At 71.4% G+C, this 56877-nt stretch carries 51 protein-coding genes (1 of these 51 only partly in view); 27 read left to right on the top strand and 24 right to left on the bottom strand.

Going from position 1 to position 56877, the window contains the following annotated elements:
* The 3 genes from ACZ5CW_RS35990 to glgB form a co-directional block, all read left to right on the top strand.
* Positions 1-515 (top strand): alpha-glucosidase C-terminal domain-containing protein (locus tag ACZ5CW_RS35990; protein ID WP_468609064.1); only part of this gene is annotated, 515 nt, incomplete at its 5' end.
* Between the two features lie 93 nt (positions 516-608).
* A complete protein-coding gene (locus tag ACZ5CW_RS35995) occupies positions 609-2024 on the top strand; it encodes a maltokinase N-terminal cap-like domain-containing protein (RefSeq protein ID WP_468609066.1) in 1416 nt (471 codons plus the stop codon).
* Between the two features lie 22 nt (positions 2025-2046).
* Positions 2047-4404, top strand: coding sequence for a 1,4-alpha-glucan branching enzyme (gene glgB, locus ACZ5CW_RS36000; RefSeq protein WP_468609068.1), 2358 nt, complete (start codon positions 2047-2049; stop codon positions 4402-4404).
* Here glgB and ACZ5CW_RS36005 read toward each other — a convergent pair.
* The 4 genes from ACZ5CW_RS36005 to ACZ5CW_RS36020 form a co-directional block, all read right to left on the bottom strand.
* Positions 4379-6619, bottom strand: a complete 2241-nt coding sequence (locus ACZ5CW_RS36005; protein ID WP_468609070.1) for a HelD family protein — start codon at positions 6617-6619, stop codon at positions 4379-4381. The two genes, glgB and ACZ5CW_RS36005, sit on opposite strands and share 26 nt — an antisense overlap.
* 170 nt (positions 6620-6789) lie before the next feature.
* Complete coding sequence (gene trxA / locus ACZ5CW_RS36010) at positions 6790-7122, bottom strand: thioredoxin (protein ID WP_468609072.1); 333 nt, start codon at positions 7120-7122, stop codon at positions 6790-6792.
* Complete coding sequence (locus ACZ5CW_RS36015) at positions 7119-7547, bottom strand: MerR family transcriptional regulator (protein ID WP_468609074.1); 429 nt, start codon at positions 7545-7547, stop codon at positions 7119-7121. The genes trxA and ACZ5CW_RS36015 overlap by 4 nt, the downstream gene beginning before the upstream one ends.
* 118 nt (positions 7548-7665) lie before the next feature.
* Entirely contained in the window at positions 7666-9408 is a 1743-nt protein-coding gene (locus ACZ5CW_RS36020) for an MFS transporter (protein WP_468609076.1), read from the bottom strand.
* A 142-nt stretch (positions 9409-9550) separates the two neighbouring features.
* Between ACZ5CW_RS36020 and ACZ5CW_RS36025 the strand changes: the two genes are divergently transcribed.
* Positions 9551-10171, top strand: coding sequence for a TetR/AcrR family transcriptional regulator (locus ACZ5CW_RS36025; RefSeq protein WP_468609078.1), 621 nt, complete (start codon positions 9551-9553; stop codon positions 10169-10171).
* 180 nt (positions 10172-10351) lie between these two features.
* Here the strand turns inward: ACZ5CW_RS36025 and ACZ5CW_RS36030 are convergent, their stop codons facing one another.
* Positions 10352-11731: a cation:dicarboxylate symporter family transporter gene (locus ACZ5CW_RS36030; RefSeq protein ID WP_468609080.1), complete on the bottom strand. Its 1380-nt coding sequence runs from the start codon at positions 11729-11731 to the stop codon at positions 10352-10354.
* Between the two features lie 153 nt (positions 11732-11884).
* On the opposite strand from ACZ5CW_RS36030, the gene ACZ5CW_RS36035 reads away from it, so the two are divergent.
* The 6 genes from ACZ5CW_RS36035 (at position 11885) to ACZ5CW_RS36060 (ending at position 18254) form a co-directional block, all read left to right on the top strand.
* Positions 11885-13537 carry a sensor histidine kinase gene (locus ACZ5CW_RS36035; protein WP_468609082.1) on the top strand — a complete coding sequence of 551 codons (1653 nt, stop codon included), beginning with the start codon at positions 11885-11887 and terminating at the stop codon, positions 13535-13537.
* Entirely contained in the window at positions 13534-14223 is a 690-nt protein-coding gene (locus ACZ5CW_RS36040) for a response regulator (RefSeq protein WP_468609085.1), read from the top strand. The genes ACZ5CW_RS36035 and ACZ5CW_RS36040 overlap by 4 nt, the downstream gene beginning before the upstream one ends.
* Positions 14224-14345: 122 nt before the next feature.
* Positions 14346-15719 (top strand): extracellular solute-binding protein, encoded by a 1374-nt coding sequence (locus ACZ5CW_RS36045; protein ID WP_468609087.1) that lies wholly within the window; start codon positions 14346-14348, stop codon positions 15717-15719.
* Positions 15716-16579: a carbohydrate ABC transporter permease gene (locus tag ACZ5CW_RS36050; protein ID WP_468609089.1), complete on the top strand. Its 864-nt coding sequence runs from the start codon at positions 15716-15718 to the stop codon at positions 16577-16579. The genes ACZ5CW_RS36045 and ACZ5CW_RS36050 overlap by 4 nt, the downstream gene beginning before the upstream one ends.
* Positions 16579-17406, top strand: a complete 828-nt coding sequence (locus ACZ5CW_RS36055) for a carbohydrate ABC transporter permease (RefSeq protein WP_468609091.1) — start codon at positions 16579-16581, stop codon at positions 17404-17406. Before ACZ5CW_RS36050 ends, ACZ5CW_RS36055 begins: the two co-directional genes overlap by 1 nt.
* Before the next feature lie 140 nt (positions 17407-17546).
* Positions 17547-18254 (top strand): helix-turn-helix domain-containing protein, encoded by a 708-nt coding sequence (locus ACZ5CW_RS36060; RefSeq protein WP_468609093.1) that lies wholly within the window; start codon positions 17547-17549, stop codon positions 18252-18254.
* Here the strand turns inward: ACZ5CW_RS36060 and ACZ5CW_RS36065 are convergent.
* A complete protein-coding gene (locus ACZ5CW_RS36065) occupies positions 18251-19276 on the bottom strand; it encodes an ATP-dependent 6-phosphofructokinase (RefSeq protein WP_468609095.1) in 1026 nt (341 codons plus the stop codon). The genes ACZ5CW_RS36060 and ACZ5CW_RS36065 overlap by 4 nt on opposite strands.
* A gap of 193 nt (positions 19277-19469) precedes the next feature.
* On the opposite strand from ACZ5CW_RS36065, the gene pta reads away from it, so the two are divergent.
* The 3 genes from pta to pyk all read left to right on the top strand — a co-directional run bounded on the left by pta (position 19470) and on the right by pyk (position 24277).
* Positions 19470-21560, top strand: a complete 2091-nt coding sequence (gene pta, locus ACZ5CW_RS36070) for a phosphate acetyltransferase (RefSeq protein WP_468609097.1) — start codon at positions 19470-19472, stop codon at positions 21558-21560.
* Entirely contained in the window at positions 21557-22768 is a 1212-nt protein-coding gene (locus ACZ5CW_RS36075) for an acetate kinase (protein ID WP_468609099.1), read from the top strand. The genes pta and ACZ5CW_RS36075 overlap by 4 nt, the downstream gene beginning before the upstream one ends.
* Positions 22769-22852: 84 nt before the next feature.
* Complete coding sequence (gene pyk, locus ACZ5CW_RS36080; protein WP_468609101.1) at positions 22853-24277, top strand: pyruvate kinase; 1425 nt, start codon at positions 22853-22855, stop codon at positions 24275-24277.
* 97 nt (positions 24278-24374) lie between these two features.
* Here pyk and ACZ5CW_RS36085 read toward each other — a convergent pair whose 3' ends face one another.
* The 4 genes from ACZ5CW_RS36085 to ACZ5CW_RS36100 all read right to left on the bottom strand — a co-directional run bounded on the left by ACZ5CW_RS36085 (position 24375) and on the right by ACZ5CW_RS36100 (position 28666).
* Positions 24375-25769, bottom strand: a complete 1395-nt coding sequence (locus ACZ5CW_RS36085) for a hypothetical protein (RefSeq protein ID WP_468609103.1) — start codon at positions 25767-25769, stop codon at positions 24375-24377.
* Positions 25759-26316: a DUF6114 domain-containing protein gene (locus tag ACZ5CW_RS36090; RefSeq protein ID WP_468609105.1), complete on the bottom strand. Its 558-nt coding sequence runs from the start codon at positions 26314-26316 to the stop codon at positions 25759-25761. The genes ACZ5CW_RS36085 and ACZ5CW_RS36090 overlap by 11 nt, the downstream gene beginning before the upstream one ends.
* Positions 26317-26433: 117 nt before the next feature.
* Positions 26434-27072 carry a DUF6230 family protein gene (locus ACZ5CW_RS36095; protein ID WP_468609107.1) on the bottom strand — a complete coding sequence of 213 codons (639 nt, stop codon included), beginning with the start codon at positions 27070-27072 and terminating at the stop codon, positions 26434-26436.
* A 622-nt stretch (positions 27073-27694) separates the two neighbouring features.
* A complete protein-coding gene (locus ACZ5CW_RS36100) occupies positions 27695-28666 on the bottom strand; it encodes a tetratricopeptide repeat protein (RefSeq protein WP_468609109.1) in 972 nt (323 codons plus the stop codon).
* A 210-nt stretch (positions 28667-28876) separates the two neighbouring features.
* On the opposite strand from ACZ5CW_RS36100, the gene ACZ5CW_RS36105 reads away from it, so the two are divergent.
* Complete coding sequence (locus ACZ5CW_RS36105; RefSeq protein ID WP_468609111.1) at positions 28877-29566, top strand: TetR/AcrR family transcriptional regulator; 690 nt, start codon at positions 28877-28879, stop codon at positions 29564-29566.
* 327 nt (positions 29567-29893) lie between these two features.
* Here ACZ5CW_RS36105 and ACZ5CW_RS36110 read toward each other — a convergent pair whose 3' ends face one another.
* From ACZ5CW_RS36110 to ACZ5CW_RS36125, 4 genes are all read right to left on the bottom strand, one after another.
* Positions 29894-31594 carry an acyl-CoA mutase large subunit family protein gene (locus ACZ5CW_RS36110; protein WP_468609113.1) on the bottom strand — a complete coding sequence of 567 codons (1701 nt, stop codon included), beginning with the start codon at positions 31592-31594 and terminating at the stop codon, positions 29894-29896.
* A gap of 75 nt (positions 31595-31669) precedes the next feature.
* Positions 31670-32008 (bottom strand): DUF3817 domain-containing protein, encoded by a 339-nt coding sequence (locus ACZ5CW_RS36115; protein ID WP_468609115.1) that lies wholly within the window; start codon positions 32006-32008, stop codon positions 31670-31672.
* A 43-nt stretch (positions 32009-32051) separates the two neighbouring features.
* Positions 32052-32561, bottom strand: a complete 510-nt coding sequence (locus ACZ5CW_RS36120) for a MarR family winged helix-turn-helix transcriptional regulator (RefSeq protein WP_468609117.1) — start codon at positions 32559-32561, stop codon at positions 32052-32054.
* Positions 32562-32572: 11 nt separating this feature from the next.
* Positions 32573-33808, bottom strand: coding sequence for an MFS transporter (locus ACZ5CW_RS36125; RefSeq protein ID WP_468609119.1), 1236 nt, complete (start codon positions 33806-33808; stop codon positions 32573-32575).
* Between the two features lie 92 nt (positions 33809-33900).
* On the opposite strand from ACZ5CW_RS36125, the gene ACZ5CW_RS36130 reads away from it, so the two are divergent.
* A complete protein-coding gene (locus ACZ5CW_RS36130; RefSeq protein ID WP_468609121.1) occupies positions 33901-34881 on the top strand; it encodes an ArsR/SmtB family transcription factor in 981 nt (326 codons plus the stop codon).
* A gap of 140 nt (positions 34882-35021) precedes the next feature.
* Here ACZ5CW_RS36130 and ACZ5CW_RS36135 read toward each other — a convergent pair whose 3' ends face one another.
* From ACZ5CW_RS36135 to ACZ5CW_RS36155, 5 genes are all read right to left on the bottom strand, one after another.
* Positions 35022-35669, bottom strand: coding sequence for a TetR/AcrR family transcriptional regulator (locus ACZ5CW_RS36135; RefSeq protein ID WP_468609123.1), 648 nt, complete (start codon positions 35667-35669; stop codon positions 35022-35024).
* Positions 35666-36346: a DUF4166 domain-containing protein gene (locus ACZ5CW_RS36140; RefSeq protein WP_468609125.1), complete on the bottom strand. Its 681-nt coding sequence runs from the start codon at positions 36344-36346 to the stop codon at positions 35666-35668. The genes ACZ5CW_RS36135 and ACZ5CW_RS36140 overlap by 4 nt, the downstream gene beginning before the upstream one ends.
* Entirely contained in the window at positions 36343-37095 is a 753-nt protein-coding gene (locus tag ACZ5CW_RS36145) for a hypothetical protein (RefSeq protein WP_468609127.1), read from the bottom strand. The genes ACZ5CW_RS36140 and ACZ5CW_RS36145 overlap by 4 nt, the downstream gene beginning before the upstream one ends.
* A gap of 148 nt (positions 37096-37243) precedes the next feature.
* Positions 37244-37537: an MTH1187 family thiamine-binding protein gene (locus ACZ5CW_RS36150; RefSeq protein WP_468609129.1), complete on the bottom strand. Its 294-nt coding sequence runs from the start codon at positions 37535-37537 to the stop codon at positions 37244-37246.
* Positions 37534-37878 carry a DUF3817 domain-containing protein gene (locus tag ACZ5CW_RS36155; protein ID WP_468609131.1) on the bottom strand — a complete coding sequence of 115 codons (345 nt, stop codon included), beginning with the start codon at positions 37876-37878 and terminating at the stop codon, positions 37534-37536. The genes ACZ5CW_RS36150 and ACZ5CW_RS36155 overlap by 4 nt, the downstream gene beginning before the upstream one ends.
* A gap of 182 nt (positions 37879-38060) precedes the next feature.
* Between ACZ5CW_RS36155 and ACZ5CW_RS36160 the strand changes: the two genes are divergently transcribed.
* The 4 genes from ACZ5CW_RS36160 to ACZ5CW_RS36175 all read left to right on the top strand — a co-directional run bounded on the left by ACZ5CW_RS36160 (position 38061) and on the right by ACZ5CW_RS36175 (position 40717).
* Positions 38061-38693: an AIM24 family protein gene (locus ACZ5CW_RS36160; protein ID WP_468609228.1), complete on the top strand. Its 633-nt coding sequence runs from the start codon at positions 38061-38063 to the stop codon at positions 38691-38693.
* Position 38694: 1 nt separating this feature from the next.
* Positions 38695-39345, top strand: coding sequence for an AIM24 family protein (locus ACZ5CW_RS36165; protein ID WP_468609133.1), 651 nt, complete (start codon positions 38695-38697; stop codon positions 39343-39345).
* The gene (locus tag ACZ5CW_RS36170) at positions 39342-40148 is read left to right on the top strand and encodes an AIM24 family protein (RefSeq protein WP_468609134.1); all 807 of its coding nucleotides are present in this window, start codon (positions 39342-39344) and stop codon (positions 40146-40148) included. Before ACZ5CW_RS36165 ends, ACZ5CW_RS36170 begins: the two co-directional genes overlap by 4 nt.
* Before the next feature lie 92 nt (positions 40149-40240).
* Positions 40241-40717, top strand: coding sequence for a MarR family winged helix-turn-helix transcriptional regulator (locus tag ACZ5CW_RS36175; protein WP_468609136.1), 477 nt, complete (start codon positions 40241-40243; stop codon positions 40715-40717).
* Between the two features lie 172 nt (positions 40718-40889).
* On the opposite strand, the gene ACZ5CW_RS36180 is transcribed toward ACZ5CW_RS36175, so the two are convergent.
* The 3 genes from ACZ5CW_RS36180 to ACZ5CW_RS36190 form a co-directional block, all read right to left on the bottom strand.
* Complete coding sequence (locus ACZ5CW_RS36180) at positions 40890-42101, bottom strand: MFS transporter (protein ID WP_468609138.1); 1212 nt, start codon at positions 42099-42101, stop codon at positions 40890-40892.
* 146 nt (positions 42102-42247) lie between these two features.
* On the bottom strand, positions 42248-43204 hold the full coding sequence (meaB, locus tag ACZ5CW_RS36185) for a methylmalonyl Co-A mutase-associated GTPase MeaB (protein ID WP_468609140.1): 957 nt from the start codon (positions 43202-43204) through the stop codon (positions 42248-42250).
* A gap of 80 nt (positions 43205-43284) precedes the next feature.
* A complete protein-coding gene (locus tag ACZ5CW_RS36190) occupies positions 43285-44484 on the bottom strand; it encodes an acetyl-CoA C-acetyltransferase (RefSeq protein WP_468609142.1) in 1200 nt (399 codons plus the stop codon).
* Between the two features lie 148 nt (positions 44485-44632).
* Between ACZ5CW_RS36190 and mce the strand changes: the two genes are divergently transcribed.
* The 3 genes from mce (at position 44633) to ACZ5CW_RS36205 (ending at position 50344) form a co-directional block, all read left to right on the top strand.
* Complete coding sequence (gene mce, locus ACZ5CW_RS36195) at positions 44633-45073, top strand: methylmalonyl-CoA epimerase (protein ID WP_468609144.1); 441 nt, start codon at positions 44633-44635, stop codon at positions 45071-45073.
* Positions 45074-45279: 206 nt separating this feature from the next.
* Entirely contained in the window at positions 45280-49227 is a 3948-nt protein-coding gene (gene scy, locus ACZ5CW_RS36200) for a polarized growth protein Scy (protein ID WP_468609146.1), read from the top strand.
* A 181-nt stretch (positions 49228-49408) separates the two neighbouring features.
* Positions 49409-50344, top strand: a complete 936-nt coding sequence (locus tag ACZ5CW_RS36205) for a cellulose-binding protein (RefSeq protein ID WP_468609148.1) — start codon at positions 49409-49411, stop codon at positions 50342-50344.
* A 66-nt stretch (positions 50345-50410) separates the two neighbouring features.
* Here the strand turns inward: ACZ5CW_RS36205 and ACZ5CW_RS36210 are convergent, their stop codons facing one another.
* A complete protein-coding gene (locus ACZ5CW_RS36210) occupies positions 50411-51925 on the bottom strand; it encodes an outer membrane protein assembly factor BamB family protein (RefSeq protein WP_468609150.1) in 1515 nt (504 codons plus the stop codon).
* Between the two features lie 187 nt (positions 51926-52112).
* Here ACZ5CW_RS36210 and ACZ5CW_RS36215 point away from each other — a divergent pair, with 187 nt between their 5' ends.
* From ACZ5CW_RS36215 to ACZ5CW_RS36230, 4 genes are all read left to right on the top strand, one after another.
* Positions 52113-53066, top strand: a complete 954-nt coding sequence (locus tag ACZ5CW_RS36215) for an ABC transporter ATP-binding protein (RefSeq protein ID WP_468609152.1) — start codon at positions 52113-52115, stop codon at positions 53064-53066.
* Positions 53067-53069: 3 nt separating this feature from the next.
* Complete coding sequence (locus ACZ5CW_RS36220) at positions 53070-53843, top strand: ABC transporter permease (protein ID WP_468609154.1); 774 nt, start codon at positions 53070-53072, stop codon at positions 53841-53843.
* A gap of 131 nt (positions 53844-53974) precedes the next feature.
* Complete coding sequence (locus tag ACZ5CW_RS36225) at positions 53975-55366, top strand: ABC transporter ATP-binding protein (protein ID WP_468609156.1); 1392 nt, start codon at positions 53975-53977, stop codon at positions 55364-55366.
* Positions 55363-56247 carry an ABC transporter permease gene (locus tag ACZ5CW_RS36230; protein ID WP_468609158.1) on the top strand — a complete coding sequence of 295 codons (885 nt, stop codon included), beginning with the start codon at positions 55363-55365 and terminating at the stop codon, positions 56245-56247. Before ACZ5CW_RS36225 ends, ACZ5CW_RS36230 begins: the two co-directional genes overlap by 4 nt.
* A 6-nt stretch (positions 56248-56253) precedes the next feature.
* Here the strand turns inward: ACZ5CW_RS36230 and ACZ5CW_RS36235 are convergent, their stop codons facing one another.
* Positions 56254-56586, bottom strand: coding sequence for an ATP/GTP-binding protein (locus tag ACZ5CW_RS36235; protein ID WP_468609160.1), 333 nt, complete (start codon positions 56584-56586; stop codon positions 56254-56256).
* 222 nt (positions 56587-56808) lie between these two features.
* Here ACZ5CW_RS36235 and ACZ5CW_RS36240 point away from each other — a divergent pair, with 222 nt between their 5' ends.
* Positions 56809-56877, top strand: partial view of an LLM class flavin-dependent oxidoreductase gene (locus ACZ5CW_RS36240; RefSeq protein WP_468609162.1) — the 5' portion only. The gene runs 960 nt beyond the window's last position; only the first 69 of its 1029 coding nucleotides appear in the window; its start codon is at positions 56809-56811; its stop codon lies beyond the right edge, outside the window.

The raw sequence follows: 56877 nt of genomic DNA on the forward strand, positions 1-56877 counted from the left end.
ACGAGATCGGCATGGGCGACAACATCTGGCTCGGCGACCGCGACGCCGTACGCACCCCGATGCAGTGGACCCCCGACCGCAACGCGGGCTTCTCGTCCTGTGACCCGGGACGCCTCTTCCTGCCCACGATCATGGACCCGGTCTACGGCTACCAGGTCACCAACGTGGAGGCCTCCATGTCCTCCCCGTCCAGCCTGCTGCACTTCACGCGCCGCATGATCGAGATCCGCAAGCAGAATCCCGCCTTCGGACTGGGGTCCTACACCGAACTCCCGTCGTCGAACCCGGCGGTGATCGCCTTCCTGCGCGAGTACGAGGACGACCTCGTACTGTGCGTGAACAACTTCTCCCGCTTCGCGCAGCCCACGGAGCTGGACCTCAGCCGGTTCGGCGGGCGGCACCCGGTCGAGCTGTTCGGCGGGGTCCGCTTCCCGGCGATCGGCGAACTGCCGTACCTGCTCACCCTCGCGGGCCACGGCTTCTACTGGTTCCGGCTGCGCCGGGACACGGCGTAGTTGGGCCGGGTGGGGCGGTGGGGCGTTTCCACCGCCCCACCCGGGGCACGCATCAGTAACACCCCGACGACCCGGGGAAAGGACGTGACGCCCATGGCGGAAACGGTCACCCCTTTCGGTACCTCCCCTGGCACCACCGGTCCCACGAACCACCTTCTCGCCTCGCTCGAACCCCTGCTGCGCGCATGGCTGCCACGGCAGCGATGGTTCGCGGGCAAGGGGCGCCCGGTCACCGGGTTCACCCCCGTGGCCGCCACCCGGCTCCTGCCCCCGGACGGCCGGCTGGGCCTGTACCACCTGCTGCTGCGCGTCCACCAGCCGTCCACGCTGGGCGCACCGCCGCACCCCGGCGACTGCTACCAGCTCCTGATAGGCGTGCGCGAGGCGCTGCCGCCCCGGCTGGCGCCCGCGCTGATCGGACACGTGGAGGACGGACCGCTCGCCGGACGCACGGTGTACGACGCCCTGCACGACCCCCGGCCCGCCGAGGTGCTCCTGGAGGCACTGCGCACCCAGGCCCGCATCGGCGGGCTGCGTTTCGAGCGGGACACGCGCCAGGAGATCCGCGAGGGCCTCGTGGCCCGGCTGATGACCGCCGAGCAGTCCAACTCGTCGGTGGTCTACGGCGATACGTTTATCCTGAAGCTGCTGCGCCGGGTGGTCCCCGGCGTCAATCCGGACCTGGAGATACCTCTCGCCCTGGCCCGCGAGAGCTGCCCGCGGGTACCCGCACCGACGGCGTGGCTCCATGCCGAGCTGGACGGTGAACCCGACGGGTCGTACGTCCTGGCCGTGCTCCAGCCCTACGTCAGCGGTGCCACCGACGGCTGGGAGCTGGCGCTGCGCGAGCTGGCCAAGGGCGAGGACTTCGCCGCCGAGGCGCGGGCGCTGGGCCGGGCCACGGCCGAGGTGCACACCACGCTCGCCCGCGCCCTGCCGACGGTCACCCTCGGCCACGCCCAGCTTCAGCTGCTGGTCGACGGCATGACCGAGCGGCTGGAGGCGGCCGTGCAGGCGGTGCCCGCGCTGCGGCCGTACGGGCGCGGGCTGCGGTCCGCGTACGAGGCGCTGGCCGGCCTCGCCGCCGAGGGGCGCACCTGGACCGCCCAGCGCGTCCACGGCGATCTGCACCTCGGCCAGTGCCTGCGCTCGGCGTCCGGTGCGTGGTCGCTGATCGACTTCGAGGGAGAGCCGGCCCGTCCGCTGGCCGAGCGGCGCATGGCGCAGCCGCCGGTGCGGGACATCGCGGGGATGCTCCGTTCCTTCGACTACGCGGCCCACTCGGCGGCCCAGCCCGCCCCGGACTGGGCGCGCACCTGCCGGGCCGCCTACTGCTCCGGGTACGCGGAGGTGGCCGGCCGCGACCCGCGCACCGATCCGGTGATGCTGCGGGCCTACGAGACCGACAAGGCGGTCTACGAGGTCGTCTACGAGGCCCGGCACCGGCCCGACTGGCTCCCCGTGCCGCTGTCGGCGGTCCGTCGCCTCGCCACGTCCGAACCGATCTGATCCTCGCCCGGGAGACTCGCTCGTGACGTCCAAGAAGTCAGCCACCTCGAAGAACAAGTCCGGCAAGACCAGGACCGAGAAGAAGGGAACGGAGAAGCAGGGAACGGAGAAGCAGGGCGCGGAGAAGCAGGGCGTGGCGAAGAAGGCCACGCAGGTGCCCCCGCAGCCGGCGCCGCCCGCCCTGGAGGTCGCCGTCTCCCCCGCCGTCGACGCCGGCGACCGCGAGCGGCTGCTGCGCGGCACCCACCACGAGCCGCACGCCGTCCTCGGCGCCCACCCGGTCCCCGGCGGTGTCGCCTTCCGCGCCTTCCGCCCCTACGCGCAGGCGGTCACCGTGGTCTCCGGCGAGCTGCGCGCGCAACTGCACGACGACGGCGACGGTTTCTTCTCCGGACTCCTGCCGCTGACCGAGATCCCGGCCTACCGGCTGCTCGTGACGTACGACGGCACGGTCCACGAGACCGAGGACGCCTACCGTTTCCTGCCCACGCTCGGCGAACTGGACCTGCACCTGATCGGCGAGGGCCGGCACGAGCAGCTGTGGCGGGCGCTCGGCGCGCACGTCACGACCCACCAGGGCGTGTCCGGCACCCGGTTCGCGGTGTGGGCGCCGAACGCGCGGGGCGTCCGGGTCACCGGCGGTTTCAACTTCTGGGACGGCACCGGCTTCCCGATGCGCTCGCTCGGCTCCTCCGGGATCTGGGAGCTGTTCGTGCCGGGCATCGGCGAGGGCGAGCTGTACAAGTTCGAGATCACCCGCCCGGACGGCTCCCGCACCCTGCGCGCCGACCCGCTGGCCCGCCGCACCGAGATCCCGCCCGCCACGTCCTCGATCGTGCACGTCTCGCACCACGAGTGGGGCGACGCGCAATGGCTGGCCCGCCGGGGGGACACCCCGGTCCACGCCTCCCCGTTCTCCGTCTACGAGGTCCACCTCCCGTCCTGGCGCCCGGGGCTCACCTACCGGCAGCTGGCCGAGCAGCTGCCCGCCTACGTGACGGAGATGGGCTTCACGCATGTGGAGCTGATGCCGGTCGCCGAGCACCCCTTCGGCGGTTCCTGGGGCTACCAGGTCACCGGCTTCTACGCCCCGACGGCCCGCCTCGGCACCCCTGACGACTTCAAGTACCTGGTGGACCGGCTGCACCAGGCCGGCATCGGCGTGCTGATGGACTGGGTGCCGGCCCACTTCCCGCGCGACGAGTGGGCGCTGGCCGAGTTCGACGGGCGGCCGCTGTACGAGCACCACGATCCGCTGCGGGCCGCCCATCCCGACTGGGGCACGCTGGAGTTCGACTTCGGCCGCCGCGAGGTCCGCAACTTCCTGGTGGCGAACGCGGTGTACTGGTGCGAGGAGTTCCACATCGACGGCCTGCGGGTGGACGCGGTCGCCTCGATGCTCTACCTGGACTACTCGCGCGAGCCGGGCCGGTGGACGCCGAACGAGCACGGCGGACGGGAGAACCTGGACGCGGTGGCTTTCCTGCAGGAGATGAACGCCACCCTGTACCGGCGCTGCCCCGGGGTGGTGACCGTCGCCGAGGAGTCCACGGCCTGGGACGGCGTCACCCGGCCCACCCACCACAAGGGCCCGAGCGGCTTCGGCGGCCTCGGTTTCGGCCTGAAGTGGAACATGGGCTGGATGCACGACTCCCTGCAGTACATGAGCCACGAGCCCGTGCACCGCAGGTACCACCACCACGAGATGACGTTCTCGATGGTCTACGCGTACAGCGAGAACTACGTCCTGCCCATCTCCCACGACGAGGTGGTCCACGGCAAGCGGTCCCTGGTGTCCAAGATGCCGGGCGACTGGTGGCAGCAGCGGGCGGGCCACCGCGCCTACCTGGGCTTCATGTGGGCCCATCCCGGCAAGCAGCTCCTCTTCATGGGACAGGAGTTCGCCCAGGGCGCCGAGTGGTCCGAGGCGCACGGCCCCGACTGGTGGCTGCTCGACCCGTCCTACGGCGCCGAGGCCGATCACCGGGGGGTGCGGGACCTCGTACGGGACCTGAACGCGCTGTACCGCGCGACCCCGGCGCTGTGGCAGCGGGACACCGACCCGGCGGGCTTCCAGTGGATCACCGGGGACGCGGCGGACGACAACGTCTTCGCGTTCCTGCGCCTCGACGCCGAGGGCACCCCACTCCTCGCCGTCTCCCACCTGGCCCCGGTGGTCCGCCAGGACTACCGGCTCGGCGTCCCGGACGACATCCCGGCCTGGGTGGAGGTCCTGAACACCGACGCGGGCCGGTACGGCGGCGGCGACGTGACCAACCCGGACGCCGTCAAGCCGGAGCCGCAGGGCCTGCACGGCCGCCCCGCGAGCATCCGGCTGACGTTGCCACCGCTGGCTACGGTGTGGCTGCGGCCGGCCTGAGCGCGATCGGCGGTTCGCCGGTGTACAGCACGCCCAGCCGTTGCGTGGCCCGGGTCAGGGCCACGTACAGGTCGCTCGTGCCGTACCGGGACGGCTCGACCACCAGCACGGAGTCGAACTCCAGGCCCTTGGACTGCCGGGGGTCCAGGAGGACGACCGTCCGTGTCAGGTCGGGTTCGCCGCCGGCCGTGACCCCGTCGAGCCGGGCCGCGATGCGGCGGTGCAGGTCGCGCGGGGCGATGACCGCCAGCCGGCCCTCGGTGGGGGTGAGTTCGGCGACCGCCTTGGCGACCGTGCCGGGCAGGTCGTCGCCGGCGTCCCGCACCCAGGGCCGTACCCCCGTGGACCGGACCGAACTCGGCGGTTCGAAGTCCGGGTGCTCGGCGCGGACCACGGCCGCGGCCAGGTCCATGATCTCGGACGGGGTGCGGTAGTTGACGCCGAGGCGGGTGTGCTCCCAGCGGTCCTCGACGTACGGGGCGAGGATGTCCGCCCAGGAGCCGACGCCGGCCGCCTCGGCGGTCTGCGCGGGGTCTCCGACCAGCGTCATCGAGCGGGTGGGGGTGCGCCGCATGAGCAGCCGCCAGGCCATCGGCGACAGCTCCTGCGCCTCGTCCACGATGATGTGCCCGAACGCCCAGGTGCGGTCGGCGGCGGCCCGCTCGGCGGCGCTGCGGTGGTCCGCCTCCTCCTGCCGCTCGGCGAACCGCTCGGCGTCGATGATGTCGTGCGCCGACAGCACCTCGGAGGCGTCGGTGTCACCGTCCTCCTTGTCCTCGAACTCGTAGGTGCGGGAGGCGTACGAGACGTCCAGGACGCCCTGGGCGTAGGCGACCTGGGTCTCGCGCTCGCGCTCCGCCCGCGCCCTCGCCACCCGGTCGTCCTCGCCGAGGAGTTCCGCCGCCTCGTCCAGCAGGGGCACGTCGGCGACGGTCCAGGCGCGGGTCACCGGGCGGCGGATCGCGTCGGCGTCCGCCTCCGGCAGGTAGCCGTCCGGCTCCGCGAGGAAGTCGGCGAGCAGCCGCCGCGGGGTGATCCGGGGCCACAACCGGTCGATGGCGGACCAGACCTCGGGGTTCTCGGCGAGTTCGTCGCGGATCTGGGTGATGTCGGAGGCGTCCAGCAGGCTGCTGCCGTCGTACGGGTCGGTGCCCACGCGTTCGGCGTACAGCTCGGTCAGCGTGTTGAGGATGTGCCCCTCGAAGTGCTCACGGGCCACGTTGTGCGGCAGCTTGGCCGCACGGGTGCGGTCCCGGGCGACGCTCACCAGGCCGTCGTCCAGCATCAGCACCTCGCGGTCGTGCTCGATCGCGATGACCGGGTCGGGCAGGGCCTGCCGGTCGCGCACGACGGCGGCGAGCACGTCGGCCATGCCGGCGCGGCCCTTCACGGCGGCCGCCCCGGGGGTGTCGGTGGCGGTGGCCCGCACGCCGGGGAACAGCTCGCCGACCGTGGCCAGCAGTACCCCCGTCTCGCCGAGGGAGGGCAGCACCTCGCCGATGTAGCCGAGGAAGGCCGGGTTCGGGCCGACGATGAGCACGGCCCGGCGCGCGAGCAGTTCCCGGTGCTCGTAGAGCAGATAGGCCGCCCGGTGCAGGGCCACCGCGGTCTTGCCGGTGCCGGGGCCGCCCTCCACGACCAGTACGCCGCGGTGGGGCGCCCGGATGATCTCGTCCTGCTCGGCCTGGATGGTCTGCACGATGTCGCTCATGCGCCCGGTGCGCGCCGAGTTCAGCGCGGCCAGCAGCACGGCGTCCCCGCTGGGGTCCTCGTGCCCGGTGCGGGTGGCGTCGCCGAGGTCGAGGATCTCGTCGTGCAGGGAGGTCACCGTCCGGCCCTCGGTGGCGATGTGCCGGCGGCGGCGCAGGCCCATCGGGGTGTGGCCGGTGGCCAGGTAGAAGGGGCGGGCGACGTCGGCCCGCCAGTCGATGAGGACCGGAGTGCGCTCGGTGTCCTCCTTGCGCAGTCCGATCCGGCCGATGTGGTGGGTGGCGCCGTCGCAGAGGTCGATCCGGCCGAAGCAGAGCGAGCCGTCCACGGCGTTCAGCGCGGCGAGCAGTCCCGAGCGCTCGGCGACCAGGATGTCCCGCTCCAGCCGGGCCTGCAGGGGCTTGTCGCCCTGGGCGAGCGCGTCCGAGACCGAGACCTCGGCCTCGCCGCGCAACACGTCCACGCGCGCGTAGAGTCCGTCGATGAATTCCTGCTCATGCCGCAATTCATCATCTGGAAAGTCGGTGTTTGACAATTCCGCTCCCGCCCGGATATACTGTGCTCACTGAACTTCTCCGCGCCTTCTCTAATAGAAGACGTGAACCACTGAATATACGCACAGAAATCCCCCGGGCGCAATTGCCCGGGGGATTTCTTGTGGGCGGAACCCTCGTTCTACAGCACGTCCGCCAGCTCTTCCAGCAGCCGCCGCTTGGGCCGCGCCCCCACCATGGAACGCACCGGCTCGCCTCCCCGGAACACCATGAGGGTCGGCGTGGACAGCACGCCGTAGGCGACCGTCGTCCCCGGATTGCGGTCGACGTCCAGCTGGACGACCTTCAGCCGGTCGCCCTGCTCGGCCGCGATGTCCTTCAGCACCGGGGCCAGCTGCCGGCACGGCCCGCACCAGTCGGCCGTGAACTGCACCAGCACCGGCCGGTCGGCGCCGAGCACCTCCGTCTCGAAGTCGTCCTCCGTCACCTCGGCCAGTCCGCTCACCAAACTCACCCTGTCGGCCCTCCCAGCTCGCACACGGGTTCCGGACCTCCCGGAACCAGCGCCTCGGCGGCCAGCTCGTCCCTGGCCCGCTCGGCCCGCTCCAGCTGCCCCGCGACCGTCCCCCGCACCGCCGTCAGCTGCCCGATGAGCGCGTCCAGCTCGTCCAGCTTGCGGCGGTAGACCACGAGCGAGGCCGGGCAGGAGTCGCCCGCCGGGTGCCCGGCGCGCAGACACTCCACGAACGGCCGTGTCTCCTCCAGATCGAACCCGAAGTCCTGCAGCGTCCGGATCTGCCGCAGCAGCCGCAGGTCGCTCTCGTCGTACGCGCGGTGCCCCTTGTCGTCGCGCCGGGCGGGCAGCAGTCCCCGCGCCTCGTAGTAGCGCAGGGTGCGGGTGGTGGTCCCGGCCCGGGCGGCCAGCTCGCCGATTCGCATACCCACGACCGTAGGTGTTGACGTCGACGTCAAGTCAAGGCACCACCCGGCACCCGCGATGACGCGGCGCGGGCGGAGGCCCCGTGAAGGGTCTCCGCCCGCGTTCGCGAGGTGGTGCTCAGGCGGTCGCGTTGTCCGCGGGCGCCTTCTCCTTCCCCTTCTCCCTCTCCTGCTCCTTCTCCTGCTCCCCTTCCGGCTCCTGCTCCTGCGGCTTCTTCGTCTCTTCGGTCGCCTCGGGTGCGGCGGCCTCGTGTCGGGGCAGCAGGAAGGCCACCAGGATCGTGCCGACGCCGAGGATCACCGCGCCGACCAGGCTCGTGTGGGCCACGGCGTCGGAGAAGGCGGAGCCGACGGCGTCGGCCATCCGGTGGGCACCGGTGGCGAGTTCGCCGGCCTGCTGCTTGAGCTGCGCGGCCTGCTGCGGGTCCGTCGTCCGCGCCGCCCGGGCGCCCAGCTGGTGCGCCTGCTCACCGATGCCCTGTGCCACGGCGTACCCGGCGCCGACCGAGTCCCGTGCGGTGTCCAGGGCGCTCGCCGGGAGCTTGCTGCCGGCGGTGGCGTCGGTGAGGTGGTCCCCGTAGGAGGTCGCGAGCAACGAGCCGAGGATGGCGATGCCGAGCGAGCCGCCCAGCTCCAGCGAGGTGTCGTTGACGGCGCCGCCGACGCCCAGCTCCGACTCCGGGAACGCGCCCATGATGGCGTCGGTGCAGGGCGAGAGGGCGAGGCCGATGGCGAGGCCCAGGATGATCAGGGGCGCCACGAAGTCGCCGTACGCCGAGCCCGCGTCCACCCGGGTCAGCAGCGCGAGTGCGGTCGTACCGCCGACCATGCCCGCGCTGACGGTCCACTTCATGCCGACGCGCGGGGTGAGCCAGCCGGTCAGGGCCGAGCCGACGAACACCGCGCCGGCCAGGGGCAGCATGCGTACGCCGGTCTCCAGGGCGTCGTAGCCGAGGACGAACTGCAGGTGCTGGGTGAGGTAGTAGAAGGCGCCGAAGACGGCGAGGAAGAACAGGGCGACGGCGAGGTTGGAGCCCGCGAACCGGCGGTGGGCGAAGCGGCGCACGTCGAGGATCGGGCGCGGGTGGCGCAGCTCCCACAGGACGAAGGCGAGCAGGCCGGCACCGGCGACGACCGCGGCGGTCACGGCCTTGACGCCCCAGCCGAAGTGCGGGCCTTCGATGATCATGTAGATCAGGGAGCCGGTCCAGATCACCGACAGCAGGCCGCCGACGTAGTCGATGCGGTCGTGGTGTCCGGCCCTGGACGGCGGTACGAGGACGAGGGCGCCGATGATCGCGACCGCGGCGATGGGCACGTTGATCAGGAAGGTCGAGGACCAGCCGTGGTCCCGCAGCAGGGCGCCGGCGACCACCGGTCCGGCGGCGATGGCGAGCCCGGCGGTCGCGGTCCACAGCGTGATGGCCTTGGCCCGCTCCGCCCGCGGGAAGGTCGCCGCGAGCAGCGAGAGGGTGGCGGGCATGATCAGCGCCGCGCCGACGCCCATCACGGCACGGGCCGCGATGACGGTGGCGGAGCTGTCGGCGAGGTATCCGAAGACGGCACCGCCGCCGAAGACGACCAGTCCGAGGACGAGCGCCCCACGCCGGCTGTACTTGTCGCCGATCGCGCCGAGCAGCAGCATCAGCGCCGCGTAGGGGACGGTGTAGCCGTCGATCACCCACTGCAGGTCGGCGCTGGAGAGCCCGAGGTCCTTCGTCATGTCGGGCGCCGCGACGGTGAGGGCGGTGTTCGCCATCACGATGATCAGCAGGCTCAGGCAGAGCACCAGCAGTGCCCACCAGCGCCGGGCATAGGGCCGGTCCGTCCTCTCGACCGGTTCGGTCATGACGAGTCGCATGGCAGGGATCGCCTTCCTCGGATGTGCGACGGGAGCTTGCACGAGGTTGCGCACCACGATTTGCACACTGACGTGCAATTGCACAACCATGTGCAATGTACGCCGCTGCACAGTGCTGTGCAAGTCGGCTGAGGGAGGCAGAATGACCGCCATGACCACGGGTAACAGCCGCGCCGACGCCAACCGGCGCCGCATCCTCGACGTCGCTCTCGCCGAACTGCTGCGCGACCCCGACGCCTCGATGGACCAGATCGCGCGCGCCGCGGGCGTCGTACGCCGGACGGTGTACGGCCACTTCCCCAGCCGGGAGGCGCTGATCAGCACGCTGGTGGACGAGGCGGTGGAGGCGCTGACGGACGCGGACACGCGCGCCCGGGGCACGGTGAGCGACCCGGCCGAGGCGGTGGCCCGCTCGGTGCTCGCGATCTGGGAGATCGCCGACCGCTACCGGCTGCTGATCGCCCTGGCCCAGCGCACGGTCACCGTCCAGGGCATCCGCGAACGCCTCGCGCCGCTGCGCGAGGGCAAGGTCCAGCTGCTCCAACAGGGCCTGGACCAGGGCGTGTTCGACTCACCGCTGCCCGCGCCCGCGCTGGCGTACGTGCACGAGCAGATGCTGTTCGCGGTGATGGAGGCGGTGAACGACGGGCTGCTGACAGCACGGGAGGCGGGCCGCTCGGCCACGGTCGCCGTGCTGACCGCGGCGGGCGTACCCGCCTCGACGGCCACCGCGCTGGTGGCCGGGGTGAGTGAGGAGACGTGAGGAAGCCGGGCGGCCGAGTTACGGGGGGAGACTCGGCCGCCCGGCGGCGGTGACCGGACGCCCGGCCCGGGTTCAGGCGGGGCCGGACGTCCGGAGCGGGTGCGCCCGAAGGGGCGCGGGGAACCGGGTGACCGGCCGAGGACGCCCGCGGGCACCCGAGGCGGCCGGCCCGGCGGCCCCCTAGGCCTTGGCCAGCTCCTCTTCCCTGGGCTCGGGAACCTCGGCAACCGTGACCCGGCCCTCATCCATCAGTGTCGTCTCCTCGAACGGCAGCTCACCCGCGAGCACCTGCCGCACGCGCCCCTTGTCGATCTCCTTGGTCCACGTGCCCACCAGCACCGTGGCGACCGCGTTGCCCGCGAAGTTCGTCAGGGCCCGCGCCTCGCTCATGAAGCGGTCGATGCCGACGATCAGGCCGACGCCGTCGACCAGCGCGGGCTTGTGCGACTGCAGACCACCGGCGAGGGTGGCGAGACCCGCACCGCTGACGCCCGCCGCACCCTTCGAGGCCAGCAGCAGGAAGAGCAGCAGCGGGATCTGCTCCCCGATGGACATCGGCGTGCCCAGTGCGTCGGCGATGTAGAGCGAGGCCATGGTCATGTAGATCATCGTGCCGTCGAGGTTGAAGGAGTACCCGGTCGGCACGGTGATGCCGACGACCGGCTTGCTGACACCGAGGTGCTCCATCTTCGCGATCAGCCGCGGCAGCGCGGACTCGGAGGAGGAGGTGGACAGGATCAGCAGGAACTCACGGGCGAGGTACTTGAACAGCGCGAAGACGTTCACCCCCGCGACGATCCGCAGCAGCGCGCCGAGCACGATGAAGACGAACAGGAAACAGGTGATGTAGAAGCCCAGCATCAGGACGCCGAGGCTCTTGAGGGCGTCCAGTCCGGCGGAGCCCACGACCGCCGCGATGGCACCGAACGCACCGATCGGCGCGGCCCACATGACCATGGACAGGATGCGGAAGACCAGCCGCTGGAGGTGCTCGACGCCGCGCAGCACCGGCTGCCCGGCCGACCCCATGGCCTGCAGCGCGAACCCGGCGAGCAGGGCCACCAGCAGCGTCTGGAGGACCTGGCCCTGGGTGAAGGCGGAGACGAACGTGGTCGGGATGATCGACAGCACGAAGTCGACGGGCGGCAGCGCCTCGCTGGAGACCTGGTCGTGCCCGGTCTGCTTGAGCGCGTCGGTCAGGTGCAGCCCGTCGCCCGGGTGCAGCACGTTGCCGACGACGAGGCCGATGGCGAGCGCGACGAGCGACATCACGAGGAAGTAGCCGAGGGCGATACCGCCGACGGCACCGACCTTGGCGGCCTTCCGTACGGAACCGATCCCGAGCACGATGGTGCAGAAGATGATCGGCGAGATCATCATCTTGATCAGGTTCACGAAGCCGGTGCCCAGCGGCTTCAGCTCGACCGCGGCATCGGGCCAGATGAGTCCCACGGCGATGCCGAGCGCGACCGCCACGATGACGGCGATGTACAGGTAATGGGTCCGGTCCCGCTTCACGCGGGCTGCGGCAGGTGCCGTATCGGGAGTGCTGGCGGCCACGACTGCCCTCCTTGACGTCTTCGTCGGCGAACAACCGGCGTGCGGCTCACGTCCGGGCGTTTAAGGGAATGCCGTGACTATCTCCCGGCGTGTGAGGGCGGTCACCCTTCCGTTCATTTAGTTCTCACTCAACCGGAGAGGCACACTGCTGACATGCGCGTACCCGCCCTTCCCCGACCCCGCAGCCTGGCGGGCCAGCTGTTCGCCATGCAGGCCGTGCTGATAGCGGTGGTCGTGGCCGGATACGCGCTGTTCACCTACATCAGCGACCAGCGGCAGGCCGAGGACGCGGCGGTCCGCCAGGTCACGGCGGTGGCCCGGTCGATCGCCGACGCCCCCTCGGTCCGGTCGGCGATCCACACCCCCGACCCGACGGCCGCCCTGGAGCCGTACGCGCTTCAGGTGGGCCGGGACGCCGACGTCGACTTCGTCACGATCATGAACCCGGACGGCATCCGCTGGACCCACCCCGACCGGAAGCAGATCGGCAAACGCTTCCTCGGCCGTATAGGTCCCGCCCAGCACGGGCACACCTTCACCGAGACGTACACCGGCACGCTCGGCCCGTCCGTGCGGGCGGTGACCCCGGTGGAGGACAACGGCCGCGTCATCGGCCTGGTCAGCGCCGGGATCAAGGTGGAGGCGATCAGCGCCCGGGTGCAGGACCAGGTCACGGCCCTGCTCGGGGTGGCCGGCGGAACCCTGCTGCTGGGCGCGGTCGGCACGTACATCGTCAACGCCCGGCTGCGCCGGCACACCCACGGCATGAACGCCACCGAGCTGAGCCGGATGCACGACTACCACCAGGCGGCACTGCACGCGGTGCGCGAGGGCCTGCTGATGCTGGACGGGCAGTACCGGGTGGCGCTGATCAACGACGGCGGACGGGAGCTGCTGGGTGTGGGCGAGGAGGAGGACGTGGTCGGCCGCTCGGTGGCGGACCTGGGTCTGCCGGCCCCGCTGACGGGCGCGCTGCTGGCCTCGGGGCCCCGGGTCGACGAGGTCCATCCGACGGCCTCCCGGGTCCTGGTCGTGAACACCTCCCCGGTGTCCGGCGGGGAGCGGCGCGGTACCGTCGTCACCCTCCGGGATGTGACCGAACTGCAGTCCGTCATGGGCGAGTTGGACTCCGAGCGGGGCTTCACGCAGGCGCTGCGCTCGCAGGCGCACGAGGCGGCGAACCGCCTGCACACGGTCGTGTCGCTGATCGAGCTGGGCCGGGCCGAGGAGGCGGTGGCGTTCGCGACGGCCGAGCTGGAGCTGGCCCAGGCCCTGACCGACCAGGTGGTCGCGGCGGTGAGCGAACCGGTACTGGCCGCACTGCTGCTGGGCAAGACGGCCCAGGCCAACGAGCGGGGCGTGGAGCTGGTGGTGTCGCAGGACAGCCGCCTGGACGACGGCCTGCTCCCGGACAGCGTCTCCGCGCGGGACCTCGTGACCATCCTCGGCAATCTGATCGACAACGCGGTGGACGCGGCGCAGGGCAGTGCCGGAGCGCGGGTGACGGTGACGGCGTACGCCTCGGACGCCGAACTGGTCCTGCGGGTGACGGACACCGGCCCCGGTGTCGACCCCGCCCATGCCGACCTGGTATTCCAGCGGGGGTTCTCGACGAAGCCGGCCGGACCCGGCGGTCGGGGTCTCGGGCTGGCCCTGGTCCGGCAGGCGGTGACCCGCCACGAGGGCACGTTGACGGTGGCGGAGTCCGACGAGGACGGCGAGGGCGGAGCGGTGTTCGAGGTGCGGTTGCCCTTGCGCGGGGCGGCGGTCGGTCCCTCCCCGGCGCCGGGAGGCGGCAGGCCATGACGGATCCCGGACCGATCAGAGTGCTGGTGGTGGAGGACGACCCGGTGGCCGCCGACGCGCACGTGATGTACGTGGACCGGGTGCCGGGCTTCGTCGCGGTCGGCAAGGCGCACACGGGCGCGGAGGCCCGCCGTGTCCTGGACCGCACCCCGGTGGACCTGCTGCTGCTGGACCTCCACCTGCCGGACGTGCACGGCCTGCAGTTCGCCCGCTCCCTGCGCGCGGCCGGCCATCACGCGGACGTCATAGCGGTCACCTCGGCCCGGGACCTGGCGGTGGTCCGCGAGGGCGTCTCCCTGGGCGTCGTCCAGTACGTGCTCAAGCCGTTCACCTTCGCGACCCTGCGGGACCGTCTGGTCCGTTACGCCGAGTTCCACGCGGCGGTCGGTGAGGCGAGCGGCCAGGACGAGGTCGACCGGGCCCTGGCGGCGCTCCGCGCCCCGTCACCGGCGGCCCTGCCGAAGGGGCTCAGCGGGCCGACGCTGGAGCGGGTGACGGGCGCGCTGCGGGAGGTGCCGGAAGGACTCACGGCCGCCGGGCTCGCGGAGGCGGTCGGCATCTCCCGGATCACGGCCCGCCGCTACCTGGAACACCTGGTCGAGGCGGGCCGGGCCGGCCGGAGCCCGCTGTACGGGCAGGTGGGACGGCCGGAGCTGGTGTACCGGTGGGTCCCCCAGGGGCGGTGACACCCCGAGGTCAGGACGCGCAATCCCGCGCACACTCATTGACCTGACTAGACCACTCCTCTTACGTTCGCTCGGCAGCCATCTCCACGCCACGTCACGCCGATGTGCGCCCGCAGGAGGTCATGCCCGTGCGCCCCACCGCCGCCCTCACCGCCCTCCTCGCCGCCGCCCTCGCCGCCACCGCCCTCACCGGGTGCGGCGACGGCTCCGGCAGCAGCCCGGACACGGTCAAGGTGTCCTACAAGCAGTCCACCGACAACTCCGTCAAGGTGATGGACACCTACCTCGCCGGTATCAAGGAGCAGTTCGAGAAGAAGTACCCCGGCAAGAAGGTCAAGTTCGTCCCCATCAAGGCCCCGGACTCGGAGTACTACACCAAGCTCCAGCAGATGCTCCGGTCCCCGCGCACGGCGCCGGACCTCGTCTACGAGGACACCTTCCTCATCAACTCCGACATCACCAGCGGGTACTTGAAGCCGCTCGATCCCTATCTCGCCAAGTGGCCGGACTGGAGCCGGTTCATCGACACGGCGAAGGCCGCGGCCAGGGGGCAGGACGGGAAGACGTACGGCGTCCCGGACGGCACCGACACCCGCGGTCTGTGGTTCGACAAACGGGTGTTCAAGAAGGCCGGCCTGCCCGGGAACTGGCAGCCGAAGAACTGGGACGACGTCCTCACCGCCGCGCGGACCATCAAGCGGAAGGTCCCGGGTGTCACTCCGCTCAACGTCTACACCGGCAAGCCCGCCGGCGAGGCCGCCACCATGCAGGGCTTCGAGATGCTGCTGTACGGCACGGGCGACGGGAGGACGGATCCCCTGTACGACAGCGGCAGCAAGAAGTGGATCGCCGGGAGCCAGGGGTTCGAGGACTCGCTGAGGTTCGTCGAGACCGTGTACCGGGAGAAGCTGGGCCCGGACGTCTCCGACGCCCTCGACCCCAACTTCAGCACCGCCGTGCGCGGTGAACTCCTGCCCGAGGCCAAGCTGGGCATCGACCTCGACGGCTCCTGGCTGCCGCAGGACTGGCTGCCGGGCAGCGGGCACGAGTGGCCGGACTGGTCGAAGCGGCTGGGCCTGGCGTACATGCCGACCCAGCACGGGCAGGCGCCGGGCAAGGTCAGCATGTCCGGCGGCTGGACCTGGTCCATCCCGGCCAAGGCCGGCAACCCGGACCTCGCCTTCGACTTCATCAGGACGATGCAGACCAAGGACAACGCCCGGAAGTGGTACATCGCCAACTCCGGTATCGCCGTCCGCGAGGACGTCGCCGCCGACCCGGCCTACACCACCGCCCAGCCCGGCATCGCGTTCTTCACCGGCCTGGTGGGAAACACCCACTACCGGCCCGCCTATCCGGCGTACCCGAAGGTGTCGACGGCCGTGCAGGAGGCCATGGAGAGCGTGACGACGGGCGACGCGTCCGTCGAGAAGGCGGCGAGCGGTTACGCCTCAGCCCTCAGGGACGTCACCGGCGACCGAGTGATCCAGAAGTGAGGCGCCACCGCCGTGTCACCAGGGCCCTCCCGCTCACCCCCGCTCTGGTCCTGATACTGCTCTTCCTCGCCGGTCCCATCGCCTACTGCGTCTACATCGCCTTCACCGACCTGCAGCTGACCGGCCAGGCCCACTCCTCCTTCGTCGGCCTCGCCAACTTCCGCAGGGCCTTCCAGGACGACGCGTTCCTGAACGCCGTCTGGCTGACCCTGGTGTTCACCGTGCTGTCGTCGCTGATCGGGCAGAACACCCTGGGGCTCGCCCTGGCCGCGCTCATGAAGCGTGCGTCGAAACCGGTCCGTACCCTCATCGGCGGGGTCGTCGTCACCGCGTGGGTGCTGCCGGAGGTCGTCGCGGGCTTTCTGCTCTACGCGTTCTTCCGGCGCGAGGGCACCCTCAACGCCATCCTGGACTGGCTCCATCTGCCCCGGCAGAACTGGCTGTTCACCCTGCCCGTCCTCGCCGTGTCCTTCGCCAACGTCTGGCGCGGGACGGCCTTCTCGATGCTCGTCTACTCCGCCGCCCTGGACGAGATACCCGCCGAGATCACGGAGGCGGCGGAGGTGGACGGGGCGGGCGGATGGCGGCGGATGTGGCATGTCACGCTGCCGATGATCCGGCGCTCCATCGGCACCAACCTCATGCTGAACACCCTGCAGACGCTGTCCGTCTTCGGGCTGATCTGGGTGATGACCCGGGGCGGGCCCGGGGACAGAAGCCAGACCCTGCCGCTCTTCATGTACGAACAGGCCTTCCAGAACAGCATGATCGGGTACGGCACGGCGGTCGCCCTGCTCCTGCTGCTCGTCGGCTCCCTGTTCTCCGTCGTCTACCTGCGCCTGCTGCGGACGGAGGTCTGATGCCCCGCAAGCGCGCCTCCCGGCGCCTGGCCGCCGATCTCTCGCTCCTCGCCGTGGCCGTCGCCTTCGCGCTGCCCCTCGCCTGGGTGCTGCTGTCGTCCGTGGACCCGCACGCCGGCCTCAGGGTCAGGGTCCCGGACGGGCTCACCCTGGACAACTTCGACGCGGTCCTGACCCCGGACATCACCTACACCCCGCTGCTCAACAGCCTGGTCCTGTGCGGGGGCGCCACCGCCGTGACCGTCGTCTGCGCCGCCCTCGCCGCGTATCCGCTCTCCCGGTTCCGCTCCCGGCTCAACCGGCCGTTCCTGCTGACGATCCTGTTCGCGACGAGCCTGCCGATCACGGCGATCATGGTGCCGGTGTACGCGCTGTTCGTCCGGGTGAATCTGATCGACACGCTGCAGGGCACGATCCTCTTCTTCGCCGCCTCCCAGCTCCCCTTCGCCATCTGGCTGATGAAGAACTTCATGGACGGGGTGCCGAAGGAGCTGGAGGAGGCGGCCTGGACGGACGGGGCGTCCTCGCTGCAGTCCCTGGCCCGGATCGTGCTGCCGCTGATGGGGCCGGGCGTCGCGGTCGTCACCGTGTTCTCGTTCGTGATGATGTGGGGAAACTTCTTCGTCCCGTTCATGCTGCTGCTCACCCCGGACCGGATGCCGGCCTCGGTCAGCATCAACGACTTCTTCGGCAACCGGGGCATGGTGGCCTACGGACAGCTCGCCGCGTTCTCCGTGATCTACTCGACGCCGGTGATCCTTTTGTATGTTCTGGTGGCCCGCCGGCTGGGGAACGGCTTCGCGCTGGGTGGTGCGGTGAAGGGGTGACGCGAGGTAACACCAGGTCACGCGGGGGTGACACCGGGTGCCAGATCACCCTCCGCGATCAAGCCGTAGCTTCCTACCATCCGTGATCTCGGCGGAACCGACCGTAGTCAGCACCGCGGGGCACCCCTACCTTGTCCGGGGTGCGCCCACCCTCATCCCGACCCAGCCCCTCGGCTCCCCCGTTCAACGCCCCGGCCGCCCGCAGGCTCCGCGCCGCGCTCGGCATGGGGCCCGAGCACGTCGCCTACGGACTGCGCGTCTCCTACGGGCTGCCGTACGTCACCCCTGACCTCGTGACCGCCTGGGAACGCGGCACCGCCCTCCCCAGCAACCCCGAACTCACCGCGCTGGCAGGCGTGTTGTGGTGCTCTCCGGGCGAACTCATCGGCCGGCCGCGGACCCTGCGCGAGCATCGCATCGCCCGCACCCTCGCACCCGAGGACGTCGCCCACGCGGTCGGCATGGACCTGCCGGGCTATCTGCGGATGGAGGAGCGCGGCGACTGGCGGGGCAACGAGCGCCAGTCGGCCGCGCTCGCCCGGGTGCTGGAACTCGCCCTGCCGGACTTCGTGGCCGTCACGGGGCGGGAGGGCAAGCTCGCCGACCTGCTGCACAGCGCCGTGACGACCCGCTGGCAGGCCTATGTGCGGCCGGTGATGAAACTGGTCCCGCTGGACAAGGACGCCCTGGAGGAGGTTCTCCAGCGGCTGCACCAGGACTACCAGGGGCACATGGCCGCCACCCTCAGCTGGGGTGGCGGCAGCAGGAGCGCCAGCGAGTCCGGCCGGGACTTCCTCGACCGGATCGTCGGCAACTTCTGGACGGCGATGGAGGACAGGGCCTCCTAGAAGACCGACTCCGCCTCGTCCATCCGGTCCTTCGGCACCGTCTTCAGCTCGGTGACCGCCTCCGCGAGCGGCACCATCACGACATCGGTGCCGCGCAGCGCGGTCATCCTGCCGAACTCGCCGCGGTGCGCGGCCTCGACGGCGTGCCAGCCGAAGCGGGTGGCGAGGACGCGGTCGTAGGCGGTGGGCACGCCGCCGCGCTGAATGTGACCGAGGATGACCGGCTTGGCCTCCTTGCCCAGGCGCCGCTCCAGCTCGTACGCCAGCGCGGTGCCGATGCCCTGGAAGCGCTCGTGGCCGTACTGGTCGATCTCGCCCTTGCCGTAGTCCATGGTGCCCTCGGCGGGGTGGGCGCCCTCGGCGACGCAGACGACGGCGAACTTCTTGCCGCGGGCGAAGCGTTCCTCGACCATCTTGACCAGATCGGCGGGGTCGAAGGGGCGCTCGGGCAGGCAGATGCCGTGCGCGCCGGCGGCCATGCCGGACTCCAGGGCGATCCAGCCGGCGTGCCGGCCCATGACCTCGACGACCATCACCCGCTGGTGGGACTCGGCGGTGGTCTTCAGGCGGTCCATCGCCTCGGTCGCGACGCCCACGGCGGTGTCGAAGCCGAAGGTGCGGTCGGTGGAGGAGATGTCGTTGTCGATCGTCTTGGGGACGCCGACGACCGGGAGACCGGCGTCGGAGAGCATCCGGGCCGCGGTCAGGGTGCCCTCGCCGCCGATCGGGATCAGCGCGTCGATGCCGAACTCCTCGACCATGTCGGCGGCGCCGTCGCAGGCCTCGCGCAGCCGGTCGCGCTGCAGGCGGGAGGAGCCGAGGATGGTGCCGCCGCGGGCCAGGATGCCGCTGACCGCGTCGAGGTCGAGGGTGCGGTAGTGGCGGTCGAGCAGACCCCGGTAGCCGTCCTCGAAACCGATGACCTCGTCGCCGTACTGCGTCACCGCCCGGTGCACGACCGACCGGATCACGGCGTTCAGGCCGGGGCAGTCGCCGCCTGCGGTGAGAACTCCGATGCGCATCGTGCTGTGTCTCCTGCTCGCTGTCGTGTACCGGTGAGCCAGTGTCGATTGTTCCACGTCCGCCGGAGAGGTGAAGCCTTGACGGGCGCCTTATCCGGCACCAGGGGTATTGTCAAGAGGGTTCTGCTCACCTTGGTGGGCGATTTTTATGCCGAAGTCGCGACGTACAAGACATGAGGAACGGAGTGGACACGTGACGCGCAGCGTGTACGTGACCGGGATCGACCGCGGTGACGGCCGCCAGGTCGTGGAGCTGGGAGTCATGGAACTCCTGACCCGGCAGGTCGACCGGGTGGGGGTCTTCCGTCCGCTCGTCCATGACGGCCCCGATCGGCTGTTCGAGTTGCTGCGGGCGCGCTACCGCCTCTCGCAGGACCCGGCGACCGTCTACGGCATGGACTACCACGAGGCGTCCGCGCTCCAGGCCGAGCAGGGCACCGACGAGCTGGTCTCCACGCTCGTCGACCGCTTCCACCTGGTGGCCCGGGACTACGACGTCGTCCTGGTTCTCGGCACCGACTTCGCCGACACGCAGCTGCCGGACGAGCTGTCCCTCAACGCCCGCCTCGCCAACGAGTTCGGCGCCTCCGTGATCCCGGTGGTCGGCGGCCGCAAGCAGAGCGCCGAGGCCGTGCTCGCCGAGACGCGCAACGCCTACCGCGCCTACGACGGCCTCGGCTGCGACGTGCTCGCCATGGTCACCAACCGGGTCGCCCGCGAGGATCGCGAGGACATCGCCGAGCGGCTCGCGAACCGGCTGCCGGTGCCCTGCTGGGTCGTGCCCGACGAGCCCGCGCTGTCCGCGCCGACGGTCGCGCAGATCGGCCACGCCCTCGGCGCGAAGGTGCTGCTCGGCGACGACTCGGGGCTCGCCCGGGACGCGCTGGGCTTCGTCTTCGGCGGTGCGATGCTGCCGAACTTCCTCGGCGCCCTGACCCCGGGCTGCCTGGTCGTCACCCCGGGCGACCGCGCCGACCTGGTCGTCGGCTCGCTGGCCGCGCACAGTGCCGGCACCCCGCCGATAGCCGGCGTGCTGCTCACGCTGAACGAGGTGCCGAGCGAGGAGATCCTCACCCTCGCCGCCCGCCTGGCCCCGGGCACCCCGGTGCTCTCCGTGTCCGGCAACAGCTTCCCCACCGCCGAGCAGCTCTTCTCCCTGGAGGGCAAGCTGAACGCGGCCACCCCGCGCAAGGCGGAGACCGCGCTCGGCCTGTTCGAGCGGTACGCGGACACCGCCGACCTGGCCCGCCGGGTCTCGGCGCCGAGCAGTGACCGGGTCACCCCGATGATGTTCGAGCACAAGCTGCTGGAGCAGGCCCGCTCCGACAAGCGGCGGGTCGTCCTCCCGGAGGGCACCGAGGAGCGGGTGCTGCACGCGGCCGAGGTGCTGCTGCGCCGGGGCGTGTGCGACCTGACCCTGCTCGGCCCGGTCGACCAGATCCGCAAGAAGGCCGCCGACCTCGGCATCGACCTCGGCGACACCCAGCTGATCGACCCGGCCGACTCCGAGCTGCGCGACGCCTTCGCCCAGAAGTACGCGGCGCTGCGCGCCCACAAGGGCGTCACGGTCGAGCTGGCCTACGACGTCGTCTCCGACGTGAACTACTTCGGCACCCTGATGGTCCAGGAGGGCCTGGCCGACGGCATGGTGTCCGGCTCGGTGCACTCCACGGCGGCCACCATCCGGCCGGCCTTCGAGATCATCAAGACCAGGCCGGACTCCTCGATCGTGTCGTCCGTGTTCTTCATGTGCCTGGCCGACAAGGTGCTGGTCTACGGCGACTGCGCGGTCAACCCCGACCCGAACGCCGAGCAGCTGGCGGACATCGCCATCCAGTCGGCCGGTACGGCGGCGCAGTTCGGGGTGGAGCCGCGGATCGCGATGCTGTCGTACTCGACGGGCACGTCCGGGTCGGGCGCCGACGTCGAGAAGGTCCGCGAGGCCACCGAGCTGGCGCGCTCACGCCGGACCGACCTGAAGATCGAGGGGCCGATCCAGTACGACGCGGCCGTGGAGCCGTCCGTCGCCGCCACCAAGCTGCCCGGCTCCGAGGTCGCGGGACAGGCCAGCGTGCTGATCTTCCCCGACCTCAACACCGGCAACAACACCTACAAGGCCGTACAGCGCTCGGCCGGCGCGATCGCCGTCGGCCCGGTCCTGCAGGGCCTGCGCAAGCCGGTCAACGACCTGTCCCGGGGCGCGCTCGTCCAGGACATCGTCACCACTGTCGCCATCACGGCGATCCAGGCCCAGCACCTCAACGAGAAGGCGTCCCAGCAGTGACCTCCCCCACCCGCGTCCTCGTCCTCAACTCCGGCTCCTCGTCGGTGAAGTACCAGCTGCTGGACATGCGGGACAGCAGCCGGCTGGCGGTGGGCCTGGTCGAGCGCATCGGCGAGCAGACCTCCCGGCTCAAGCACACCTGCCTCGGCACCGGTGACACCCGCGAGCACACCGGGCCGATCGCCGACCACGAAGCCGCCCTCAAGGCCGTCGCGGAGGAGCTGGGCCGGGACGGGCTGGGCCTGGACTCGCCGGAACTGGCCGCGATCGGGCACCGGGTGGTGCACGGCGGGATGTTCTTCACCGAGCCGACCGTCATCGACGACGAGGTGCTCTCCGAGATCGAGCGGCTGATCCCGGTCGCCCCGCTGCACAACCCGGCCAACCTCACCGGCATCCGCACCGCGCAGGCGCTGCGCCCGGACCTGCCCCAGGTCGCCGTCTTCGACACGGCGTTCCACACGACCATGCCGGAGTCGGCGGCGCGTTACGCGATCGACCCGAAGATCGCCGACCGGCACCGCATCCGCCGTTACGGTTTCCACGGCACCTCGCACGCGTACGTGTCGCGGCGGACCGCGGAGCTGCTGGGCAAGGACCCGTCCGAGGTCAACGTCATCGTGCTGCACCTGGGCAACGGCGCCTCCGCGTCGGCGGTCGCGGGGGGCCGGTGCGTGGACACCTCCATGGGGCTGACGCCCTTGGAGGGGCTCGTGATGGGTACACGGTCCGGCGATCTGGATCCGGCCGTCATCTTCCATTTGACGCGTGTTGGCGGAATGTCCATGGACGAGATCGACACTCTTCTCAACAAGAGGAGCGGCCTGTTCGGTCTGTGCGGGGACAACGACATGCGGGAGATCCGCCGCCGGATCGACGAGGGCGACGAAGAGGCCGCGCTCGCCTTCGACATTTACATTCACCGGCTCAGGAAGTACATCGGCGCCTATTACGCCGTGCTCGGAACGGTCGACGCGGTCGCCTTCACCGCCGGGGTCGGCGAGAACGCGGCGCCGGTACGGGAGGCCGCGGTCGCGGGCCTGGAGAGCCTGGGCCTGGCGGTCGACCCGGACCGCAACGCCGTACGCGGCGACGCGCCGCGGCTGATCTCGCCCGAGTCGGCGCGGGTGGCCGTGGCCGTGGTGCCGACGGATGAAGAACTGGAGATCGCGACGCAGACCTACGCACTGGTCGGAAAGCACAACTGAATAGCACCTGAGCGGTGTGGCACTCATTTGTATCTTCCGCCAGACGGAATATTCCGTAGCGAAACAAACCGATAGGATCGCCCCATGCGCCGTTCGAAAATCGTCTGTACTCTCGGCCCCGCGGTCGACTCCCACGAGATGCTCGTCGCCATGATCGAGGCGGGCATGAATGTGGCCCGGTTCAACTTCAGCCATGGCACCCACGCCGAACACCAGGCGCGGTACGACCGCGTCCGGGCCGCGGCCAAGGAGACCGGCCGGGCCATCGGTGTCCTCGCCGACCTGCAGGGCCCGAAGATCCGCCTGGAGACCTTCGCCGAGGGTCCGGTCGAGCTGGAGCGCGGTGACGAGTTCGTCATCACGACCGAGGACGTGCCGGGCGACAAGCACATCTGCGGTACGACGTACAAGGGTCTGCCGGGCGACGTGTCGCGCGGCGACCAGGTCCTCATCAACGACGGCAACGTCGAGCTGAAGGTCCTGGACGTCGAGGGCCCCCGGGTGAAGACGATCGTCATCGAGGGCGGTGTCGTCTCCGACCACAAGGGCATCAACCTGCCCGGCACGGCCGTCAACGTGCCCGCGCTGAGCGAGAAGGACATCGAGGACCTGCGCTTCGCCCTCCGCATGGGCTGCGACCTGGTCGCGCTGTCCTTCGTCCGGGACGCCAGGGACGTCCAGGACGTGCACCGCGTCATGGACGAGGAGGGCCGCCGGGTCCCCGTCATCGCCAAGGTGGAGAAGCCGCAGGCGGTGGAGAACATGGAGGACGTCGTGATGGCGTTCGACGGCGTGATGGTCGCGCGTGGCGACCTCGCCGTCGAGTACCCGCTCGAGAAGGTCCCCATGGTGCAGAAGCGCCTGATCGAGCTGGGCCGGCGCAACGCCAAGCCGGTGATCGTGGCGACCCAGATGATGGAGTCGATGATCACCAACTCCCGTCCGACCCGCGCCGAGGCCTCCGACGTGGCCAACGCGATCCTGGACGGCGCCGACGCGGTCATGCTCTCGGCCGAGTCGAGCGTGGGCGCGTACCCGATCGAGACGGTCCGGACGATGTCGAAGATCGTCCAGGCGGCCGAGCAGGAGCTGCTCTCCAAGGGCCTGCAGCCGCTGGTCCCGGGCAAGAAGCCGCGCACGCAGGGCGGTTCGGTGGCCCGTGCGGCCGCCGAGATCGCCGACTTCCTCGGCGGCAAGGGCCTGATCGCCTTCACCAAGTCCGGTGACACCGCGCGCCGCCTCTCCCGCTACCGCGCGTGCCAGCCGATCATCGCCTTCACCACGGACGAGGCCACGCGCAACCAGCTCACCCTCAGCTGGGGCGTGGAGTCGCACGTCGTGCCGTTCGTGAACACCACCGACGAGATGGTCGACCTGGTGGACCAGGAGATCGCCAAGCTGAGCCGGTTCGACGCGGGTGACACGGTCATCATCACCGCCGGCTCGCCCCCCGGCGTCCCCGGCACCACCAACATGCTCCGCGTCCACCACATCGGCGGCAGCAACTGACGGGCCCCGCAAGGGCCTTGCACACGACTGAGGGCGCCCCCTGTGACAGGGGGCGCCCTCAGTCGTGTGCGGCTCCCGAACGAGCTTGCGCGACCGGTCAGTCGGTCGTGTACACGTGCATGCCGGGCACGTGCAGGTTGCCGCCGAACTGGGCGGCCTGGACCACCTTCACGTTGGTGAAGTAGATCAGCGGGATGTTCAGCGGCGGCGGGCTGTCGGGGCTGAAGGTCACCGGGATCAGACCGAACAGATTGCCCGATATGCTCTCGGTGTACATCACGGTGTCGCCGCCCCGGATGGTCGACGTCGAGCCCTTGGACGCCTGCACGTGGTAGGTCTTGCCCGCCTGCTTGTCGTTCACCGTCTGGTGCAGGTCACCGATGTCCGTGCCGTCGGAGATGACGTACTTCAGCACCTTCTTCTTGGTGCCGTTGGCCGTCTTCACCTCGACGATGCCCTGATAGTCGGCACCCTTGAGCAGCAGGGAGCTGGCGTTCAGGTACCAGGGGTCGTCCGCGACAGGGGTCTTGTTGTCGACGCCGCTCTCGTCGTCGGTGGCCACCGGGCAGTCGTCCGCGGAGGCGGAGTCGCTCGCGGACGGGGTCGGGGCCGGGGTCGCCGACCCGGCGGCGTCCTTTGCCGCCTTGACGGTGTCCTCGGCGGTCTTGGAGACCGTGCCGGTGGTGTCCTTCACCGTGTCCTCGACCGTCTTGCCGGCCTCGGAGGCGGTGTCCTTCACGGTGTCGGAGACCTGGGAACCGGACGACGACGTGTCGCTCTTCGAGGCCGGGTCCGTGGACGCGCCGGAGGACGACGGGGAGGCGGACGGCGTCGGGCTCGCGGTGGCCGTACCGGAGTCCTTCTCGCCACCGGTGAGGATGCCGCCGAGCGTGTCGCCGATGGTGTCCAGCAGACCGCCGCCGGTGCTCTGGGACGCGGACGGACTGGGCGTCGCCGTGTCGCCACCGGAGCCCGAACCCGAGTCCGACGAGCCGGAGCCCGAACCGGAGTCGGCGGAGCCGGAGGTCTCGGTCGGCTTGGGCGCGGCCTTGTCGTCGGAACCTGAATCCGACGAAGGGGCCGTGTCCGAACCCTTCGTGTCCGTCGTGTCCTCGGCGCCCTTCGCGTCCCCGGTGTCCTTGGAGGGCGTGGCGGGGTCCTCGGACTTGCTGTCCGAGGCGGACGGCGACGGCGAGGCCGAGGGGGTCTCGGAGCCGTCCAGCGCCTTGACGCAGTCCTTGTACTCGTCGGCCGTCAGGCTCTTGGACGTCGTCGACGGCGACGGACCGCCGTTGTTGTCGGCGAGGGCGAGCGTGGATGTGAAGCCCATGCCCATGAGCACCGCGGTCGGCATCGCCACGGAGGCGATCGCCTTGCCGGCCGGCATGTGGAACCTGGTGAACAGCGGCTTCTTGGGTACCGCGTGGCGGGGCCCGGTTCTCGCACGGGACCCGTCCACATCGGTCCCGCGGGTCACCTCGTCAGCCGGCACTGTGCCTCCCGTTCGCCCCGTTGGCCGGGCTCGTTCCTGACAGGTCGTTCGACTCACTCACCGGGTCCGTGCCCTCGTGGGGCAGCGGAGCGGCCTCAGGAGCACCGCCCACGCCCGGCGCCGACTCGGCCGGCGGCTGCGGCTGCTCGGTCGCGCCCGGCGCCCAGGCCACGGCCATCGCTCCACCGATGAGGGAGAGCAGGAAGCCCATGACGAAGCCACCGAAGTTGGACACGGGGATGGACACCAGCGCGAGCAGGATCGCGGCGACTCCCGCGAAGGTCCGCACGTGCTTCTGGAACCAGAGGCTGATGCCCAGGACGATGAGCAGCACACCGATGATCAGGGATCCGGCTCCCGCGGTGGTCGCCATCGCCAGCGTCAGGTGGCCGAGCTGGAGGTGGGCGTACGGGAAGTACATGATCGGAAAGCCGCCGAGCAAGACGAACAGACCGGCCCAGAACGGACGCGTGCCCCGCCAGGCGCGGAACTGCAGCCTCCGGCGGGTGAACTGGCCGGGTGCGGCGGCAGGAGTCTCGGCGCTCATGGAAAACAGCTCCCTGGTGCGGCGTTGCTGTGGTGGTGATGTGTGCCGCGCGTGAAGGCGCGGCCGGAGTGGGGACGGGCGGGGGCGCCTTCGGCTCCCCCGCCCGTCATCGAGTGCTTAGTAGCACTCCTTGACACCCGTCGACAGCGACATCTTCAGGCCGCTGAGCTTGAAGGTGCCGGCGGTGGTCGCCCACGCCGTCTGCTTCACGTCGACCAGCGTGGCCTTGTCGGCCTGCTGTGCGAACCCGTACGGGTTGGCCTGCTCGCCGCCACCCTTCATGCCCGGACCCTTGGAGGCGTCCTTGGCGGCCACACCGATGTCGATGTTCTCGAACGTCGCGTCGGCGTTGAGGTCGGCGACGTCGATGTAGATGTTCTCGGCCTGGACCTTGTCGTGACCGGCGCCGCCGGCCCGCAGGATCAGGCTGACGTTGCCGAAGATCGGCACGTCCGGGGTGACGACGGACTGGCACAGGTTGGTGATCTCGGCGTGCTTGAACGCCGAGACGGCCACCGGGTGCGCCGTCTTCTTGCCGTCCAGCGTGTAACCGCTGTCGATGGCGCCGTACTGCGAGAAGCCGGTACCGACGAGCTGGTCCGCCGACACCTTGAACGACTGACCGGACACGCTGAACGAGGCGGCGAGAGCGCCCTGTGCGAGGGCCACACCTATGCACGCCGTGGCGGCGACGCTGGGCACCATGACCACAGCGAACCGCTTCCATCTGGTCCCGCCACGCACCTGGGACTCCATATTTCCTCCTTCTCGGACGTACATCTCCTGGCCCGGACTCGCCCCAATCGGCGGCTCAGCCGGGCAGGGATGGGAGAAGTGCTACGTCCTCGGGAAGGAGAGCGCCCGCACTCGGAGGCGCCAATCGCGCCCGAATCACCGGCGATCACCCCCGAGCGACAACCACTGGTCGCGCCTGACACGCATCACGCACAACCCTGCTGGACAGGCTCCGCCGACCGGCGAAGACCCCCCTGTCCAAGAGCCGGCGCCACTGCCGCCGGCTCTGCTCGGTGGGGACCCAGAGTCTCCCGTGACCCAACCGGCTGCCGGGGTACGGGAATGGACCGAGCGTCGCCGATCGTGGTGCATTCTCGCCCCGGGCACAAGGGGGTTCGTTACTGGCTAGTAACGGCCGGATAACCGGAGTACGACCGACCGGTCTCGGAGGGCGACGCTCGGTGGCATCCAAGGGCAGAACAAAGCCGTTGATCCCTGGACGAAACCAGACAGACCAACGGCTCTGATTTACTCCGAGTAACAGCGGCCGCGATTACCAAGATTTGGTAAAGCGCGGCCGCCCTGACAGCTCGTCGGCGAATCTTTCACCCCGGCATCACAAGCCGTGGCGTTTAGCGACTGGTCAGAACAACGCCCGCGCCAGCGCCCGGCGCGCCCCGACCACCCGCGGGTCCTCCTGACCCACGACCTCGAACAGCTCCAGCAGCCGGCGCCGCACCGATTCCCGGTCGTCACCCGCCGTGCGCCGCACGGTCTCGATCAGCCGCCCGAAGGCGTCCTCGACATGACCGCCCACCAGATCCAGGTCGGCGGCGGCGATCTGCGCGTCCGCGTCGGCAGGCTTCTCGGCCGCCTCCTGACGCACCTTCTGCGGGTCGAAGCCCTGCACCCGCTCGAGCAGCTCGGCCTGCGCGAGGCCGAGCTTGGCCTCCGGGTGGGCCGGGTCGTCGGCGAGCACGTTCTTGTAGGCCTGGATGGCACCGCCGAGGTCACCGGCGTCCAGGGCCAGTGCGGCGGCGTTCAGCGTCGCGTCGTACGGACCCTCCGCCACCGCGGCCTCGGAGGCACCGCCCGGCTCGGCGTCCGGGTCGACGGTCAGGCCGGTCAGCCCGAACCGCTCTTCGGCGACCTGCACCAGCTGGTCCAGGGTCTGCCGGATCTGCTGCTCGCCGGCCGCCCCCTGGAACAGCGGCAGCGCCTGCCCGGCGACGACGGCGAACACGGCCGGGATGCCCTGCACCCCGAACTGCTGCATCAGCATCTGGTTGGCGTCGACGTCGACCTTGGCGAGCAGGAAGCGCCCGTTGTACTCGAGGGCCAGTCGCTCCAGGACCGGGCTCAGCTGCTTGCAGGGCTGACACCACTCGGCCCAGAAGTCGATGACGACGGGCACTTCTGCGGACCTCTGCAGGACGTCCCGCTCGAACCCGGCCTCATCGACGTCGATGACGAGATCGGCCGGGGAGACGGCCCCCGCCCCGCCCTGTCGGGCGGCTTCGGCGCGCGTCTGCTCGGCCTTGGCCTTGGCCTCCTGGGCCGCCTTGACCGCGGCGAGGTCGACGACGCCGCTCATGGACATGTTCCGTGGCTGCATGCGTCTATCCTCCCCGTTCCCGCGCCGGAATGAAAAAACAGGTGTGGCCGGCGCCGGGTCCCCACCCCACGCCGTGGTCGCCGCTCGCGTACGTCCCTCGCGAGCTTTCGCTACGACTCGTAGCGTAATGCCATGAGGACGCCTCGCGACACCACGCCCCGGTGATCTCTCTCACCACGTCAGGGGAAACCGTCGGTTTATGGTCAGGGCATGCAGAGCCGCACCCCCGCCAGCCGTACCGGACGTCCGCGCAGCGCCGCAGCGGACGCCGCGATCCTGGCCGCGACGCGGGAGGCGCTGGTGGAACTGGGCTGGTCCAAGCTCACCCTGGGAGACGTGGCGACGCGGGCCGGGGTTGCGAAGACCACGCTGTACCGCCGCTGGGCCGGCAAGAACGAACTGGTCGTGGACGCGGTGGCGGAGTTGTTCGACGAACTCCGGCTCCCCGACCTGGGCAGCCTCGCCGCCGACATCGAGGGCGTGGTGCTGCAGTTCGCGGCCATCCTGGCCCGCCCGGAGGCCAAGAGCGGCCTGATGGCGGTGGTCGCGGAGTCGACCCGCGACGACGCCCTGCGCGAGCGTATCCGCGCGTCCATCGTCGACCGTCAGATGTGTCTGGTCCTGGAGGGCCGGGCACGGGCCCAGCGCCGTGGCGAACTCCCCCCGGAGCCCGACCCCGCCGCGTCCGCCCGCACGGTGGACCTCATCTTCGACGTGGTGGCCGGCGCGGTGGTGCACCGCACCCTGGTCAGCGGCAAACCCGCCGACGAGGAGTGGGTGCACAGCTTCACCCGGGTACTTCTGCTGGGCCTGACGTCGACGGAATCACCGGAGGCCGCCGAGCCGGCCACACCCCGACCCCCCACCCCGGACACACCCCCCACCTCCCAGCCGACCTAGCCGGGACCGCCCCCCACCGCCCGGCCGCCCCATCCGGGCGCAACACCCGCCTCCCAGCCGGGCGCGCCCGCCACTCGACCGGCCGAACCGGGCCCGACGCCCACTGCCCGGCCGACCCATCCAGGCGCACACCCGCCTCCCAGCCGACCGGGCCGAGGCCGACACCAACCCGCGCCTCCCAGCCGACCGAACCGGGCGCGCCCGCCACTCGACCGGCCGAACCGGGCGCGACGTCCGCTTCTCGGCAGGGCGAGTCGGGTGGTGGGTGGGCACAGGCCTGGGGGCAGGGGGTGGAACCCCTGACGCGGTCGTGCCGGGTTGCGGTGTCTAGAAGCCCGCCGGCTCCGTGTACACCCCCCACTCGTCCCGCAGCACCCCGCAGATCTCGCCCAGCGTCGCCTCGGCCCGCACGGCGTCCAGCATCGGCTCGATCATGTTGGCCCCGGACCGGGCCGCGGCCAGCATCCCGTCCAGCGCCGCCCGCACCGCGGACTCGTCCCGCGCCGCCTTCCGCTCGGAGAGCACCCGCACCTGCTCCCGCTCCACCTCATGGCTGACCCGCAGAATCTCCAGGTCCCCGGTGACCGACCCGGTGTGGACGTTGACGCCCACGACCCTCTTCTCGCCCTTCTCCAGGGCCTGCTGGTAGCGGAACGCCGACTCGGCGATCTCCCCGGTGAACCAGCCGTCCTCGATCCCGCGCAGGATGCCGGAGGTGATCGGTCCGATCGGGTGCCGCCCGTCCGGGTGCGCCCGGAGCCCCCGCTCCCTGATCTGCTCGAAGATCTTCTCCGCGTCCGCCTCGATGCGATCCGTCAGCTGCTCGATGAACCACGAACCGCCCAGCGGATCGGCCACGTTGGCGACCCCGGTCTCCTCCATCAGCACCTGCTGGGTACGCAGCGCGATCTCCGCGGCCTGCTCGCTGGGCAGCGCGAGCGTCTCGTCCAGCGCGTTGGTGTGCAGGGAGTTGGTGCCGCCGAGCACCGCGGCCAGCGCCTCCACGGCCGTACGCACCACGTTGTTGTACGGCTGCTGCGCGGTCAGCGAGACACCCGCGGTCTGCGTGTGGAACCGCAGCCACTGCGCCTTCTCGCTCTTCGCGCCGTACACGTCCCGCATCCAGCGGGCCCAGATCCGGCGCGCGGCACGGAACTTGGCGATCTCCTCGAAGAAGTCCAGGTGCGCGTCGAAGAAGAAGGACAGACCCGGCGCGAAGACGTCCACGTCGAGCCCGCGCGAGAGGCCCAGCTCCACGTAGCCGAAGCCGTCGGCGAGCGTGTACGCCAGCTCCTGCGCGGCCGTGGCCCCGGCCTCGCGGATGTGGTAGCCGGAGACCGACAGCGGCTTGTAGGCGGGGATGCCGGCCGCGCAGTGCTCCATCAGGTCGCCGATCAGGCGCAGATGCGGCTCGGGCTGGAAGAGCCACTCCTTCTGCGCGATGTACTCCTTGAAGATGTCGGTCTGGAGGGTCCCGTTGAGCACCCCGGGATCCACGCCCTGCCGCTCGGCGGCGACCAGGTACATGCAGAAGACGGGCACGGCGGGCCCGCTGATCGTCATCGAGGTGGTGACGTCCCCCAGCGGGATGTCCTTGAACAGCACCTCCATGTCGGCGGCCGAGTCGATGGCGACACCGCAGTGCCCGACCTCGCCGAGTGAGCGGGGATCGTCGGAGTCGCGGCCCATCAGCGTCGGCATGTCGAACGCGACGGACAGTCCCCCGCCACCGGCGGCGAGGATCATCTTGTACCGCTCGTTGGTCTGCTCGGCGTTGCCGAACCCGGCGAACTGCCGGATGGTCCAGGTGCGGCCGCGGTAGCCGGTCGGATGGAGCCCGCGGGTGAAGGGGTACTCCCCGGGCCAGCCGATCCGCTCGAATCCCTCGTACGTGTCGCCCGGTCGGGGCCCGTACACCGGCTCCACGGGATCGCCGGAGAGCGTGGTGAAGTCAGCGTCGCGCTTGCGCGCGGCGTCGTATCGGGCCTGCCACCGTCGGCGGCCCTCCTCGATGGCGTGAGCATCCATGCCATCGAATTTACTAGGACGTCCTAGTAAATGTCGATGGCAGACCGCCGTACGACACTCGCACGGCGGTGTGATCTACGCCTTGGCGACGGCCGGGGCCTCGTCGGCGACCCTGGCCTCCAGCTCGTGGCTGATCCTGCGCTCGACGAAGAAGGCGGCGGTGGGGAGGGTTCCCGCGAGCAGCACCCACAGCTGCTTGCCGACCGGCCACTTCGCCTTGGAGCCCAGGTCGAAGGCGAAGATCAGGTAGACGACGTACAGCCAGCCGTGGGCGATGGCGACGACCCGGGTGAAGTCGGCGGCACCGTCGACGTCCAGCCCATACTTCGCGATCATGCCCAGGCACAGCAGCACCAGCAGGACACCGGTGAGGTAGGCCATGACGCGGTAGCGGGTCAGCACGCTCTTTTTCATGCAGTCGAGCGTAACCACCCGTTCCGGGAGATCTTGCCCCGGGTCACTCCGCGTCGAAATCGTCCGCCGCGACCCGCAGCGGCCGGAGCATCGCGAAGATCTCCTGGCACTCCTCCGCGTCGTACACCCCGAGCCCGAAATCCATGGCCATGAGGTCCCGGGTGGCCGACTCGACCACCTCGCGGCCCTTGTCGGTGATGACGGCCAGGGTGCCGCGGCCGTCGTTGGGATTGGGCCGCTTGGCGACCAGCCCGGACTTCACCAGCCGGTCCACGGTGTTCGTGACGGACGTGGGATGCACCATCAGCCGCTCGCCGATCTTGGACATCGGCAGCTCACCGGCCTTGGAGAAGGTGAGCAGCACCAGCGCCTCGTAGCGGGCGAACGTCAGCCCGTACGGCTTGACCACCGCGTCCACCTCGGCGAGCAGGATCTGCTGGGCCCGCATGATCGAGGTGATCGCGGCCATGGACGGCACGTTTCCCCAGCGCTGCTTCCAGAGTTCGTCAGCACGGGCGATGGGATCGAACGGGAGGCTGAGTGGCTTCGGCACGTCATCAGACCCTACCGGCCGGTCATATGCCGGGCAGCCCTGTCTCGGGTTTCGGTCGCCCGGGCGGCCAGGGCGAGCCCGCAGCAGCACAGGACGCCCACCGCTCCCGCCCCCACCACGGCCGTGCGCACCCCCACCACCTGCGCGGCCGCCCCGGCCAGCGCCATGCCGACGCCCTGGACCGTCATCAGCCCCGCGCTCAGCACGGTCATGGCACGGCCGCGCAGCTCCTGCGGCACGTCGCGCACGAACCACTGGTCCAGGCCCAGGGTGTACGCCGACCCGGCCCCCGACAGCAGCAGGAGCAGCAGCGAGGCGGCGAGCCCGGGGTGCAGGGCGTAGCCGAGGTAGGGCAGCAGGGTCAGGCAGAGCAGGGGCAGCGCGATGCGCTCCCGGGCCGCGGGCGCGAGCCGGGAGCCGGCGAACAGCTCTCCGGCCACCGTGCCGACGGGCAGCGCGCACATCAGCAGGCCGAGGCCGACGGACCCGCTGCCGAGGGCGTCGGCGTACGGCGCCGCCAGCGCCTCGGGGACCACCGAGAACGCCGACGGCACCCAGAAGACGAGGAGCAGCACGCGCACGCGCGGGCGGGCGAACAGCTGCCGCGTACCGGGCGGGGTGTCGGTCCGGTGCCGCGCGCGGGCGGGCCGGTGCCGGGTGCCGAGGCGCAGCAGCGCGGCGGAGGCGAGGAAGGTCCCGACGGTGATCAGCAGGGCATGGCGGGGGGCGACGGCCGTGAGGAGCAGACCGCCGAGGCCGTATCCGACGAGCAGGGCGCTCTGGGCGACGATCCGCAGCAGGGAGCGGCCGAGCACGAACAGGTCGCCGTCGCCGAGCACGTCGGCGAGGGTGGCCATGCGGGTGCCGGAGAAGACCGGGGCGACGACGGCGAGGCAGCAGCGCAGCGCGAGCAGGACGCCGATGCCCGTGCCGGGGACCGCCATCAGGGCCACACAGCCCGCGCACACCGCATCGCAGGTGACGAGCACGCGCCGGGCCGGGAAGCGGTCGGCGACCGGGGCGAGCAGGGTGCCGCCGATCGCGTACGGCAGGAAGCCCAGCGCGAAGGTGAGGGCGCTCAGCAGGGGTGAGCGGGTGAGGTCGTAGACGAGGACGGACAGTGCGATCTCGCTGACGATCACACCGAGCATGGACAGGACGTGCGCGGCGAAGACGGCCCGGAACTCGGGCACGGCGAAGACACGGCCGTAACCGGCGGGCGCCGGGGCCTGGGGTGGGGCGGACATGCGGGGCAGCGTGCCCGGGGCCGGGGCGGCGACCGTAGACTTTCGGCTCCAGCCGAATGTCCGGCGGGCCGGACCGGGACGAGGCGGTGACCATGCCCTCACGCCTGCACTTCGGCGACGACGACTTCCTGCGCTGCCGGTTCGCCCTCTCGCCCCTCTGGGAGACGCAGGAGGCGGTGCGCACGCTCAAGCGGCCGGACCGGCACGGCTATCACGCCCCCTGGCTGCGGCGGATCAGGGATGCCGCGGCCGGTCTCGATCTCGCTCCGCTGTGGCTGCTGATGCCGCGACGCGGACACTCCCCGGACTGGCTGGTCCCGCCGCTGCTGAGCCCCGCGGTGGGCTTCGACGAGGAGATCGCGGCGGTGCGGGCGGCCGATCCCGAGGCGGCCCGGGCGGACACCGCCGAGTCGCTGGCCTGCACGCCGGGCGCGCTGGAGTCGGCGCATGGCCGGGCCTGGCTCGAGGACCCGGAGCGGATGGTGCGGGAGCTGGCGGACGCGCTGGAGGAGGCCTGGCGGGTGCTGGTCGAGCCGGACTGGCCCCGGTTGCGGGCGCTGCTGGAGGCGGACATCGCCTTCCACTCCCGGCGGCTGGCCGAGGTCGGCCTCGGCGTGCTGCTGCCGGAGGTCCACGCGCGCTGCGGCTGGCAGGAGTCGACGCTGACCGTGGAGTCGGGCGGCGAGCACGAGCGGCACCTCGGCGGGCGCGGGTTGGTGCTGATGCCGAGCGTGTTCACCTGGCCGGACGTGATCAGCAGCTTCCCGCCGCCCTGGCAGCCGGCCGTGGTCTACCCGGCACGCGGCATCGGCGGCCTGTGGGCGGAACCGGCCGAGCGGACGCCCGAGGCGCTGGTACGGCTGCTGGGCCGCAACCGGGCGGCCGTGCTGGCCGCGCTGGACGAGCCCGCGACCACCACGGCGCTCGCGCACCGGCTGCGACTGGCCGCCTCGTCGGTCTCGGCCCACCTGACGGTCCTGCGCGACGCCGGCCTCCTGACCGGCCGCCGCTACGGCCACCAGGTCCTCTACGAACGGACACCGCTGGGGATGGCGCTGACCTCGGGTGGCTGACACTCCCGCCGGACCGAGAGGGTTCAGACCGGCACAGAGAGCCGCCCCGGACGGCACGGGGCGGCACAGCCGGCCCAGGGGCGCGGGGACTGCGCACGCGGCCACGACGCACCCACACCCGGCCGTGCCCGGGCCACCCCTCAGCGGCCCACCCGCCGCAGGTGGTGCCGCACCGCCCGCTGTGCCACCGGTCCCAACGACTCCACCGCCGCCACCAGCGCGCCGAGCTGTTCCAAGGCGTCCAGCGCCGCCCGCGCGCCCCCCTCGTCGACGCCCTCGTACAGCTCGATCCCCACGAAGGACGCGGCTATCGCACGAGCCAGTCCCGCCGGATCCGCGAACTCCCCGAAGGGCGTCGCCGCGAGCACCCGTCTGAGCACCTGCTCGATCTCGGTGATCCACAGGGAGAGGCCGGCGGCCGTGGCCGGGCCGAGGGCCGCGTGGGTCGGGGCGCCGGCCAGCAGCTGGCCCAGCAGCGCCACATGGCCGCCGGCACGCTCGTGCTCGTGGATCTCGCGGCCGACGGCGAGGAGTTCGGACAGCGAGGTGACCTCCGCGAGGCGGGGCCGGTACCGTGCCACGGCCTTCTCCGCCCCGTACCGGCAGGCCGCCGCCAGCAGTTCGTCCACCGATCCGAAGTGGTAGAAGACGAGGGCCTGGTTGACGCCGGCCGCCGCCGCCACCGTCCGGGCCGAGGTCTTCGCGATCCCCTGCTCCGTGAGCGTCCGTAGCGCGCCCTCCAGCAGCCTGGCCTTGGTCTCCTGCGACTTCGCCGTCTCCGGGCTCATGCGCGCGCCTCCTCCCGCACGGGTCGCAGCCCGCGCCGCACCCCGCGGCCGCGCAGGTCCGTGTACGAGGCCGTGAAGGAACCTTCGTAGCCGAAGAGCGGACCGAACCAGCGGTTGACCACGCGTACCCGGATGCGGAAGCGGCCGGCCGCGTCGTCGTAGGACTCGCGCACCTCGGCCGTCGCCCCGACGAGTTCGGGTACGCGCACGTCCACCGGCCCCTCCCGGAAACGGTGCTCGCCGGAGCGGATGAGCAGCGAGCCGTCGGGCTCGGCGCGGAAGTGCAGCTCGCTGGCCAGGTGCTGGTGGGTGCCGAGGTAGTCGAGGATGCGGTCGCCCTTGGGGCTGAGCACCATCTGGGCGTCGAAGCGGCGGCAGCGGCCGGGCAGGTCGAAGGTGCGCACGAAGCTCACCGTCTCACGGCCGAAGGAGTCGGTGTACGGCACGTTCTCGATGACGAAGGGGACGTTCCGGCCGGCCCTGGGGACCAGGATGTTACGGGTGGCGCCCAGCGCGAGGAACGGCTTCACGTACGCCGGTCCGTGCCAGATCCGGTCCATCACGCCCCGGCCGGCGCAGGCCTCGCCGCTCTCGACACCCACCGAGAAGCGGCGTCGGAGCCGGGGGTGCAGCCGGTCGAAGTCGGCGCCCATGACGGTCTGGAACATCGAGGTCATCCGTGCTTCTCCAGGGTGCGCAACAGTCGGGGCGCCCGGGTCTGGGTGACCGGGGCGCGCAGGCACCGGCGGGCGGCCGGGGTGCAGGCGAGCGGCGCCTTGAACAGGGCGAGGGAGCCGCCGACCACCAGCAGCAGCGGGCACAGGAAGGCCGTGGCGTCGGGGAGGGGCCCGGACAGGCGGAGGAAGGAGCCGGGCCCGAGACCGGCCAGGCAGGCGGTGAGGACGAGCGCGCGCACCGTCAGCTCGGCGAACCAGTTCCACCGGGCGCGCTCGGGGGTGACGCCCCGCTCCAGCCAGAGCCGGAGGCGGTCGAAGGACCAGGCGGTCGCCCAGCCCATCAGCGGGCGGAACAGCACACGGTCCCCGAGGGCGCCGAGGGCGCCCCAGCGGGGGCGGTAGTCGTAGCCGGTGAGGAAACGGACGCCGTGCGCGTCGGGCACGTAGCGCCAGTAGCCGCTGCCCTCGGCGATCAGCGAGAGCGGATGCGGGGAGGAGAAGCGCAGGGCGGAGGTACGGGTGCCGTCGGGGCGCTCCTTCTCGCCGGCCGCGACGCCGGTGCCGGACACGGTGAGGAACGGCAGCACGCGTGTGGCGTACCGGAAGCGCTGCGGCTCGTCCTGCGCGCGCGGGAGGTGGTCGATCTCGGTGAAGCGCAGGTCCCAGCGCTGGTGCCGGGCGGGCTCCTGGGTGTGCGCCCACAGCTCGTCGAGGTCGGCGCGTATGTGTGTCTCGATGTAGAGACCCATGGTGTTCCCCCGTCAACCACTGTTTGAGCGAATGCTCAAAGTCTTGTGGGGTGAACGTACACCTTCTTGAGCGATCGCTCAAACGACGGCCACGAGAAAACCCCGGCCTGCGAGGACCGGGGTTTCGCGGGTACGGGCCGTACGGGGACTACTGCGCCAGGTGCCGCTCGACGGTCTCGACCTTGGAGGTGAGTCCGTCGGTCACGCCGGGCCGGATGTCCGCCTTGAGGACGAGCGAGACACGCGGGGCGCGCTTCTCGACGGCGGCGACGGCGCGCCTGACCACGTCCATCACCTCGTCCCACTCCCCCTCGATCGAGGTGAACATGGCGTCGGTGCGGTGGGGCAGGCCCGATTCGCGGACCACGCGCACGGCGTCGGCGACGTACTCCCCCACGTCCTCGCCCACGCCCAGCGGCGTCACGGAGAAGGCGACGATCATGCGTTCACGACCCCTTCCTTGCGGGCGCGGGCGGCGATGACGGCGTCCTCGGCCTCGCGGCGCAGCTTGCGCTCGGCGAAGAAGCCACCGGTGGGCAGCACCGAGAGGACGAAGTAGAGGGCCGCCGTCCGCAGCGGCCACTTCGTGCGGTTCCAGGCGTCCGCCCAGAAGATCACGTACAGGACAAAGAGAACACCGTGGACCGCGCCCATCACGGGGACCGCGTTGAAGTCCGAGGTCCGCTTGAGCACCGAGCAGACGAGCAGGATCAGGAAGGACACGGCCTCGGGGGCCGAGACCAGGCGGAGGCGGCGGAGGGAGGTGGCGGTCTTGATGTCCACGGATCACCTTCGGTGGGAGTAGCGACGACGGTCTGCCGGTTACGGACGGCCGGTTTGTGAACGCACGCACAAGCGTTCCCCCATTGTGACAAACGGTGCCCCTAGGGGTCCGCTCAGGGTGCGGGTCCACCCACGGGCCCTGTTCCGCCCACCCGCGTCACCGCTACTTTCGCTGCGTGGCGATGTTCCGACTCCAAGGGAGCAAGGTGCTCGCCGTCGACATGACCGGGGACGCCGTGAAGGCGAAGAACGGCTCGATGGTCGCGTACGACGGGCAGATGGCCTTCAAGAAGCTGAGCGGTGGCGGCGAGGGGCTGCGCGGGATGGTGACCCGGCGGCTCACCGGCGAGCAGATGACGGTGATGGAGGTGAAAGGCCATGGGACGTGCTGGTTCGCGGACCGGGCCTCGGAGATCAACCTGGTCGGCCTCCAGGGGGACAAGCTCTACGTCGAGTCCAGCAATCTGCTGGCGACCGACGCGGGGCTCAGGACGGGCACGACGTTCACGGGGCTGCGCGGCGCCTCGCAGGGCAACGGCCTCTTCACGACGACCGTCGAGGGGCACGGACAGGCGGCGATCCTGTCCGACGGGCCGGCGGTGGTGCTGCGCGTCAGCCCGCAGTACCCGCTGACCGTCGACCCGGGCGCCTACATCGCCCACCAGGGCGAGGTGCGGCAGTCCTTCCAGTCGGGTGTGACGTTCCGCACGCTCCTCGGGGAGGGCGGCGGCGAGGCCTTCCAGATCCGCTTCGAGGGCGACGGCCTCGTGTACGTGCAGCCGAGCGAGCGGAACACGATCGCGGGGGATCTGTGACATGCCCTTCCGAGAGATCAACTCCAAGATGGTCGAGGCGACCGTGCTGCCCGGGCAGCGGATGTTCAGTCAGCGCGGGGCGATGCTCGCCTATCAGGGGGAGGTGTCCTTCACGCCCAGCGTCCAGGGCGGCCAGGGCGGAGTGATGTCCATGATCGGGCGCCGGGTGGCCGGCGAGGCGACCCCGCTCATGTCCGTCGAGGGCAGCGGCACCGTCTTCTTCGGGCACGGCGGCCATCACGTCCACGTCATCAACCTCTCCGGCGACACCCTCTACGTCGAGGCCGACCGGCTGCTCGCCTTCGAGGGCACCCTGCAGCAGGGCACGATGTTCATGGGCTCACAGGGCGGGGTCATGGGCCTGGTCCGGGGCCAGGTCACCGGGCAGGGGCTGTTCACCACCACGCTCCAGGGCCACGGCGCCGTCGCCGTGATGGCGCACGGCGGCGTCTTCGAGATCCCGGTCACCCCGCAGCGCCCGGTCCATGTCGACCCGCAGGCCTACGTCGCCCACCACGGCGACGTCCGCAACAAGCTGTCCACCGCGCTCGGCTGGCGGGACATGGTGGGCCGGGGCTCCGGCGAGGCCTTCCAGCTGGAGCTGAGCGGCAACGGCACGGTGTACGTCCAGGCCTCGGAGGAGAAGCTGTGAGCGCGTACGGAACCCCGGGCGGCCCGGTGGTGCACGACCCGACGACCCTGCCCGCCGACGACAACGTGAACGCGTACACGTTCTGTGTCGAGCTGAAGAGCGGCCAGTGGTTCCTGCAGAAGGGGAAGATGATCGCCTACTACGGGGCGATCGAGTTCAACGGCATCGGGCACGGCCGACTCGACCGGCTCGTCCGTACCTCGTTCCATTCGCCACTGCACGCGAGCGACTGGGTCGTGGCGGAGGGCTCCGGCAAGATGCTGCTGGCCGACCGGGCCTTCGATGTCAATTCCTACGATCTGGACGACGGGAACTTGACCATTCGCGCGGGCAACCTGCTCGCTTTTCAGCCAAGTCTCACACTCAAGCAGTCGATCGTGCCGGGCTTTCTGACCCTCATCGGAACCGGAAAGTTCGTGGCCGCATCTAACGGTCCGGTGGTGTTCATGGAACCTCCGATCCGGGTCGACCCCCAGGCCCTCGTCGGGTGGGCCGACTGCCCGTCTCCGTGTCATCACTACGACCACGGTTATCTGACGGGCGTACTGGGCGGTCTACGTGCGATGACGGGTCTGGGCGGGGCGTCCGGCGAGGAGCACCAGTTCGAGTTCGTGGGCGCCGGGACGGTCCTGCTGCAGTCGACGGAGACCCTTATGGCCGAGGCGGCCACGGGGGCGATTCCGTCCCAGCCGGGGGTGCCCGGCGGTGGCGGAACGGCACCGAGCGGACACGGTCCGCAATCGTCGGGCGCACCGCGCCTTCCCGGACAGCTGGGAGACCTCCAGCGTCGCTTCGGGCTGTGAGCGGTAGTCTGCGGAGTGTGACATCGAACGCGTGCGCACTGTCACACCACCCGAAGTAGTTCGTCATTCAACTTCTTAGGTAGACTTCATTCATGGAGACCGAGACGGCCACGCGCTGGCTGACCGATGCGGAGCAGTGCGCCTGGCGCACCCACCTGGAGGTCAACAGGCTGTTGACGTACCAGCTCGAAAAAGATCTGCAGCCGTTCGGCCTGACAATGAACGACTACGAGATCCTCGTGAACCTGTCCGAGTCGGACGACGTACGGATGCGGATGAGCGATCTCGCCTCCGCGACCCTGCAGTCCAAGAGCCGGCTCTCGCACCAGATCACCCGCATGGAGAACGCGAACCTGGTGCGCCGTGAGAACTGCGAGTCCGACCGGCGGGGACTGTACGCCGTGCTGACCGAGTACGGCATGGAGACGATGAGGAAGGTGGCGCCGCACCACGTGGCGTCGGTGCGGCGGCATTTCATCGACCTGCTGTCGCCGGAGGCTCTGACGGAGCTGGACAAGGCGCTCAAGCCGATCGCCGAGCACCTGAGGGGGCAGCGGGGACGCCCCTGAGCCTCCTGAACGCTCCGGGACATCGGAGCCGGGCCGGGGGGTGCGGCGCCGCGGCCGGGCCGGGGGACGGGGCGCGCACCGGCACCGACGAGGTACCGCCGCGCCCGCCCCAGTCGCCGGGGGCGCGGGGACGGGCGGTCACCTCCCTGTCGTCGCCCGTGACGACCGGCCCCTAGGCGCGACGTACTGCCGGGCGGGCCGCCGGGCCGGCGGCCCGGGCGCCCGCGACCAGGGCGGACAGCAGAGCGGTGGCGCCCGCCAGGGCGAAGCAGGCCCCCAGCGGCACCCGCCCGATCAGCAGCCCCGCGACCAGCGATCCCCCCGAACTGCCGGCGTTCACCGCGGTGTTCACCCAGGCCCCGGCCTGAGTTCGCGCCCCCTCCGCCGCCAGCTCGTCCGCCAGCAGATACGCGGTCGTCAGAGCGGGAGCGATGAACACTCCGGCGCACGCCATGGCCGCGGTGAGGGTCCACAGGCCGGGGGCCAGGCCCGCTGCCGCGATCACCAGGCCGAGGCCCACCGCGAACCAGCACAGCCGTACCCGGGCCGGCGCCCGCCACCGCACCGCCCCGTTGGCCAGACCGCCCAGTGCGCTGCCGGCCGAAAGGGCGCCCAGGACCCAGGGCACCAGGGCGGTGTCGTACGAACGCGCGGTGGCGAAGGCCGGCACCAGCAGCTCCACGCCGCTCAGGGCCAGCCCGGCGCCCAGCGCGACGGCGACCGGGGGCAGCAGACCGCGGACACCGCCGCGCCGCTGCCTGCGGGGCCCGGGGCGCGGGCCCGGCAGCGCCGGGGACTGGACGAAGACCCAGGTGCCCGCGACGTTCAGGAACGCGCTGAGCAGGATGCCGGACGCCGGGGGCGCGACGGCCAGCAGCGCCCCGACCAGGGCCGGGCCGGAGACGAACAGCAGTTCCTCGGCGACTCCGTCCAGGCTGTAGGCGCGCTGCAACAGCGCCCGGTCCGGTACCAGTTCGCCCCACAGGGCGCGCATGGTCGGACCCAGCGGGGGTGCGCAGGCGCCGGCGAGGGCGGCTGCCGTGGCCATGGCCGCGGGAGGGGCTCCGGGGCGCCAGGTGAGGGCCGCGAGGACGCACAGCAGGGTGCCGTAGAGGGCCGACATGGGCAGCAGGGCGCGGCGCGGGCCGTGCCGGTCGGTGAGGGTCGCCCGCAACGGCATCAGGAAGACCGTGGTGGCGCCGAACAGGGACATCACCGCGCCGGAGACGGCGTACGAGCCGGTGGAGCGGGTGACGGACAGCAGCACCGCCAGGGCGACCGTGCCGTAGGACAGGCGGGCGGTCAGGGCGGAGGCGAAGGTGCGGCGCGCGTGCGGGACGCGCAGGACGGCGGCGTACGAGGGCCGCGAAGGGGGCGTGGACACGCTGAGGTTCCTCTGCGGGAGGCGGAAGAGCGGACACCGAAGGACGCGGTGGCCGTACGTCCGGCCCCGCGATCCGGTGCGCGCTCTACGCCATGGAGAGGAACATGCCCGTCAACTTAGCAGCACGATCTTCGGACCGGCGCCCCTCAGCCCTCCGTGAGGCCCGCCACCAGCTCGTCCGCGGCGCGGTAAGGGTCCAGTTCGCCGGCGACGATGCGCTCAGCGAGGGAACTGAGGCGGCGGTCGCCGTGCAGGTCTCCGATGCGCTCGCGCAGCGCGGTGACCGCGATGGTCTCCACCTCGTGGGCAGCGCGGGCCCTGCGGCGCTCGGCGAGGACGCCGCGCTCCTCCATCCACGCGCGGTGCTTCTCCAGGGCCTCGACGACCTCGTCCACGCCCTCCGCGCGCGCGGCGACCGTCTTCACGATCGGCGGACGCCAGTCACCGGGGCCGCGGGACTCGCCGAGGCCCAGCATGTGGTTCAGTTCGCGGGCGGTGGCGTCGGCACCGTCGCGGTCGGCCTTGTTGACGACGTAGACGTCACCGATCTCGAGGATGCCGGCCTTCGCCGCCTGGATGCCGTCGCCCATGCCGGGGGCCAGCAGGACGACGGAGGTGTCCGCCTGGGAGGCGATCTCCACCTCCGACTGGCCGACGCCGACCGTCTCGACCAGGACCACGTCGCAGCCCGCCGCGTCCAGGACGCGGATCGCCTGCGGGGCGGCCCAGGCCAGGCCGCCCAGGTGGCCACGGGTGGCCATGGAGCGGATGTAGACGCCGGGGTCGGAGGCGTGGTCCGACATGCGCACCCGGTCGCCGAGCAGGGCGCCGCCGGAGAAGGGGGACGACGGGTCGACGGCCAGGACGCCGACCCGCTTGCCCTGCTTGCGGTACGCGGTGACGAGGGCGGAGGTGGAGGTCGACTTGCCGACACCGGGAGAGCCCGTGAGGCCGACGACGTAGGCGTTGCCGGTCAGCGGGGCCAGCGCCGCCATGACCTCCCTGAGCTGCGGGGACGCCCCCTCCACCAGGGAGATCAGCCGGGCCACGGCCCGCGGCCGGCCTTCCCTGGCCTGGGCCACCAGAGAGGAGACGTCCTGCATCACAGCTCCGTTCAGCTAGAGAAACTCGGCGGATCCCCGAGGAACCCGGCGGATCCCCGAGGAACCTCGAAACGTACCGCTCAGGCCTTCGGTACCCGCACGATCAGCGCGTCACCCTGGCCACCGCCACCGCACAGCGCGGCCGCGCCGACACCGCCGCCCCGCCGCTTCAGCTCCAGCGCCAAGTGGAGCACGAGACGGGCGCCGGACATACCGATCGGGTGGCCCAGCGCGATGGCGCCGCCGTTGACGTTCACCTTTTCCGTGGACACGCCGAGGTCCTTCATTGACTGCACGGCGACCGCGGCGAAGGCCTCGTTGATCTCGATGAGGTCGAGGTCGGAGACCTCCAGGCCCTCCTTCTTCAGGGCGTGCTGGATGGCGTTGGACGGCTGCGACTGCAGGGAGTTGTCCGGGCCGGCCACATTGCCGTGGGCGCCGATCTCCGCGAGCCACTCCAGGCCCAGCTCCTGGGCCTTGGCCTTGCTCATCACGACCACGGCCGCCGCACCGTCCGAGATCTGCGAGGCGGAGCCGGCGGTGATCGTGCCGTCCTTGGTGAAGGCCGGGCGCAGCTTGCCCAGCGACTCGGCCGTGGTGTCGCCGCGGATGCCCTCGTCCTTGCTGAAGAGGACCGGCTCGCCCTTGCGCTGCGGGATCTCCACCGGGGTGATCTCGGCCTCGAAGACGCCGTTCTTCTGCGCGGCGGCGGCCCGCTGGTGCGACAGGGCGGCGATCTCGTCCTGCTCGGGGCGCTTGATGCCGAGGCGCGTGTTGTGCTTCTCCGTGGACTCGCCCATGGCGATGCCTTCGAAGGAGTCGGTCAGACCGTCGTAGGCCATGGCGTCGAGCATCTCGACCGCGCCGTACTTGAAGCCCTCACGGGACTTCGGCAGCAGGTGCGGGGCGTTGGTCATGGACTCCTGGCCGCCGGCCACGACGATGTCGAACTCGCCCGCGCGGATCAGCTGGTCGGCCAGGGCGATCGCGTCCAGGCCGGACAGACAGACCTTGTTGATGGTGAGCGCCGGGACGCTCATCGGGATGCCGGCCTTGACCGCCGCCTGGCGCGCCGGGATCTGCCCCGCCCCGGCCTGCAGCACCTGGCCCATGATCACGTACTGCACCTGGTCGCCGCCGATCCCCGCACGGTCGAGGGCTGCCTTGATCGCGAAGCCGCCGAGGTCGGCTCCGGAGAAGGACTTGAGGGAGCCCAGCAGTCGTCCCATGGGCGTACGGGCGCCCGCGACGATCACAGAGCTGGTCGTTCCAGAAGACATGAGCTGCGATCCCCTTACCGGCCTGCACAGCCGAGGAGTGAACGAGGGTTTACTTCGAATGTACTGATGGCACTCCGTGCCGTCATCGGGCCGTAGGTGTGATCGCGCGCACGTTGCGTAACCACCCCGGGAGCGCTGCACTGAAACCATGCTGACGCGAATCGACCACATCGGGATCGCCTGCCACGACCTCGACACGACCGTCGAGTTCTACCGGTCCACATACGGCTTCGAGGTGTTCCACACCGAGGTCAACGAGGAACAGGGCGTGCGCGAGGCCATGCTCAAGATCAACGAGACGTCCGACGGCGGCGCCTCCTACCTCCAGCTGCTGCAGCCGACCCGCGAGGACTCGGCGGTCGGCAAGTGGATGGCGAAGAACGGGGAGGGCGTCCACCACATCGCTTTCGGTACGGCGGATGTGGACGGCGACTCCGAGGCCATCCGTCAGAAGGGCCTACGCGTCCTGTACGACGAGCCGCAGCGTGGTTCCATGGGGTCACGGATCACCTTCCTGCACCCCAAGGACTGCCACGGTGTCCTCACAGAACTGGTCACTTCGGCCCCTGTTGAGTCGCCCGAGCACTGACCCCCGTACATAAGGGCCGGTAGGGTTGGGGGCGGTCGTCCCCTCAACCGGGACGACCGCATGCCGGGGTCCGGGTTTCGGGGGACGAGCGTCGGGGCAGCAGCCCGTGCTCCGCCGTTGATCTGACACCATTCCCCGGGGGCCCCGTTCGGCGGATGGACGGTGCTCGTTGGAGAAGCTGACCAGGGGACGGATGGGACCGCGCAGTGCGGGGCTACGAGAGCCAGGAGCGAGAGCCGGCGGCTGACGTCGACCACCTCTCTCGGTTCGAGGCCGAGATGAAGCGGCTGAAGACCGAGCGGGAAAAGGCGATCCAGCACGCCGAGGACCTCGGCTACCAGGTCGAGGTGCTGCGCGCCAAGCTGCACGAGGCGCGGCGCACCCTCATGACCCGGCCCGCCTACGACGGCGGTGACATCGGCTATCAGGCCGAGCAGTTGCTGCGGAATGCCCAGATGCAGGCCGAGCAGCTGCGCCAGGACGCCGAGCGGGAGCTGAGCCAGGCCCGCGCGCAGACCCAGCGCATCCTGCAGGAGCACGCCGAGCAGGCCGCCCGGCTCCAGGCCGAGCTGCACCAGGAGGCGGTGACCCGGCGCCAGCAGCTCGACCAGGAGCTGGCCGAACGCCGCTCCACCGTCGAGTCGCACGTCAACGAGAACGTGGCCTGGGCGGAGCAGCTGCGCGCCCGCACCGAGCAGCAGGCCCGCCGGCTGCTGGAGGAGTCCCGCGCCGAGGCCGAGCAGGCCATGACCGCCGCCCGCGCGGAGGCCGAGCGGCTGACCCGGGAGGCCCGCGAGCGGCTGCAGAGCGACGCCGAGTCCGCCCGCGCCGAGGCCGAGCAGATCCTGCGCCGCGCCCGCACGGACGCCGAGCGCCTGCTGAACGCTGCTTCCACGCAGGCCCAGGAGGCCACCGAGCACGCCGAGCAGCTGCGCACCGCCACCGTCACCGAGTCGGACACCGCCCGCCGCCAGGCCGCCGAGCTGAGCCGGGCCGCCGAGGAGCGGATGACGGCGGCCGAGGAGGCGCTGCGCAAGGCGCAGGCCGAGGCCGAGAAGCTGCAGACGGAGGCCAAGGAGGCCGCCGCCAAGGCCCTCGCGAGCGCCGAGGCCGCCAACGAGACGCGGACGCGTACCGCGAAGGAGCAGGTCGCCCGGCTGGTCGAGGAGGCCACCAAGGAGGCCGAGAACACCAAGTCCGAGGCCGAGCAGCTGGTCGCCGACGCGCGGGCCGAGGCCGAGAAGATCGTCGCCGAGGCCGGCGAGAAGGCCCGCTCCGTCACCGCGGAGGAGACGGCCAGCCAGCTGTCCAAGGCGGCCAAGACCGCCGAGGACGTCCTCAACAAGGCGTCCGAGGACGCCCAGAAGACCACCAGGGCCGCCACCGAGGAGGCCGAGCGGATCCGCACCGAGGCCGAGGCCGAGGCGGACCGGCTGCGTGCCGAGGCGCACGACATCGCCGAGCAGCTCAAGGGCGCGGCGAAGGACGACACCAAGGAGTACCGCGCCAAGACGGTCGAGCTGCAGGAGGAGGCCCGCCGGCTGCGCGGCGAGGCCGAGCAGCTGCGCGCCGACGCGGTCGCCGAGGGTGAGTCGATCCGCGCCGAGGCCCGCCGGGAGGCGGTGGCGCAGATCGAGGAGGCGGCCAGGTCCGCCGAGGAGCTGCTGTCCAAGGCCAAGGCGGACGCCGACGAGCTGCGCCAGAAGGCGACCACGGACAGTGAGAAGGTTCGTACCGAGGCCATCGAGCGCGCCACGGCGCTGCGCCGGCAGGCCGAGGAGACCCTGGAGCGCACCCGCAAGGAGGCCGAGCGGCTGCGCGCCGAGGCCGCCGAGCAGGCCGAGTCGGTCCAGGCGGACGCGGAGCGGGCCGCGCGGGAGCTGCGCGAGGAGACCGAGCGTGCCGTCGAGGCCCGCCGTGGCGAGGCCGCCGAGGAACTGACCCGGCTGCAGACCGAGGCCCAGGAGCGGCTGGCGTCCGCCGAAGAGGCGCTCACCGACGCCCGGGAGGCGGCCGCCCGGATCCGCCGGGAGGCCGCCGAGGAGTCCGAGCGGCTGCGCTCGGAGTCCGCCGAGCGGATCCGCACCCTCCAGCAGCAGGCCGAGGAGGAGGCGGACCGGCTGCGCACCGAGGCCGCGTCCGACGCGTCCGCCTCGCGCGCCGAGGGCGAGGCCATCGCCGTACGGCTGCGTTCCGAGGCCGCCGCCGAGGCGGAGCGGCTGAAGGTGGAGGCGCAGGAAACCGCCGACCGGGTGCGCGCGGAGGCGCAGGCCGCCGCCGAACGGCTCGGCGCCGAGGCGTCGGAGACGCTGGCCGCCGCGCAGGAGGAGGCCGCCCGGCGCCGTCGCGAGGCCGAGGAACTCCTCGGTTCCGCCCGCGAGGAGGCCGACCAGGAGCGCGAGCGGGCCCGCGCGCAGAGCGAGGAACTGCTGGCCTCGGCGCGCAAGCGGGTCGAGGAGGCGCAGACCGAGGCGATCCGGCTGGTCGAGGAGGCGGACCGACGCGCGACCGAGATGGTCGCCGCCGCCGAGCAGCACGCCCAGCAGGTGCGGGACTCCGTCGTCGGGCTGCACGAGCAGGCGCAGGAGGAGATCACCGGGCTGCGCTCGGCCGCCGAGCACGCGGCGGACCGTACGAAGCGGGAGGCCGAGGAGGAGGCGGACCGGGTCCGCGCCGACGCCTACGCCGAGCGGGAGCGGGCGAGCGAGGACGCCTCCCGGCTGCGGCGCGAGGCGAACGAGGAGTCGGAGGCCGCCAAGGCGCTGTCCGAGCGTACGGTCGCGGAGGCGATCGCGGAGGCCGAGCGGCTGCGTGCGGACGCGTCGGACTACGCCCAGCGGGTGCGCACCGAGGCGTCGGACGCGCTCGCCGAGGCCGACCAGGCCGCCGCCCGTACCCGGGCGGACGCCCGCGAGGACGCCAACCGCATCCGCTCGGACGCGGCGACCCAGGCGGACACCCTCATCACCGAGGCGCGCAACGAGGCCGAGCGGCTGCAGACCGAGACGGTCGCGGAGGCCGACCGGGTGCGCACGGAGGCGCTCACCGAGGCCGAGCGGCTCACCACGGAGACCGCCGCCGAGGCCGAGCGGGTGCGCTCGGAGGCCCTCGCCGAGGCCGACCGGGTCCGCAACGAGGCCGTGGCGGGCGCCGAGCAGCTCATCGGGGACGCCACCGGTGACGCCGAGCGGCTGCGGGCCGAGGCCGCCGAGACCGTCGGCTCCGCCCAGCAGCACGCCGAGCGGGTGCGGGCCGAGGCCGAGCGGCTCAAGGCGGACGCGGAGGCCGAGGCCGAACGGCTGGTCAACTCCGCGCGCGAGGAGGCCGAGCGGACCCTGGACGAGGCCCGCAGGGACGCCAACAAGCGGCGTTCGGAGGCGGCCGAGCAGGTCGACACGCTCATCACGGAGACCACGGCCGAGGCCGACAAGCTGCTCACCGAGGCCCAGCAGCAGGCGCTGCAGACCACCGCGGACGCCGAGTCGCAGGCCGACACGATGGTCGGCGCGGCCCGCAGCGAGGCCGAGCGGATCGTCTCCGAGGCCACCGTCGAGGGCAACTCCCGGGTGGAGAAGGCCCGTACGGACGCCGACGAGCTGCTGGTCGGTGCCCGTCGGGACGCCACCGCCATAAGGGAGCGCGCGGAGGAGCTGCGCGACCGCATCACCACCGAGATCGAGGAGCTGCACGAGCGGGCCCGCCGTGAGGCCGCCGAGACGATGAAGACCGCCGGCGACCGCTGCGACGCGCTCATCAAGGCGGCCGAGGAGCAGCTGGAGAAGGCACAGGCGAAGGCCAAGGAGCTGGTCTCGGAGGCCAGCTCCGAGGCGGGCAAGGTGCGCATCGCCGCCGTCAAGAAGGCGGAGGGGCTGCTCAAGGAGGCCGAGCAGAAGAAGGCCAGCCTGGTCAAGGAGGCCGAGGAGCTGAAGGCGGAGGCGATCCGCGAGGCCCGGCGCACGGTCGAGGAGGGCAAGCGCGAGCTGGAGATCCTGGTGCGCCGGCGCGAGGACATCAACGCCGAGATCTCCCGTGTCCAGGACGTCCTGGAGGCGCTGGAATCCTTCGAGGCGCCGTCGTCCGGCAAGGACAACGGAGTCAAGGCGGGCGCGACGGTCGGCGCCCCTCGTTCGGGTGGCAAGTCGTCAGACAGCTAGCGGATCGGGTGCGTTCCGTTGTCTTCTGGGGGCTTTGCCCGAGTCCTCGGCAAGCCGTCCGCCGGTCAGCCACCCAAAAGAGGTGCCATTCTCCAGATCAAAACCGTATCCGCTCGATGACACACCGCTTCGGCCCCTAGGATTCCCTTATCACCTCACCGGTCTCATTGACAGGAACCCCATGAGCGACACTTCCCCCTACGGCTTCGAGCTTGTGCGGCGTGGGTACGACCGCGCTCAGGTGGACGAACGTATCTCCAAGCTCGTCTCCGACCGTGACAGCGCTCTCGCCCGCATCACCGCTCTGGAGAAGCGCATCGAGGAGCTGCACCTCGAAACGCAGAACGCCCAGGCACAGGTCACCGACGCCGAGCCGTCGTACGCGGGTCTCGGCGCGCGGGTCGAGAAGATCCTGCGCCTGGCCGAGGAAGAGGCCAAGGAGCTGCGTGAGGAGGCCCGGCGCGCGGCCGAGCAGCACCGCGACCTCGCCGAGTCGGCGGCCCAGCAGGTCCGCAACGACGCCGAGTCCTACGCCGCCGAGCGCAAGGCGAAGGCCGAGGACGAGGGCGTCCGGATCGTCGAGAAGGCCAAGGCCGACGCCTCCCAGCTGCGTTCCGAGGCGCAGAAGGACGCACAGTCCAAGCGCGAGGAGGCGGACGCCCTCTTCGAGGAGACCCGCGCCAAGGCCGCGCAGGCCGCCGCCGACTTCGAGACGAACCTCGCCAAGCGCCGCGAGCAGTCCGAGCGTGACCTGGCCTCGCGTCAGCAGAAGGCCGAGAAGCGCCTCGCCGAGATCGAGCACCGCGCCGAGCAGCTGCGCCTGGAGGCGGAGAAGCTTCGCACGGACGCCGAGCGCCGCGCCCGCCAGACGGTGGAGACGGCCCAGCGCCAGGCCGAGGACATCGTGGCCGACGCCAACGCCAAGGCCGACCGGATCCGCTCGGAATCCGAGCGCGAGCTGGCCGCCCTCACCAACCGCCGCGACTCCATCAACGCCCAGCTGACGAACGTCCGCGAGATGCTCGCCACGCTGACCGGCGCCGCGGTGGCCGCTGCCGGCACGTCGACCGAGGACGAGCCGATCTCCCGGGGCGTCCCGGCGCAGCAGTCCCGGTAGTCTCCGGCAGTCGTACGACGCCTTGAGGGGCGGTGGGACCTGGTCCCGCCGCCCCCTTTCCGTTCCCTAGCGCAGCCCGAGCACGGGCGGGCCGTTCGTGCCGTCGCCGTTGACGAAGACCCAGGTGTCGCCCGCCCGCAGCAGTTGGCCGCCGGTGGAGTACCGGTCCGAGCGCACGGTGGTGCCGTCGTCCTCACCGATGCGGTGGCCGTCGGCCGTGTCGAGCGTCCACAGCCGGCCGTCGCCGAGCACGGCCACCCGGTCGCGGCCGGCGGGGGCCAGTGCGGCGACGCCCTTCAGGTCGGTGTGCCACAGCTGCCGGCCGTCGCGCAGCCGGTAGCCCGAGACGCGCTCGGGCAGGGAGGCTCCCGGCTCGGTGCCGGCGACGACGAGGGTGCCCCCGCGGACGACCGCCCAGAGCGCCGGCCGTGCCGTGAAGGTGTCGTAGTCGACCGGAAGCGGCGTGAGGTCCTCCTCGTCACCGGTGAGCGGGATCTGCACCGGGTCGCCGTCGTCGTCCGGGTGGACCAGCACGGCCGCGACCCCGCGCTTGTCGCTCTCCTTCACCAGCAGGGTGAACGGTTCGGCGGCGAGCACCATGACCGTGTCGGCCGGGCTCTCGATGGGCAGGTCCACGCTGCCCTGCTGCCTCCCGGTGGCGTTGTCCAGGGTCACCACCCGTCCGTCGGCATGGTCCAGCGTCTCGCACGTCACCACGACCCGGGTGGTGCCGCCGGCCGCGGAGACGACGTCGGGCGCGCACCGCGTGCCGTCACCGCTCTTGCGCCGCAGGTCGGCGCTCCAGCGCGGCCGCCCGTCGGCGAGGCCGTACGCCTGGACACCCGTGTCGGTCAGCGCGAGGGCCACGTCCCCGTCGGCGGCGAGCAGGCTGTCCCTGCCGGAGGTGTACTGGGCGACGCCCTCGACGGTCCGCTCCCACAGCTTGCGTCCGGTCCGGGTGTCGACGCCCCACACCGTGTCGCAGGGCTTCTTGTAGCGCGCGAAGGCGACCAGGCCGACGCCGTCCACGACGCGCTCGCTCATCGCGCAGACCGACTCGCGCACGGGGGCGCGCAGCGTCCAGCGGCGCTCCCCGTCGTGGGAGTCGTAGGCGACGAGCGCGTCGGTGCGCACCCGGACCACCGTCGCGGCGTCCTCGCCCACGGTCCAGACACCCTGCGCCCGCACGGTGGACGGCCGGTCGAGCCCCGCATGCCAGACGGCGTCGAGGACCGGGCCGCGCATCCACTGGTACGCCTGCCAGCCGGGCCACAGCGCGAGCGGCAGGCCGGCGACGACGAGGACGGCGGGCAGGACCTTGCCGGGCCGTCGGCCACCGAGCCGGGCGACGGCGGCCCCGAGCGCGGGGAGTCCGGCGAAGGTCAGCACGAACGCCAGGATGAGGGTGGGTGTGGTGCCGTCCGGACAGGCCCGGTATCTGCCGCAGGAGTTGCCCGGGATCGACGTCCACCCGAGGATGTGGAACTCCACCGCGAGCCCGAACACCGCCGCGGCCAGCACGACCGCCAGCCCCGCCCCCACCGCGCCCCGTGCCGTGCGCGGTCTGCCGTCCTCGACCACTTCTGCCCCCGCTCGTGTTCAGTTCTCCGGCGCCCCCCGGCGCCGCCCCCGGCGATCAAGGGGGCTGGGAGCATAACGCCCGGGAGCGGGCGGCGTCAGCGGCGGACGCACGGCTCCCCCACCCGCGCGGCGCCCCGGGCCGACCGCTCGAGTGGCAGGGCCCCGGAGGCCGTCCTAGCGTGGCCGCATGATCGAGTTGGAGGGGCTGACCAAGCGGTACGGCGACAAGGTGGCGGTCGACCATCTGACGTTCACGGTCAGGCCGGGCACCGTGACCGGGTTCCTCGGGCCCAACGGCGCCGGGAAGTCCACGACCATGCGGATGATCCTCGGGCTCGACCATCCCACCGCCGGCGACGTCCGCATCGACGGCAGGCACTACGACCGGCTCAAGGATCCGCTGACGTACATCGGCGCCCTGCTGGACGCCAAGGCCGTGCACGGCGGCCGGAGCGCCTACAACCATCTGCTGTGCCTCGCGCAGAGCAACGGGATTCCCGGACGCCGGGTGGCGGAGGTGCTGGACACCGTCGGTCTGACGGCGGTGGCGCGGAAGAAGGCCAAGGGGTTCTCGCTGGGCATGGGGCAGCGGCTGGGGATCGCCGGTGCGCTGCTGGGCGACCCGCGGATCCTGATGTTCGACGAGCCGGTCAACGGGCTCGACCCGGAGGGCATCCACTGGATCCGGACCCTGATGAAGTCGCTGGCCGCGCAGGGGCGGACGGTGTTCGTGTCGAGCCATCTGATGAGCGAGATGGCGCTGACGGCGGATCACCTGGTCGTCATCGGGCAGGGCCGGCTGCTCGCGGACACCTCCATGGCCGACTTCATCCGGCAGAACTCCCGGTCGTACGTCCGCATCCGTTCCCCGCAGCGCGAACGGCTGCTCGACGTGCTGCACGAGGCCGGGATCACGGCCGTGGAGGCGGGCGGCGGCGCGCTCGAGGTGGCGGGCGGCAAGGCCGAGCGGATCGGTGAGCTGGCGGCCCGGTACGGGCTCGTGCTGCACGAGCTGAGCCCGCAGCAGGCCTCGCTGGAGGAGGCGTTCATGCAGTTGACGGCGGAGTCGGTGGAGTACCACGCGCATGCCGCTCCGGGTCCCGGTCCGCAGGACTGGGGCGCCGGCTGGAAGGAGGCGTGAGAGATGGCGGCCGTCCAGGTCATCCGGTCCGAATGGACCAAGATCCGGTCGGTGGCGTCCACGGTGTGGACGCTGTCGCTGGCCGTGGTCGTCACCGTCGCCCTCGGCGTGCTGATCTCCGCGTTGTCGAACAGCCAGTACGAGAACATGCCCGTGCGGGAGCGGCTCTCCTTCGATCCCACGGTCATCAGCTTCGCGGGCATGACCCTCGGCCAGCTCGCCATGATCGTGTTCGGGGTGCTGGTCGTCTCGAACGAGTACAGCACCGGCATGATCCGGGTCTCGCTGGCCGCCGTTCCGCAGCGCGGCACCTTCCTCTTCGGCAAGATCGCGGTGGCCACCGCACTGGCGCTGGTCGTCGGCCTGGTGACGAGCTTCGCCGCGTTCTTCCTGGGGCAGACGATGCTCGGCTCCCACCGGGCGGGGATCGGCGATCCGGGAGTGCTGCGCGCGGTGGTCGGCGGCGGGCTGTACATGACCCTGATCGCGATGTTCTCCATGGGCGTCGCCGCGATGCTGCGCTCGCCGATGCTGTCGCTCGGCATCCTGATGCCGTTCTTCTTCCTGATCTCCAACATCCTCGGCAACGTCGACGCCACGAAGCAGGTCGGCCGCTTCCTGCCGGACCAGGCGGGCAGCCGGATCATGCAGGTGGTGCCGATCACCGGCGACGACACGCCCTACGGCCCCTGGGGCGGGCTCGGGATCATGGTGCTGTGGGTGATCGCCGCGCTCCTGGGCGGTTACGTCCTCCTCAAGCGCCGGGACGCCCAGTAGAAGTCACTGTCACGCACCGTCATGTTCTGGCTTTACCTTCTTTTGGGCGGAACCGTCAGCGCCTCGATATCCTCCTAACCCTTACGGGGGCGTGTGCCCCGCTGTCCTGAACCTTTCGATGGGTGCGGAGCATGATCGAGGCTGTAGGCCTTACCAAGCGCTACGGCGACAAGACCGCCGTGTACAACCTTTCCTTCCAGGTGCGACCGGGAGCCGTGACCGGATTCCTCGGGCCGAACGGCTCGGGCAAGTCGACGACGATGCGGATGATCCTCGGGCTGGACAACCCCACGTCCGGCTCGGTGACCATCGGCGGCTACCCGTACCGCAGGCTGCCCAACGCGCCCCGGCAGGTCGGCGCGCTGCTCGACGCCAAGGCCGTGCACGGCGGCCGGTCGGCCCGCAGCCACCTGCTGAGCCTCGCCCAGCTGTCGGGCATCCCGGCCCGGCGCGTGGACGAGGTGCTCGGGGTCGTCGGCCTGCAGGATGTGGCCAAAAAGCGCTCCAAGGGCTTCTCGCTCGGCATGGGCCAGCGCCTGGGCATCGCCGCCGCGCTGCTCGGCGACCCGCAGGTGCTGCTCTTCGACGAGCCGGTCAACGGCCTCGACCCCGAGGGCATCCTCTGGGTCCGCAACCTGATGAAGGCCCTGGCGGCCGAGGGCCGTACGGTCTTCGTCTCCTCGCACCTGATGAGCGAGATGGCGCTGACCGCCGACCACCTCATCGTCATCGGGCGCGGACAGCTGCTCGCCGACATGAGCGTGAAGGACTTCATCTCCGCCAACTCGGCGGACTTCGCGCGCGTACGCACCCCGGACACCGAGCCGAAGCTGCGCGAGAAGCTCTCCTCCGCGCTCGCCGAGGCCGGCGGCCATGTCCTGCCCGAGCAGGACGGCGCGCTGCGCGTGACCGGGCTGCCGCTGCCCCGCATCAGCGACCTCGCGCACGAGGCGGGCGTCCGGCTGTGGGAGCTGTCGCCGCACCAGGCCTCGCTGGAGGAGGCGTACATGCGGATGACGCAGGGTGCCGTCGACTACCGCTCGACCATCGACCAGAAGGCGGGCCTGCAGCAGCCGCTGCCGCCCGGCGCCCAGCCGCCCATGCCGGTGCCCGGCCAGGGCCAGCCCGGCTGGTACGCCCCGCCGTCGCCGCAGCAGGGCGGGCAGCCGTTCGCGATGCCGGCGGCGCCCGCGGGGCCGTACGGAGGCGCTCCGGCGGGCGCGTACGCTCCCGGCACCCCGGCCCCCAACCCGTACGCCCAGCAGCCCCCGCAGGCTCCCCAGCCCCAGCAGGCGGCCCAGGCGGCTCAGCCGGCCCAGGCGCCGCAGGCCCAGCCGGCCGCGCAGGAGCCTCAGTCCGCTCAGGGCCGGCCGGCCACGGCCCCGGCGGTCGCGGCCGCGCCGCCCGCGCCGCAGCAGGCCCCCGCCGCCGCTCCCCCGGCCCCCGCCGCCGCACCGGCCACGGCCGCCGCATCCGCCCCCGCCGACCCGACCCAGACCCAGTCCAAGGACGTCGCCCGATGAGCACCCACCAGCCCCCGATGCCGCAGGCTCCGGCTGCCGCGCCCGACTGGCAGGCGGCGCCCGGCGGGACGTACCCCGGCTACACCTCGCCGATCCCGGTCGTGCGCACCCACCTCGGGCACGCGCTGGCCTCCGAGTGGACGAAGATCAAGTCGGTGCGGTCGACGATGTGGACGCTCGGCGTGTTCGTGGTGCTCGTCGTCGGCATCGGCCTGCTGGCCGGCGCGGTGGTCGAGTCCAACTCCGACTCGGCGAGCCTGTCCGGCGAGAACCCGCTGTCGTTCGGGTTCTTCGGACTGCTCCTCGGCAGCATGTGCATCATCACGCTCGGCGTGCTGACCACGGCGTCCGAGTACGGCACCGGCATGATCCGTACGACGGCGACCGCGTGCCCGACCCGGGGCCGGGTGCTCGCCGCCAAGTCGATCGTGTTCTTCGCCGTCGCCTTCGTCGTCACGCTGGCCGCGTCCGGCTTCGTGGCCATGCTCCACGCGTCCATGCTGGGCAACACCGGCGCCCGGACCCCGTCCGGCTCGGACTGGCTCAAGGACACCGTCGGCGTCAGCCTCTACATCGCGCTGCTCGGGCTGCTCTCGCTGCTCATCGGCTCGGTCATCCGGCACTCGGCGGGCGCCATCACCATCATGATCGCGGCGGTGCTCGCGCCGCTGGTGATCGCGCTGTTCATGGCCGCGTCCTCGCTGCAGAAGGTCCAGGAGTGGCTGTTCGAGTACTCCATCCCGAGCCAGCTCGGGGTCTTCTACGACAACTCGCTGAGCACTTCCGGCCCCACCGGCTGGGACCCGCTGTGGATCATCCTGGGCCTGACGGCGGTGGCCTACGCCGGGGCGTACGCGCTGCTGCAGAAGCGGGACGTGTAGCGGCCGCTAGAACCTGGGAGCGTTACGGGACCGCTGCACCCGCGTGGTGCGGCGGTCCTTCGCGTTCCAGCACGCCTTGTGCCAGTGCCGGCGGTCGTCCACGCCCGCGTGCTCCGGCCAGGCCACCACGTGCGGGACGCCGGAGGGGATCATCTGGTCGCAGCCGGGGCAGCGGTAGGCCTTGCCCTCCGTGCCGGCGCCGGCGACATGGCGCACGCTCCACTCCTCGCCCTGCCAGTTCTCCGTGGACTGCCAGCCGCCGTACCGGCCTGCGTGGTCGTCCTCGGCGCTCCGGCCCGACGATCCGGCTGCCTTCGGTCGGTTGCGACGCGGGGACACGGGACACCTCTCGGAGCTATACAGGAAGCACGGACTGCATCCAGCCTACGCGCCGCCGAGAGGGGTACCCGTACGGCACCAACCCGTACAAGTCCCCCTCCAGGACGACCCATTCTGCAGACAATCCGCAAATCTCTCCGCGAGACCGTGTCCTGGGCACGTGTCAGACGGTTATGCCGGGTGGGGGAGCTCCGGGTCGGAGGCAAGGAAGCGGGAAGAGCGATGCGTGTAGGAAGTTTTGTGCTGGCCGCCCAGTTCCCGGGCCAGGGCCAAGGCGAGGCCCTGCACCGG

The organism is Streptomyces sp. NPDC031379 (assembly GCF_055569615.1).

Excerpts from the sequence above, each read along its gene's own strand:
- ACZ5CW_RS35995 (WP_468609066.1), top strand. The coding sequence starts at position 609 with ATGGCGGAAACGGTCACCCCTTTCGGTACCTCCCCTGGCACCACCGGT.
- ACZ5CW_RS36015 (WP_468609074.1), bottom strand. The coding sequence starts at position 7,547 with ATGCGAATCGGCGAGCTGGCCGCCCGGGCCGGGACCACCACCCGCACC.
- ACZ5CW_RS36020 (WP_468609076.1), bottom strand. The coding sequence starts at position 9,408 with ATGCGACTCGTCATGACCGAACCGGTCGAGAGGACGGACCGGCCCTAT.
- ACZ5CW_RS36025 (WP_468609078.1), top strand. The coding sequence starts at position 9,551 with ATGACCGCCATGACCACGGGTAACAGCCGCGCCGACGCCAACCGGCGC.
- ACZ5CW_RS36035 (WP_468609082.1), top strand. The coding sequence starts at position 11,885 with ATGCGCGTACCCGCCCTTCCCCGACCCCGCAGCCTGGCGGGCCAGCTG.
- ACZ5CW_RS36040 (WP_468609085.1), top strand. The coding sequence starts at position 13,534 with ATGACGGATCCCGGACCGATCAGAGTGCTGGTGGTGGAGGACGACCCG.
- ACZ5CW_RS36045 (WP_468609087.1), top strand. The coding sequence starts at position 14,346 with ATGCCCGTGCGCCCCACCGCCGCCCTCACCGCCCTCCTCGCCGCCGCC.
- ACZ5CW_RS36055 (WP_468609091.1), top strand. The coding sequence starts at position 16,579 with ATGCCCCGCAAGCGCGCCTCCCGGCGCCTGGCCGCCGATCTCTCGCTC.
- ACZ5CW_RS36065 (WP_468609095.1), bottom strand. The coding sequence starts at position 19,276 with ATGCGCATCGGAGTTCTCACCGCAGGCGGCGACTGCCCCGGCCTGAAC.
- pyk (WP_468609101.1), top strand. The coding sequence starts at position 22,853 with ATGCGCCGTTCGAAAATCGTCTGTACTCTCGGCCCCGCGGTCGACTCC.
- ACZ5CW_RS36090 (WP_468609105.1), bottom strand. The coding sequence starts at position 26,316 with ATGAGCGCCGAGACTCCTGCCGCCGCACCCGGCCAGTTCACCCGCCGG.
- ACZ5CW_RS36095 (WP_468609107.1), bottom strand. The coding sequence starts at position 27,072 with ATGGAGTCCCAGGTGCGTGGCGGGACCAGATGGAAGCGGTTCGCTGTG.
- ACZ5CW_RS36100 (WP_468609109.1), bottom strand. The coding sequence starts at position 28,666 with ATGCAGCCACGGAACATGTCCATGAGCGGCGTCGTCGACCTCGCCGCG.
- ACZ5CW_RS36105 (WP_468609111.1), top strand. The coding sequence starts at position 28,877 with ATGCAGAGCCGCACCCCCGCCAGCCGTACCGGACGTCCGCGCAGCGCC.
- ACZ5CW_RS36110 (WP_468609113.1), bottom strand. The coding sequence starts at position 31,594 with ATGGATGCTCACGCCATCGAGGAGGGCCGCCGACGGTGGCAGGCCCGA.
- ACZ5CW_RS36115 (WP_468609115.1), bottom strand. The coding sequence starts at position 32,008 with ATGAAAAAGAGCGTGCTGACCCGCTACCGCGTCATGGCCTACCTCACC.
- ACZ5CW_RS36125 (WP_468609119.1), bottom strand. The coding sequence starts at position 33,808 with ATGTCCGCCCCACCCCAGGCCCCGGCGCCCGCCGGTTACGGCCGTGTC.
- ACZ5CW_RS36130 (WP_468609121.1), top strand. The coding sequence starts at position 33,901 with ATGCCCTCACGCCTGCACTTCGGCGACGACGACTTCCTGCGCTGCCGG.
- ACZ5CW_RS36135 (WP_468609123.1), bottom strand. The coding sequence starts at position 35,669 with ATGAGCCCGGAGACGGCGAAGTCGCAGGAGACCAAGGCCAGGCTGCTG.
- ACZ5CW_RS36140 (WP_468609125.1), bottom strand. The coding sequence starts at position 36,346 with ATGACCTCGATGTTCCAGACCGTCATGGGCGCCGACTTCGACCGGCTG.
- ACZ5CW_RS36145 (WP_468609127.1), bottom strand. The coding sequence starts at position 37,095 with ATGGGTCTCTACATCGAGACACACATACGCGCCGACCTCGACGAGCTG.
- ACZ5CW_RS36150 (WP_468609129.1), bottom strand. The coding sequence starts at position 37,537 with ATGATCGTCGCCTTCTCCGTGACGCCGCTGGGCGTGGGCGAGGACGTG.
- ACZ5CW_RS36160 (WP_468609228.1), top strand. The coding sequence starts at position 38,061 with ATGTTCCGACTCCAAGGGAGCAAGGTGCTCGCCGTCGACATGACCGGG.
- ACZ5CW_RS36165 (WP_468609133.1), top strand. The coding sequence starts at position 38,695 with ATGCCCTTCCGAGAGATCAACTCCAAGATGGTCGAGGCGACCGTGCTG.
- ACZ5CW_RS36175 (WP_468609136.1), top strand. The coding sequence starts at position 40,241 with ATGGAGACCGAGACGGCCACGCGCTGGCTGACCGATGCGGAGCAGTGC.
- meaB (WP_468609140.1), bottom strand. The coding sequence starts at position 43,204 with ATGCAGGACGTCTCCTCTCTGGTGGCCCAGGCCAGGGAAGGCCGGCCG.
- ACZ5CW_RS36190 (WP_468609142.1), bottom strand. The coding sequence starts at position 44,484 with ATGTCTTCTGGAACGACCAGCTCTGTGATCGTCGCGGGCGCCCGTACG.
- mce (WP_468609144.1), top strand. The coding sequence starts at position 44,633 with ATGCTGACGCGAATCGACCACATCGGGATCGCCTGCCACGACCTCGAC.
- ACZ5CW_RS36205 (WP_468609148.1), top strand. The coding sequence starts at position 49,409 with ATGAGCGACACTTCCCCCTACGGCTTCGAGCTTGTGCGGCGTGGGTAC.
- ACZ5CW_RS36215 (WP_468609152.1), top strand. The coding sequence starts at position 52,113 with ATGATCGAGTTGGAGGGGCTGACCAAGCGGTACGGCGACAAGGTGGCG.
- ACZ5CW_RS36220 (WP_468609154.1), top strand. The coding sequence starts at position 53,070 with ATGGCGGCCGTCCAGGTCATCCGGTCCGAATGGACCAAGATCCGGTCG.
- ACZ5CW_RS36225 (WP_468609156.1), top strand. The coding sequence starts at position 53,975 with ATGATCGAGGCTGTAGGCCTTACCAAGCGCTACGGCGACAAGACCGCC.
- ACZ5CW_RS36230 (WP_468609158.1), top strand. The coding sequence starts at position 55,363 with ATGAGCACCCACCAGCCCCCGATGCCGCAGGCTCCGGCTGCCGCGCCC.